Origin of the sequence: Streptomyces sp. CB01580 (assembly GCF_001905795.1) — a bacterium.
Taxonomy (GTDB): Bacteria; Actinomycetota; Actinomycetes; order Streptomycetales; family Streptomycetaceae; genus Streptomyces.
On the sequence record NZ_LIXJ01000021.1, the window covers coordinates 1 to 55365 of the forward strand.

The 55365-nt window shown below is 68.9% G+C and carries 58 protein-coding genes, 1 tRNA gene and 2 pseudogenes (1 of these 61 only partly in view); 29 read left to right on the forward strand and 32 right to left on the reverse strand.

Features of this window, described 5'->3' with window-relative positions; translation table 11 throughout:
- Positions 1-324, forward strand: a pseudogene (locus AMK22_RS26235) (toll/interleukin-1 receptor domain-containing protein); the annotation flags it as partial.
- 499 nt (positions 325-823) lie between these two features.
- On the opposite strand, the gene AMK22_RS26240 reads toward AMK22_RS26235, so the two are convergent.
- Positions 824-2281, reverse strand: a complete 1458-nt coding sequence (locus tag AMK22_RS26240; protein ID WP_073788964.1) for a toll/interleukin-1 receptor domain-containing protein — start codon at positions 2279-2281, stop codon at positions 824-826.
- A 92-nt stretch (positions 2282-2373) separates the two neighbouring features.
- Between AMK22_RS26240 and AMK22_RS26245 the strand changes: the two genes are divergently transcribed.
- Entirely contained in the window at positions 2374-2817 is a 444-nt protein-coding gene (locus AMK22_RS26245; RefSeq protein WP_073788966.1) for an HIT family protein, read from the forward strand.
- Position 2818: 1 nt separating this feature from the next.
- On the opposite strand, the gene AMK22_RS26250 is transcribed toward AMK22_RS26245, so the two are convergent.
- The 3 genes from AMK22_RS26250 to AMK22_RS26260 all read right to left on the reverse strand — a co-directional run bounded on the left by AMK22_RS26250 (position 2819) and on the right by AMK22_RS26260 (position 4656).
- Positions 2819-3274 (reverse strand): hypothetical protein, encoded by a 456-nt coding sequence (locus AMK22_RS26250; protein WP_242434141.1) that lies wholly within the window; start codon positions 3272-3274, stop codon positions 2819-2821.
- A 35-nt stretch (positions 3275-3309) separates the two neighbouring features.
- Positions 3310-4095, reverse strand: a complete 786-nt coding sequence (locus AMK22_RS26255; protein WP_143203596.1) for a hypothetical protein — start codon at positions 4093-4095, stop codon at positions 3310-3312.
- A gap of 381 nt (positions 4096-4476) precedes the next feature.
- Entirely contained in the window at positions 4477-4656 is a 180-nt protein-coding gene (locus tag AMK22_RS26260) for a hypothetical protein (protein WP_073788970.1), read from the reverse strand.
- A 169-nt stretch (positions 4657-4825) separates the two neighbouring features.
- Between AMK22_RS26260 and AMK22_RS26265 the strand changes: the two genes are divergently transcribed.
- The 4 genes from AMK22_RS26265 (at position 4826) to AMK22_RS26280 (ending at position 7617) form a co-directional block, all read left to right on the forward strand.
- A complete protein-coding gene (locus AMK22_RS26265) occupies positions 4826-5386 on the forward strand; it encodes a hypothetical protein (RefSeq protein WP_143203597.1) in 561 nt (186 codons plus the stop codon).
- 165 nt (positions 5387-5551) lie between these two features.
- Positions 5552-6298, forward strand: coding sequence for a DUF317 domain-containing protein (locus AMK22_RS26270; RefSeq protein WP_073789130.1), 747 nt, complete (start codon positions 5552-5554; stop codon positions 6296-6298).
- 58 nt (positions 6299-6356) lie between these two features.
- Entirely contained in the window at positions 6357-6797 is a 441-nt protein-coding gene (locus AMK22_RS26275; RefSeq protein WP_073788974.1) for a hypothetical protein, read from the forward strand.
- A gap of 97 nt (positions 6798-6894) precedes the next feature.
- Positions 6895-7617 (forward strand): hypothetical protein, encoded by a 723-nt coding sequence (locus AMK22_RS26280; protein WP_073788976.1) that lies wholly within the window; start codon positions 6895-6897, stop codon positions 7615-7617.
- A 22-nt stretch (positions 7618-7639) separates the two neighbouring features.
- On the opposite strand, the gene AMK22_RS26285 is transcribed toward AMK22_RS26280, so the two are convergent.
- The 3 genes from AMK22_RS26285 to AMK22_RS26295 all read right to left on the reverse strand — a co-directional run bounded on the left by AMK22_RS26285 (position 7640) and on the right by AMK22_RS26295 (position 10052).
- Positions 7640-8164, reverse strand: a complete 525-nt coding sequence (locus AMK22_RS26285) for a hypothetical protein (RefSeq protein WP_143203598.1) — start codon at positions 8162-8164, stop codon at positions 7640-7642.
- A 174-nt stretch (positions 8165-8338) separates the two neighbouring features.
- Complete coding sequence (locus AMK22_RS26290; protein WP_073788980.1) at positions 8339-8821, reverse strand: NUDIX domain-containing protein; 483 nt, start codon at positions 8819-8821, stop codon at positions 8339-8341.
- 10 nt (positions 8822-8831) lie between these two features.
- Positions 8832-10052: a helix-turn-helix domain-containing protein gene (locus AMK22_RS26295; RefSeq protein ID WP_073788982.1), complete on the reverse strand. Its 1221-nt coding sequence runs from the start codon at positions 10050-10052 to the stop codon at positions 8832-8834.
- 190 nt (positions 10053-10242) lie between these two features.
- On the opposite strand from AMK22_RS26295, the gene AMK22_RS26300 reads away from it, so the two are divergent.
- From AMK22_RS26300 to AMK22_RS26330, 7 genes are all read left to right on the forward strand, one after another.
- The gene (locus AMK22_RS26300; protein ID WP_242434142.1) at positions 10243-11151 is read left to right on the forward strand and encodes a phosphotransferase family protein; all 909 of its coding nucleotides are present in this window, start codon (positions 10243-10245) and stop codon (positions 11149-11151) included.
- A gap of 79 nt (positions 11152-11230) precedes the next feature.
- Positions 11231-12481 (forward strand): methionine adenosyltransferase, encoded by a 1251-nt coding sequence (locus tag AMK22_RS26305; RefSeq protein ID WP_073788986.1) that lies wholly within the window; start codon positions 11231-11233, stop codon positions 12479-12481.
- Complete coding sequence (locus tag AMK22_RS26310; protein WP_073788988.1) at positions 12481-13413, forward strand: aminoglycoside phosphotransferase family protein; 933 nt, start codon at positions 12481-12483, stop codon at positions 13411-13413. Before AMK22_RS26305 ends, AMK22_RS26310 begins: the two co-directional genes overlap by 1 nt.
- Complete coding sequence (locus AMK22_RS26315) at positions 13410-14126, forward strand: histidine phosphatase family protein (RefSeq protein ID WP_073788989.1); 717 nt, start codon at positions 13410-13412, stop codon at positions 14124-14126. The genes AMK22_RS26310 and AMK22_RS26315 overlap by 4 nt, the downstream gene beginning before the upstream one ends.
- A complete protein-coding gene (gene serS / locus AMK22_RS26320; protein ID WP_073788991.1) occupies positions 14119-15411 on the forward strand; it encodes a serine--tRNA ligase in 1293 nt (430 codons plus the stop codon). The genes AMK22_RS26315 and serS overlap by 8 nt, the downstream gene beginning before the upstream one ends.
- Positions 15412-16434, forward strand: coding sequence for a glycosyltransferase (locus tag AMK22_RS26325; protein WP_073788992.1), 1023 nt, complete (start codon positions 15412-15414; stop codon positions 16432-16434).
- Complete coding sequence (locus AMK22_RS26330) at positions 16428-17450, forward strand: hypothetical protein (RefSeq protein WP_199883321.1); 1023 nt, start codon at positions 16428-16430, stop codon at positions 17448-17450. The genes AMK22_RS26325 and AMK22_RS26330 overlap by 7 nt, the downstream gene beginning before the upstream one ends.
- Before the next feature lie 89 nt (positions 17451-17539).
- On the opposite strand, the gene AMK22_RS26335 is transcribed toward AMK22_RS26330, so the two are convergent.
- The 8 genes from AMK22_RS26335 to AMK22_RS26370 form a co-directional block, all read right to left on the reverse strand.
- On the reverse strand, positions 17540-17839 hold the full coding sequence (locus AMK22_RS26335) for a hypothetical protein (RefSeq protein ID WP_107430637.1): 300 nt from the start codon (positions 17837-17839) through the stop codon (positions 17540-17542).
- A gap of 214 nt (positions 17840-18053) precedes the next feature.
- Entirely contained in the window at positions 18054-19757 is a 1704-nt protein-coding gene (locus tag AMK22_RS26340) for a relaxase/mobilization nuclease domain-containing protein (protein ID WP_073788994.1), read from the reverse strand.
- Positions 19758-20396, reverse strand: coding sequence for a MobC family plasmid mobilization relaxosome protein (locus AMK22_RS26345; protein ID WP_073788996.1), 639 nt, complete (start codon positions 20394-20396; stop codon positions 19758-19760).
- A 70-nt stretch (positions 20397-20466) separates the two neighbouring features.
- Entirely contained in the window at positions 20467-21708 is a 1242-nt protein-coding gene (locus AMK22_RS26350) for a hypothetical protein (RefSeq protein ID WP_107430638.1), read from the reverse strand.
- Complete coding sequence (locus AMK22_RS26355) at positions 21705-22394, reverse strand: zinc finger domain-containing protein (RefSeq protein WP_073788998.1); 690 nt, start codon at positions 22392-22394, stop codon at positions 21705-21707. Before AMK22_RS26355 ends, AMK22_RS26350 begins: the two co-directional genes overlap by 4 nt.
- A gap of 8 nt (positions 22395-22402) precedes the next feature.
- Positions 22403-23245 (reverse strand): helix-turn-helix domain-containing protein, encoded by an 843-nt coding sequence (locus AMK22_RS26360; RefSeq protein ID WP_073789000.1) that lies wholly within the window; start codon positions 23243-23245, stop codon positions 22403-22405.
- 418 nt (positions 23246-23663) lie between these two features.
- Complete coding sequence (locus tag AMK22_RS26365) at positions 23664-23849, reverse strand: hypothetical protein (RefSeq protein ID WP_073789002.1); 186 nt, start codon at positions 23847-23849, stop codon at positions 23664-23666.
- A 237-nt stretch (positions 23850-24086) separates the two neighbouring features.
- Entirely contained in the window at positions 24087-25535 is a 1449-nt protein-coding gene (locus tag AMK22_RS26370) for a recombinase family protein (protein WP_073789004.1), read from the reverse strand.
- A 23-nt stretch (positions 25536-25558) separates the two neighbouring features.
- Between AMK22_RS26370 and AMK22_RS26375 the strand changes: the two are divergent.
- Positions 25559-25996 (forward strand): annotated as a pseudogene (locus AMK22_RS26375) (aminotransferase class I/II-fold pyridoxal phosphate-dependent enzyme); the annotation flags it as partial.
- Positions 25997-26147: 151 nt separating this feature from the next.
- Here the strand turns inward: AMK22_RS26375 and AMK22_RS26380 are convergent.
- Positions 26148-26717 carry a YbjN domain-containing protein gene (locus tag AMK22_RS26380; RefSeq protein WP_073789007.1) on the reverse strand — a complete coding sequence of 190 codons (570 nt, stop codon included), beginning with the start codon at positions 26715-26717 and terminating at the stop codon, positions 26148-26150.
- Between the two features lie 247 nt (positions 26718-26964).
- Entirely contained in the window at positions 26965-29550 is a 2586-nt protein-coding gene (gene clpB / locus AMK22_RS26385; RefSeq protein ID WP_073789009.1) for an ATP-dependent chaperone ClpB, read from the reverse strand.
- 157 nt (positions 29551-29707) lie between these two features.
- Between clpB and AMK22_RS26390 the strand changes: the two genes are divergently transcribed.
- Positions 29708-30112 (forward strand): pyridoxamine 5'-phosphate oxidase family protein, encoded by a 405-nt coding sequence (locus tag AMK22_RS26390; protein WP_073789010.1) that lies wholly within the window; start codon positions 29708-29710, stop codon positions 30110-30112.
- 202 nt (positions 30113-30314) lie between these two features.
- Here AMK22_RS26390 and AMK22_RS26395 read toward each other — a convergent pair whose 3' ends face one another.
- Together AMK22_RS26395 and AMK22_RS26400 are read right to left on the reverse strand one after the other, a co-directional pair.
- Complete coding sequence (locus AMK22_RS26395) at positions 30315-30635, reverse strand: (2Fe-2S)-binding protein (protein WP_073789012.1); 321 nt, start codon at positions 30633-30635, stop codon at positions 30315-30317.
- Positions 30632-30916 (reverse strand): hypothetical protein, encoded by a 285-nt coding sequence (locus AMK22_RS26400; protein WP_199883322.1) that lies wholly within the window; start codon positions 30914-30916, stop codon positions 30632-30634. The genes AMK22_RS26395 and AMK22_RS26400 overlap by 4 nt, the downstream gene beginning before the upstream one ends.
- 141 nt (positions 30917-31057) lie before the next feature.
- On the opposite strand from AMK22_RS26400, the gene AMK22_RS26405 reads away from it, so the two are divergent.
- Entirely contained in the window at positions 31058-32044 is a 987-nt protein-coding gene (locus AMK22_RS26405) for a helix-turn-helix transcriptional regulator (RefSeq protein WP_199883323.1), read from the forward strand.
- Positions 32045-32294: 250 nt separating this feature from the next.
- On the opposite strand, the gene AMK22_RS26410 is transcribed toward AMK22_RS26405, so the two are convergent.
- The 5 genes from AMK22_RS26410 to dnaK form a co-directional block, all read right to left on the reverse strand.
- Positions 32295-32798 (reverse strand): hypothetical protein, encoded by a 504-nt coding sequence (locus AMK22_RS26410; protein WP_073789016.1) that lies wholly within the window; start codon positions 32796-32798, stop codon positions 32295-32297.
- Positions 32799-33100: 302 nt separating this feature from the next.
- The gene (locus AMK22_RS26415; RefSeq protein ID WP_073789018.1) at positions 33101-33547 is read right to left on the reverse strand and encodes a heat shock protein transcriptional repressor HspR; all 447 of its coding nucleotides are present in this window, start codon (positions 33545-33547) and stop codon (positions 33101-33103) included.
- A 1-nt stretch (position 33548) separates the two neighbouring features.
- Positions 33549-34745 (reverse strand): molecular chaperone DnaJ, encoded by a 1197-nt coding sequence (dnaJ, locus tag AMK22_RS26420; protein ID WP_073789020.1) that lies wholly within the window; start codon positions 34743-34745, stop codon positions 33549-33551.
- A 93-nt stretch (positions 34746-34838) separates the two neighbouring features.
- Positions 34839-35492, reverse strand: a complete 654-nt coding sequence (gene grpE, locus AMK22_RS26425) for a nucleotide exchange factor GrpE (protein WP_073789022.1) — start codon at positions 35490-35492, stop codon at positions 34839-34841.
- A complete protein-coding gene (gene dnaK, locus AMK22_RS26430; protein WP_073789023.1) occupies positions 35489-37330 on the reverse strand; it encodes a molecular chaperone DnaK in 1842 nt (613 codons plus the stop codon). The genes grpE and dnaK overlap by 4 nt, the downstream gene beginning before the upstream one ends.
- Positions 37331-37606: 276 nt before the next feature.
- Here dnaK and AMK22_RS26435 point away from each other — a divergent pair, with 276 nt between their 5' ends.
- The 3 genes from AMK22_RS26435 to AMK22_RS26445 all read left to right on the forward strand — a co-directional run bounded on the left by AMK22_RS26435 (position 37607) and on the right by AMK22_RS26445 (position 42086).
- Positions 37607-38449, forward strand: a complete 843-nt coding sequence (locus AMK22_RS26435) for a sugar transferase (RefSeq protein WP_079186406.1) — start codon at positions 37607-37609, stop codon at positions 38447-38449.
- Between the two features lie 102 nt (positions 38450-38551).
- Positions 38552-40834 carry a (Fe-S)-binding protein gene (locus AMK22_RS26440; protein WP_073789025.1) on the forward strand — a complete coding sequence of 761 codons (2283 nt, stop codon included), beginning with the start codon at positions 38552-38554 and terminating at the stop codon, positions 40832-40834.
- Between the two features lie 271 nt (positions 40835-41105).
- Positions 41106-42086, forward strand: coding sequence for a Yip1 family protein (locus AMK22_RS26445; protein WP_073789027.1), 981 nt, complete (start codon positions 41106-41108; stop codon positions 42084-42086).
- Positions 42087-42252: 166 nt separating this feature from the next.
- Here AMK22_RS26445 and AMK22_RS26450 read toward each other — a convergent pair whose 3' ends face one another.
- The 3 genes from AMK22_RS26450 to dcd all read right to left on the reverse strand — a co-directional run bounded on the left by AMK22_RS26450 (position 42253) and on the right by dcd (position 44205).
- Entirely contained in the window at positions 42253-42927 is a 675-nt protein-coding gene (locus tag AMK22_RS26450; protein WP_206780480.1) for a DUF2690 domain-containing protein, read from the reverse strand.
- 195 nt (positions 42928-43122) lie between these two features.
- Positions 43123-43623: a phosphoribosyltransferase gene (locus tag AMK22_RS26455; RefSeq protein ID WP_073789028.1), complete on the reverse strand. Its 501-nt coding sequence runs from the start codon at positions 43621-43623 to the stop codon at positions 43123-43125.
- Positions 43624-43629: 6 nt separating this feature from the next.
- Positions 43630-44205, reverse strand: coding sequence for a dCTP deaminase (gene dcd, locus AMK22_RS26460; protein ID WP_073789030.1), 576 nt, complete (start codon positions 44203-44205; stop codon positions 43630-43632).
- Positions 44206-44719: 514 nt separating this feature from the next.
- On the opposite strand from dcd, the gene AMK22_RS26465 reads away from it, so the two are divergent.
- A tRNA-Gly gene (locus tag AMK22_RS26465) sits at positions 44720-44790 on the forward strand.
- A 131-nt stretch (positions 44791-44921) separates the two neighbouring features.
- Here the strand turns inward: AMK22_RS26465 and AMK22_RS40200 are convergent.
- The 3 genes from AMK22_RS40200 to AMK22_RS26475 are packed head-to-tail and all read right to left on the reverse strand — an operon-like array spanning position 44922 to position 45970.
- Positions 44922-45092: a hypothetical protein gene (locus tag AMK22_RS40200; RefSeq protein ID WP_199883324.1), complete on the reverse strand. Its 171-nt coding sequence runs from the start codon at positions 45090-45092 to the stop codon at positions 44922-44924.
- 27 nt (positions 45093-45119) lie between these two features.
- Positions 45120-45476: a PRC-barrel domain-containing protein gene (locus AMK22_RS26470; RefSeq protein WP_073789032.1), complete on the reverse strand. Its 357-nt coding sequence runs from the start codon at positions 45474-45476 to the stop codon at positions 45120-45122.
- Complete coding sequence (locus AMK22_RS26475) at positions 45473-45970, reverse strand: DUF5994 family protein (RefSeq protein ID WP_073789033.1); 498 nt, start codon at positions 45968-45970, stop codon at positions 45473-45475. Before AMK22_RS26475 ends, AMK22_RS26470 begins: the two co-directional genes overlap by 4 nt.
- A gap of 310 nt (positions 45971-46280) precedes the next feature.
- Here AMK22_RS26475 and AMK22_RS26480 point away from each other — a divergent pair, with 310 nt between their 5' ends.
- From AMK22_RS26480 to AMK22_RS41855, 9 genes are all read left to right on the forward strand, one after another.
- Entirely contained in the window at positions 46281-46886 is a 606-nt protein-coding gene (locus tag AMK22_RS26480) for a DUF5994 family protein (RefSeq protein WP_073789034.1), read from the forward strand.
- 299 nt (positions 46887-47185) lie between these two features.
- The gene (locus AMK22_RS26485; RefSeq protein WP_073789035.1) at positions 47186-47452 is read left to right on the forward strand and encodes a hypothetical protein; all 267 of its coding nucleotides are present in this window, start codon (positions 47186-47188) and stop codon (positions 47450-47452) included.
- 42 nt (positions 47453-47494) lie between these two features.
- Positions 47495-47767 (forward strand): hypothetical protein, encoded by a 273-nt coding sequence (locus AMK22_RS26490; protein ID WP_073789036.1) that lies wholly within the window; start codon positions 47495-47497, stop codon positions 47765-47767.
- Between the two features lie 242 nt (positions 47768-48009).
- The gene (locus AMK22_RS26495) at positions 48010-49209 is read left to right on the forward strand and encodes a PP2C family protein-serine/threonine phosphatase (RefSeq protein WP_073789037.1); all 1200 of its coding nucleotides are present in this window, start codon (positions 48010-48012) and stop codon (positions 49207-49209) included.
- A 314-nt stretch (positions 49210-49523) separates the two neighbouring features.
- Positions 49524-49871, forward strand: coding sequence for a transcriptional regulator (locus AMK22_RS26500; RefSeq protein ID WP_073789038.1), 348 nt, complete (start codon positions 49524-49526; stop codon positions 49869-49871).
- On the forward strand, positions 49868-50539 hold the full coding sequence (locus AMK22_RS26505; RefSeq protein ID WP_073789039.1) for a nucleotidyl transferase AbiEii/AbiGii toxin family protein: 672 nt from the start codon (positions 49868-49870) through the stop codon (positions 50537-50539). The genes AMK22_RS26500 and AMK22_RS26505 overlap by 4 nt, the downstream gene beginning before the upstream one ends.
- A gap of 558 nt (positions 50540-51097) precedes the next feature.
- Positions 51098-51394 (forward strand): hypothetical protein, encoded by a 297-nt coding sequence (locus AMK22_RS26510; RefSeq protein WP_073789040.1) that lies wholly within the window; start codon positions 51098-51100, stop codon positions 51392-51394.
- A 138-nt stretch (positions 51395-51532) separates the two neighbouring features.
- Positions 51533-51964, forward strand: a complete 432-nt coding sequence (locus AMK22_RS26515) for an SRPBCC family protein (protein WP_073789041.1) — start codon at positions 51533-51535, stop codon at positions 51962-51964.
- A 310-nt stretch (positions 51965-52274) separates the two neighbouring features.
- A complete protein-coding gene (locus AMK22_RS41855; protein ID WP_274535438.1) occupies positions 52275-52409 on the forward strand; it encodes a hypothetical protein in 135 nt (44 codons plus the stop codon).
- Positions 52410-52471: 62 nt separating this feature from the next.
- Here the strand turns inward: AMK22_RS41855 and AMK22_RS26520 are convergent, their stop codons facing one another.
- On the reverse strand, positions 52472-53140 hold the full coding sequence (locus AMK22_RS26520) for a DUF998 domain-containing protein (RefSeq protein ID WP_073789042.1): 669 nt from the start codon (positions 53138-53140) through the stop codon (positions 52472-52474).
- Between the two features lie 209 nt (positions 53141-53349).
- Positions 53350-55365: the 3' portion of a PA14 domain-containing protein gene (locus AMK22_RS26525; RefSeq protein WP_073789043.1), read on the reverse strand. 42 nt of this gene lie beyond the right edge of the window; only the last 2016 of its 2058 coding nucleotides appear in the window; its start codon lies beyond the right edge, outside the window — the gene reads right to left on this strand; its stop codon occupies positions 53350-53352.

Sequence of the window (55365 nt, forward strand, 5' to 3'; positions counted from 1 at the left end):
CCAAGCGAAACAGCGAGGCTACCGTTCATGCGGGAAATCGACAGGGGGTTGGCGAGGTCGCGTACGGGTCTCGTTCTGGTCACCCCTGCGCTACTGACACGCCTCAAGCGCGGTGGCGTCTCTGACAAGGAGCTCTCGGAGCTCCTTGCACGTGACCTGCTGCTCCCTGTCATACACGAGACGACCTACGGCGAACTCCGGGACGTCAGCCCCCTACTTGCATCCCGAAACGGGTTGGACACGGCTGAGGATTCACTGGCAGTAGTTGCCACCAAGATCGCAGAGCTGGTGGCCGTTGAGGACGACCAGCTCGCGGTGAACTAAGGGCCTGAAGGTCGCCGCGGCCATCTATCCTGGCCAGGACGACGTTTCGGCTGAGGAAGGGCGAACGGCGCCCACGCCGCCCTGGGGCAGTTCTTTGCTCCTGTACCAGCCGCCAGCCTGATCGCCTTGATGCATCGCCAAGGGGTTGTCCCGTGACAAGCGGTTCTGGGACAACCCTCATGAGTTCGTGCATGGTTGGCGGTGGCGTGTCGAGGGCCGCGGTCTGGCTGTCTTGTTCATATTCGCACTGCCGCCGATGGCGGCGGCCTGCTGGTGGGAGAACAGTCCGGCGACAGCTTGGATGATGTCGCTCACCTTCTCCGGATGGCCCTTGACGGGGCCCAATGAGATCAGAACTGAGACCGGATTCGTTGGGACTCGCCTGGACCCGGCCTTCACTGTGAGTCCCGCGCCGTGAGCCTCCTCTGAGTGGCGCGGGGCTTGAAGAACTCGGCCGCTTGGGGATCGGAGTGCCCCGAGTCCAATTTCCCTGCTCCCCCTAGCGTTTTCTCGCAGTCGCAAGCCGTGTACGGGACGGGGAGCTCAGCATGTCGACCCGCGCCTCTATCAGCGCGAGCCGGCGCATGGCTTCCGCGTGGAACATCCGAGACTGCCACCGCTGATAGCGGTACACGCACTCCATGGTCATCCAAGCCAGCACCAACCCCACGAACCCAGCAGCCACGGGCGCTGTGTGCAGCCGCACTCCGCCTCCGCCTTCAAGGCTGCCTCCGAGGGGCAGAGTCCAGGCGAGCGTGAGGGCGACGGTGAGCGCCAACCACATGGCGTACCCGCTGAAAGCCCAGGGCTGCCTTTCACGCAGCCATAGCAGCCGCCCACGAGTTGCCGCCTGTGCCTGAGTCGACACGGCCCCCGCCAGCTCTCTGAGCGCGAACCGTGCCCGGTCCCGCTGCTCTCGCCGGATCGGAGCGACCCACTCCTGCGTACGAACGTCGAGCCGAGCGATCTCCCGCCGTACCACCGCCACCGGAGCTGCTGCTGGCATCGCCTCCGGCCACTCCACCCACCGTTCGCGGTCCTTCTTAAGGGAGCGTACGAAGCGGGCTGCCATCGGGCCGACGGCGATACACATGCCCAGCATCAGTACGACGGCGAAGGCGGGGCTCCGTCCCCACGCCTGGATCACGACGACTGCGGCGAACAACAGGAGGAAGAGCGGCACCGGATAAGTCGCCCGGAGGTAGTTCTCCTGTGTGGCGTCGTGCAGGTCACGTTCCCACGCCTGGATGGGACGGCGCATGAGGCCGCAGGTCAGCAGCGCAGCGACCAGGGCGACGCCCATCAGCCCAAGGGACGCCAGCGCCAGCAGCAGGGCGAGTGAGTCGTCGCCCGGTTCTGGGGTCGGCCCTCCGGCCATTGCAGCCCACGGCACGACGATGCAGAGCGCGGCGGCGACGAGCCCGGTGGCCCACCCGAGCAGCCAGCCGGGCCGCCGAGTCGGACGTTCTTCGGAGGGGATCGGCACCCACTCAGGTGCCACCAGGGTCTCCAGCGTGGCGATCAGCTCCTCGACGGCCGCGTCCCAGTCGTCTGCGGTGATGCGATGCGCCTGGCGCAGGGAGAGATCGCGGATCGACGCGGGAAGCAGTTCGGGTGATGGTGGCTCCGCGGCGTCAAGGAGCAAAGGGATCACGGTCTTCCCAGCCGCGAGCGCGAGCTCGATCTCGATCCGCACCCAGTCGCCCACGCGGTCGAGGCATCGCTCGCCCGACGGGTTCCGCGCTTCCAGCCAGCCCTCCGGAATGGTGACGAGCAGAACCTCGCAGTCCTGCACTCGGCGCCTTAGGTCGTCCGGGTAGCGATTGCCCGGCAGCATGGACGATGTGTCGAGGAAGACCTGTGGTTCGCCGAAGTGATGGCTGAGCCGTTCGCGCAGCCGGTGTACCGCATCTGTGGCACGCTGACTCCGGCGATAGTTGATGAAAACGCCTCCCATGGCGGTGTCGCTCCTCCGCGTCCGTTCCTTCTGTCAGGGTGGTGGCCGGGGACTGCTGCGAAGCAGTCCGAACCTCGAAGGCGAGGACGCCCATGCACCTGTGCCCGTTCTGTTCCATTGCAGCCGGCCGAGGCCCGGCTCGGATGATCTTCGAGGACGACCACACGCTGGTGTTCTTCCCCCTGGCCCCGGCGACGCTCGGCCACACGCTCGTGGTGCCCCGACTCCACGCGCCGGACCTCTGGGCCATGGCGCCGACGGAGGTAGAACGTCTTCTTGCGACCGCGCTCCGCGTTGGAGCCGCCTTGCGTGACCATCTCGCCCCCGAGGGCATGAATCTCATTCATTCCGCCGGCTCCGCCGCTTCCCAGACGGTGTTCCACGCCCATGTCCATCTGGTCCCACGGTGGCAGGGCGACACCATGGGTCCAATGTGGCCGGGAGACGGGGCGGAGGTCCGGGACACAGCCGAACTCGACGCACTGGCCGATGAGATGGCTGCCCTGCTGCTCCCGCCCACGCCTCCGAGGCCGTGATTCAGCGGGCCACGAGAACCACCACGAAATGTGCGATCAGCAGGGCACCATAGAACAGCACCAGTGTCTGAGAGAAGGCCGCCTTCACCAGCGTCACCCTCGCCAGGTACGGTCCGACATTCATCGACAGCATCTCCACGGTACTGTCGGGGCTCCGAGCGTCTTCATAGAGGGCTCGGAAGAGTCGTTCTTGGCGTAGGAAGTATGAGTCGAGGGACCAGAAGCCCAGCAACGGGACGGTTCCGCTCAGCGCGATCTGCCAGCTGAGCTGCCCTGCTGAGAGCGCCAGGATGGCGGCAGTGATCGTCATCGCCCAGCCCTTGAGCAGGAACGAGTTGTTGCCCAGCCTCGTGACGATGGCCTGGATGAACTCCAAGTGTTTTATCCGGTCGGCGCTCAGTGGAGTGCCGCTCGTGGTACTGACGTCCGCTGCGTCGCTGCTGATGCTCACTGACATGGTCCCCCTCCGTCGGACATGCCCACGTCGAGAGATTATCGCGGGGCCGGCGTTTCGGGTTCCGGGCCGCCGCTGGTGGTTGGCCCCGGCTCTGCGTCGCGCGTGAGCCCTTGACCGCGTCCTCTGAGCCTGACCAACTCGACGGCGCTCAGAGCCACGGTGATCAGGAGCGCGGTGAGCGCGAACGGGTCCTTGAGGTTGGCGGGTGTGGCAACAATGCCTCCAGAGAACTCGTCTACGACGATCGCGCCCACCGCCACAAACGGAGCTGCGAGAGAAGGCAGCGCAGGATGGGCATTGGCCGCGTTGAAGATCGTGCCCGCGACGCTGAGAGGAGCGAGCAAGAGGAAGATCCCTGCGGGAAGCAGGACCAGAGTCGCGGTGATGAGGCTCACGAACGCGTTGTTGTACTCCTCGATCGAGTTCATCGACCAGGTCACCACTCCGGTCGTCGTGCCCGCCAGAGCAAGGACGGAGAGCGGGCCGGGGACCGTGAAGTCCCCAGCGTCGACGAGGAACAGGCGAACCAGGCGGGGGCGGCGTCTGCCGGCTGGAGCAACCAGGACGTACACGCCTGCCAGGATGACGAGAACGAAGCTCGTAGCGATCGCCATCAGCCCGTACTTGACGATCACGGCGTCCACCCATTTAAAGAACCCGCCAGTGGTGAGCCCATACCGATACGTCAGGGTCAGCACCACGGCGACCGTGACGACTGTGCGTGCGATAGCGAACAGGGAGAAGGACGTACGGAGGAACAGGGTCACGATGGTGAGCCCCACGAGCACCCACGTGCCCACGATCTGAATCAGCCAGAGCACGAAGGCTCCTAACGCGCCGAGCATTTAGCACCTTCCTGCGAGGGATGTGTTGAGCGCCTCGATGAGTGATTGATCACCGAGAGGGGGTCGGTATCAATCTGTTTATTCCCCCGATTTGTTCAGCCAGCCAGTGGCGCGTCCGATACGGCTCGTCAGGGCTCACGCCGACGCGCTGCTAGGCGATGAGCTCGCTGGTCTATCAGATGCTCTGGCATTCCTCACCCAGCCTGCCCCGGCCCCTGCAGCCGACGAGATCGCACTTTGGGTCATCAGGCACCTTGATGGAGTTGATGGTGACGAGACCGCACCTGCGTCGGTGACGGGCCGCAGGCGGCGGGACCACCGCACAGCAGACAGCGGCGAGGCTCTCTCCATTGTGTCTTAGTCGCCGTCACGGACGTCGTGAAGGGCCGTCACGTAGCCGACCTCAAGGGCTTGCGTGATCAACTGCTGCAGCTCTGTCGGTACGTACAGGAGCTGATGTCCGGCACCGGAGAAGAGGTTGGCCGCAGCGTGTTGAGCGGCGTCGGCGTGCTCGCTGGGAATGTTTGCGGCGTGCATGTCCCGGATGGCTCGTGCAGCGTTCTTGATCGCGTCATGCGGAGACGAAGTCAGGGCGGCGTATCCGCATCTTGCCCGTGGGACGGAAGGCCGCCTCACACAGCGCTGGGGCCGCGAGCGCGTGGGAGCCCGGCAGCGATGTCACTGGCGCCGACTAGTCTCCCGAAGCATGCCGATAGTCCTGGGTGTTCTGGCGCTGCACGCAATCGAAGATGTCATCACTGCCACCGCCGGTGAGCTTGAGTGGACACGATCCGACCCGCTAGACCCGGATGCCCGCGCGCAACTGCCTTGGGCACCTGGCGTGTACGTGTGGTCGTCACGGCTGACCCACCAGGTGCTGTACATCGGGAAGGCGTCGGGGAAGACCGGTCTGCGCAGCAGGCTCGGGTCGCAAGAACTGCGCTGGGTGCGCGAGGGCCACGAGGCCGTCGAAGCCGGAGTTGACGATGCGTACGTGGCGGACCACTGGGAGTCGTTTAGTCGCGTGATGGTCACTCGTGACGCCGTGGTGTGGTGGGCCCCGACCGCGGATGCGGCGGCAGCCCGGCAATGGGAACGCAACCTCCTGCAGTTGGCGATCCGGGAAACCAGCACGGTCCCCATAGTCAACGGCGGTGCCTGGTGGAATCGCTCTATGTTCTGGACCGCTGCTCGCTCCTGGGCGCAAGCTGCTGCAGGCCGAGCCGCCTCGCGTCGCAGAGACGCTGCTCTGACAGAGGCAGCCTGATCACGGCCAGGGCACCTGGTGACGGGTGGGCTCGCTGTCGTGCCCCGTACGGATGGCAGGGGGACAGTTCGCCGGGGGCAGACAGGAAAGACCGCGGGAAGGGGTGGTGCACGTCGGTATCGCATGTCAACGTACAACGCCCTGCCCGAGATCCATTCCCAAGCCCTGGAGGCGCCTCTGCACCCGCATCACCCCGTGGAGTCCTTCCCTGATGCAGCGGACCCGGTCTACTGGGTCACCCCGCGCCACCTGGCTGGTGACGACAGTGCTCTCGCCGAGAAAGTCGGCGACGCCCTGACCGATCTCGGCTGGCGCATGTGGCCGACTGCCCGCAACACCCTCCTGTACGTGAGCCCGGACGGACTGTGTGGCGCCGAGTGGATCCTCGCGGCGTACCCGTTCAAGTTGGGCGGGCTGCCTGTTGCCTGGCAGTTGAGCCACCGGCCACATGGCGCCGACGTCATGACCGAATGGAACGCGTACTTCACCTCAGGCGTCCCGTACGAGGTGCTCATCGATCTCCTCGTTTCGCTCGGCACCGGCTCGCCGCTCGACAGCCGTGGTGAAGACCATGAGACGGTCCTCAACGCGCTGAGCGTCCAGGGCTGGTTTCGTGACGCGGACCGACCGCGGACTGCCGCCATGGACCCCGGCTTCTCTGCCAGCGTCTCCCTGGAACTGCAGCCGGCCTTGATCCAGGACGCCGATCCGCGCCCAGACCAGGTGGGGTGGCAGGCGTGGGCCGAGCCTGTCATCGGCGCCCCGTACCTGTGGTGCGCGAGTTTCAGCGCCAGCGTCCCCCATGAGCTGGTTGCGGCATTCGCCTCCTCGCTTGCTTCGCCGGCGCCGGTGCCCCGCCGGACGTGGCCCGCAAGTGCCGAGCGGCGCCTGACCGTCGTCCGCTGTAGCTGAACCCTCAGCAGTCCGAGGGCAGCCAACAAGCTGCCCCCGCCGCCGTTCAATCACAGAGATGGAGATCTACTTGTTCCGACGACGTGCTCGCGCTGACCGGGAGTTCCGCGAAGTACAGCGTGCGGTCCAGGCATTGTTGGTGATGCACACCAAGTGGCCGGAGGCCCCCGCTACGGTCACTGAGCCGGCCGACACCGTGGTGGTCCCCGACTTCCTGCCGCCGGACCTCCGGCCGGTGACCCGCCAGGACGTCGAGGGCTTCATGATGCGCTGGGACATGCCGCTCGTCATCGATGACGAAGTCCACGCCTGCCCGTGCGGCGCATACCGGAACTGGATCGTCTTCAACATGCGCGACGACTCGGTGTGGCTGCGCTGCGAGGCCGGCCACGCGACCGAGGAGCCCCGGCTGGACACCGCCTGGTACAACCGCAACTCCCTGCCGGTCGACGCGTTCCACCCCACCCTCAAAGACGGCCTGCGCCACCTCGGCCACTGAAGATGCGAAACCCCTTCCCCCACCCCTGCGTTCGGCGGCACCCGGAGAGCCGACCTGGTCAGACCATCCGTTTCGAATCGCCAAAGGGGTTTCACGTATGCGCCGCTCCACCACGACCGCCCTCGCCCTGAACGCCACAGCAGTGGTCCTCGCCCTGACCGGCTGCGCCAGCCACGCCGAGCCCGCCGGTACCTCGGCCGCCTCCTCCGCACCCGCGCAACGTGGCGGCAGCGGCAGTGGCAGCACGCCCTCGGCACTCGCTCCTGTGTCTTCGGCCCAGCTGAGCCAGCGGCTGCTGAACGAGGCCGACCTAGGCAACGGCTACACCCGCAAGCCCGAGACCTTGCGCTGTAACGAAGACGTCACCGTCATCGGCTGCCCGGCGCTGGAGAAGCTCGGCAGCGACTCGGCCACCGGCGCCAGCCTAGACTTCCACCGCAAGGCGAAGGCGTCCTTCACCTACACGGGTAGCACCAGCGCCGAGGTGAATGAGGAGCTGTACAGCGACAGCCCGGCGAAGCTGTCCAAGGGCATCTCGAAGGTCTTCGACGCGATGCTCTCCTGCCCCTCGTACCAGGTGGCGTCGGGCAGCACCGTCGTCGACATGGGCACCGAGAAGTCGACCGCGCCAAACCTCGGCGACGAGCAGTGGAGCCAGCTGCTCACCTTCTCCGCCGGCGGGCAACGTAGCGTCGTCAAGCAGACGGCTATCCGCACCGGCAACATCCTGATGCTCGTCTCCGGCTCGCCGGGCCTCGTGGATGCCCACCTGGACAGTGCGCTGGCCAAGGCGTGGCACGCAGGCTCAGTGCCCCGCTGACCCGTTGCGAAGCCGACGGCCCTCAGGGACTGGGCTTCGCACGAAGGCGCTTGTTCTCCTCCTCCAGCGCCGCTACTCGCTGTTCGAGCTCGGCTCGCGTCGGCCGTTTCCGCAGTTGAGACGGGGGAGGCTGCGGAGGTTCGGGGCGCTCGCCAAGCAGTCCGATGGGCTCGTAGGCCACAATCGTCAGATCCTCTACCTCGCATTCAGGGCATCGCTTGGTGTAGGCCCCGGCAGCAATGGGGTCACTGTGCGAGTAGTGCGCCTGTGTCTCAACGATGTGGCCGCAGTAGAGGCGAGCACGCCACCGCATGATCTCGTGGTCGTGCCTTTCGAAGCTCGAGATGAGCTTGGCGACCTCTTCGAACGTCTGGCGGCGATGCTCCGCCATCGCCGGGTCTGCTTGGCATTTCGCGAAATCCTCATCAGCCATCCGCTGAGCGGCTAGGCGAATCTCCTCGCTTTCCTTCTGACGACGGTGGTCCCTGCGAGTGAGCTCGTAGTCCTCAAGCGGAACGCCGTGGCTTCGGTATTCGACTTCACGCATGGCAAGCAGCGTATGAACGGTGCCCCGACGGGCCGTGCAGAAGTTCGCTCCTGGGAACCTCCCGCCCGGAATCTGATCCGTACTGACCAGAGAAGGCCGAAGATAATCGGTGAAGGCCGTGCGCGCTGCGGCTCCACAGCACCGGGTGACCTGCAATCACGGCACTCAAGAGTCCTACGACGTGGCTCCGGGTGCCATTCCATGCTCGAGGTAGGCAGTTACGCCGGTGCCCCGGGCCTCGGCGCCCGCGGTGATGCGGCGGACCAGGCGGGGGATGGTGAGCTCTGACAGTTCGTCGAGGCTGTGGAAGGCGTAGCCGCGGAGCTCGTCGGCCTGGAGCGCGATGTGCTGGCACTCGTCCGTGCTGAGCTGCCCGCCGTCGAAGAGGTAGAGGACTTTGTCCCCCTCACCCGGATTCGGTGCCCAGTCCACGACGAGGAGGCGGCCGATGGTCGGCTTGATGCCGAGCTCTTCGTGGACCTCGCGTACGCAGGCTTGCAGTGGGGACTCTCCGCGCTCGACGTACCCGCCGGGGATGTCGCGGTAGTCCTTGTACGACGGCTCGACGAGCAGGACCCGGCCGGCGTCGTCGAAGAACAGCGCGCCGGCGGCCATGCGCGGGTGGGCCATCTTCGCCTCGTGCTCGTTCTCGCTCACGGGACGGACTCTAACCGCCGACGACGCCGAGTCTGCGGGCCAGGTCAGCCACGGGCTGCGACGGGCGGCCTCGTGTGCCACGGATCCAGCCGGTGACCAGTTCGCGGCTCAGGTAGTGGTGGCGTACCTGTTCGGGAGCGGTCTGCTCGGCGTCGAGCAGGGCGGCCAGGGCCTCGTCGGTGCGGTTCCAGGCGCTGAGTGCCCGGGCAACCTCCAGGCTGTGCCGCACGCGGCGTTCCACCGGCAGGCCGGCGGTGTCGATGCGCTCCCCGAGGTCCGCGGCGATCTGGATGTCACCGAGTTCGCCCGCGGTGGCGACGCGGTGGATGGCCACGTTCGTCGGGCCGAAGGCGGTCCAGAGGTGATTGCCGTCAGCGCCGAGCCGTTGTGCGGCTTCGTCTGCCTCGTTCAGGAAGGTCTGCGTAGTCGCCCGGTCCTCTGCGCGGGCGGCGGCCATGGCGCCGACTAGGAAGAGCGTGCCGTACACCGAGAGGTACTCGTCGTCGGCGGCGCCCAGTCCGGGTTCCAGGACCGCTGCGGCGTCGTTCACCAGCTGGATCGCTGCCGTGAAGCGGCCTGTGGCCATCAGGCAGTGCGCGACCGCGCGGAAGAGCGAGCAGGTGACGGTGCTCTGGCCGCTCTGCTGGGCCGCCGCCAGTCCGCGGTCGGCGGCGATCCATGCCAGTTCCGATTCCCCGACCTTGCCCAGCACCATGGCCGCACCGTGGTAGGTGAGGGCGAGCTGAGCGTGGGCCTCCTCCCGGTCCCGCCCCGAGTGCGATCGGGAAGCTGCGAGGGCGTCGGCCAGGACATGGGGGAGTCGTCGAGTGGCGAAGCCGTACTGGGACACCTGGTAGGCGTCGAGGACTTCCTTCACGCCGCCCCGCAGGTCCTCCGGGGCAGGTGGTTCCACGTCGGGTGGGGGCCCCAGGAGGGGTGTGAGTTGCTTGTAGTCCATGAGGGCCTCGCGCAGGGCGGGGACCGTTCGGCGGCCGCTGCTGGCAGACCACTCCAGCAGGGTCGGTTCAGCGAGCAGGTCTCCGATCGATACGTCGAGTGCCTCGGCGAGTGAGGTGATCACCGAGAGGCGGTCGAGCTCGATCCGGTTATTCTCCGCTTTGCTCAGCCAGTCCGTGGTCCGCCCGACGAGGCCGGCCAGGACTTCTTGGGAAAGGCCGCGTCGGCGCCGGTACCAGGCGACGCGCTCGCCGATGGTCAGATGCTCTGTCATCCCTCGCATGTCCTGAGCATCACCTCGTGGCCGAAAGGGACCCCGGAAGAATTTTCCAGGGTGCTGTGGGACTCCTTGCCTACTGTCGCAGCAGACCGAGAAAGCCACTGGCGTTCGGGGCAACTCCCTTAACTCTGGCTGGCTTTGGAGGCGGCCCTGCTTCTCGATCAGTGCGGGGCATGGCTGCTGAATGGAGGTGTCGAGGGTGCGTAGCACGAAGTCGACGGTCCCGTGGGTCGAGGAGGAGCTCGGTCCGTTCGGCCCGGCAGCGCTCAAGCCGTACTCCAGGACGCGGTTCGCCGTGGACGGCAGTGCCTTGCTCAAGTTCTACGTGGACATCGACCCCGAGGGCCGGCGCCTGCGGGAAGCCGCGACGGTCGAACAGGCCGCTCTCATGGGTATCCAGGTCCGCTCGGTTCTCGCTACGGGCACCAGCGGGGCAGCCTCCTGGACGGTGTTCCGGACGGTGCCTGGCATCCCATGCTCGATCGGCACGCGCAAGGCGGCGCAGGAGTACATCAGCCACGTATCCGCGGTGAGCAGCCGGCTGCACAGGTCACCTGCCGGCGCGGCCACTGGTCCGAGTTGGGATGGGCGGCGATCCGGTCCCGTTCCCCCAAGCCGGTTCCTGTTGGAGCAGCTCTCCCGTCGGTGCCGACTGATGCCCTGGTGGGAGGCGCTGGATACAGCCCTACGTCCGATTGACGCCCACCCGGTCGTGCACCTGCACGGTGACCTCAAACCCGAGCACTTCCTCGTCGACGGCGAGCGTGTTCGCGTCGTCGATTGGGAGGCGAGCGCCTGCGGGCCGGCCGTGCTCGACTACACCGACGTGGCCTTTCACCTCGTACGCGACCTGGTGTATGAGGGTGTGCCACCCGGGCGCGTACCGGTCGACCTGCTGACCGGGTTGCCGTTTAGCGGCCCCGCTCTCGCTTGGCGACTGCTTCTCTGGCTCGATCGCCGACGGGTTCAGGACATCGGCCGCGTCACCGTCCACGACGTCCACCGACTCGCGGCCGAAGGCCAGGACGCGACCGCACACCGGGCTCTCGCCCGCACCATCGCCCGCCTCCGAGCCGCCGACGTCCCTCGCTGAATCCCCGAACCACTGCTCGTCCAGGCGCGCACACGCCTGCGCTCGTCCCCTGCTGCCCACCCATGAACGGGAGTTCGTGATGTCTCGTACGAGCACGATCATCGGCAACAGCCACCTCGTCATCGACACCGCCATGGCCCGCCCGGATGCCACGACCATCGTCGAGCGCAAGGGCCTGGGCCACCCGGACACCCTCGCCGACCACCTGGCCGAACGGCTGTCCCGCGCCTACAGCCATCACACCGTCTCGCGCTTCGGCGCCGTTCTCCACCACAACTTCGACAAGCTCGCGCTCCTCGGCGCCGCCAGCGAAGTCCGCTACGGAGCAGGCGAGATGACGGCCCCGGTACGCGTCCTGGTCAACGGGCGCGCGGCACCCGCGTGCGGGGGCGAGACGATTCCGGTCGAGGAGATCGTCGAGGCCGAAGTCCGGGCGTTCTTCGCCGAGCGGCTGCCCGAGGTGTCGGACTACCTCAACATCGTCTTCAACATCACCAGCAACTCCAGTCCCGGGGCGGTCCTCACCGGCGACGAGGTTCCCGACCGCACGCGCTGGTTCAATCCCCGCTCCGTCGATGACCTCCGCGAGCGCCGAGTGCGGCTGTCGAACGACACGTCACTGGGCACCGGCTGGGCCCCCGAGAACGCCTTCGAGTCGTTCGCCCGCGAGCTGGTGAACCACTTCTCCGGCGAGAGCGACTTCCCCCTCTCCCACGCCTGGTGCGGATCCGACGTCAAGCTCATGGGCTTCTGGGACGGAGACGAGGCCGACATCGTCCTGTGCGTGCCACAGAAGTCGCGCCATGTCGCAAGCAGGGCCGAGTACATCCGCAACAAGGAGAGCGTCCTGGCCGAGTGCCACCGGCTGGCCGGCCTCCGACTGCCCGGCGCCCGAGCGCGCTTCCGGCTCAACGCACGCGATGTCCCCGAGAAGGACGAGCTGTACCTGACCCACACCGGCAGCTCGATCGAGTCGGGGGACGAGGGCGTGGTCGGGCGCGGCAACCGGGTCAACGGGCTGATCACTCCACTGCGGCCGATGAACCTGGAGGGCGCCAACGGCAAGAACCCCGTCTACCACGTCGGCAAGCTCTACAACATCGCCGCGCAGCGCCTGGCCCAGCGCCTGCACGAGGCCACGGACGGGCACGCGGAAGTGCATCTGGTCAGCACCACCGGCCAGCGTCTCGACGAACCGTGGCGCATCCTCGTCCGTCTCTCCTCTCCGGACGCGGAGGTCGACAAGGTGCAGGCCCTCGTATCGGAGGCGCTGGGCGAGTTCCCGGCCCTGACGGACGAGCTCGTCTCAGACGGGATCGTGCTGAGCTGATGACGAAGCGGACGCTCGGAGAGATCCCCGCAGGGTGCAGGCAGCGGTTGCTCGCCCACTACGGTCCCTCGGCCAAGCCGTGGCTCGACGCCGTTCCTGGGCTGCTGGCACGAGCGGCAGGGCGGTGGCAGCTCTCCCTTGGGACGTATCACGACGCCGGCCACGCCTCGGTGATCGCGACCGCGGCTCGGTCCGACGGGCGTCCGCTGCTCCTCAAGGCATGGATGGATCCGTCGCGCTTCCAGCACGAGGTGGAGGCGTTACGGCTCTGGCTCCGTGGGCCGACGGTGGAGGTAGTGGATGCTGCGGACGACCTGGCCGTGGCCGCCCTCGAACTCGTCGGAGGGCAACCCGGCGGGGCGAACCGGCCGAGGCGGGAGCTGCAGACCGTGGCGGCGGCTCTTCAGGGACTGCACACCCTCGGTCGGCACAGGCTCCGGTCGGAGCGACTTCCGCTCCTCACGGACTACCTCGCCTACGAGGTTCGGCCCCGCGTCGAGCGTCGGATGCGCGAGCTCGACCTCGGCGACTGGCGTCCCCTCGTCGAAGCGGGCCTGCCCTCCGTTGCTGATCTGGAGGAGGGGCCCCGTCGGACGACGGTGCTGCACGCCGACCTGTACCGGGAGAACGTTCTGTTCGACTGGCGGGGGCACCCGCGGCTGATCGACCCGCTCCCCATGGTGGGCAACTCCGCGTTCGACTGGGCGTTCTGGTCCGTCTACTACGACCTCGGACACGGTACAGCGGTCCGGCTGGCCATCGCGTCGCGCACCTCCCGCACGCCTGTGCCTGTGCTCGCGCCCTGGTGCCGGCTCCTGGCTGTCGACGGCCTCCTCTTCTACGTGGAGTCCGGCGACCCACGAGCGCCGCTCATGGCCGACGTTCTCAGCGATCTTTTGGCAACGGCGACGACATCCTGGAGCGGATCATGACGACGTACATCCTTCGCCATGGCCAGACGGACTACAGCAAGCGGTATCTCGTCAATGGCGACCCGACCAAGCACATTCTCCTGACCGGCGAGGGCCGACAGTCACTCGGCCGGGCATGGGACGTTCTCCCTCTCCACTCCGTCGCGACCTGGATGACCAGTGAATTCCCGCGGGCCCGGCAGACCGCCGAGCTCCTCATGGGCGTCCCCTTGCCCGAGCCCGTGGTCGATGCCCGGCTGAACGAAATCGACTACGGGGATTTCGAGGGCAAACCCTTCCTCGAATACGCGGCGTGGCTCGATGAACACGGCTCGCGGAGGCGTCCGCCCGGCGCTGCGGAGTCCCAGCAGGAAGCCATACGCAGGCTGCTCACCGGCGTGCTCGCCGCGCTGGAGCACCCCGGGCCCCGAGTCCTTGTCGGCCACGGCCTGCTGGTATCCGTCCTTCATTGGCACGCGAATCGCACGGCTGGCGAGCGCATGCCCCTGTTCTTCGCCGAGGCTCCGTATGCCGAGCCACTCGCCATAGCCGACGACGAGCTGCCCCTCCTGGTCACGGAACTCATGGATGATCTTGAATCGGCTCCGCTGAGGGAGATCACCGCTGGTGGTGACGCGTCGATATTGCGGATCGGCGACGGGCCGGCGGTTGCTACCGTCGATGCGGTATCCCCAACCCACTCGCCGGATAAGAAGGATCTTCCTCATGCATGATGCCCGCGCCCTGATTGAAATGGGTGCCGAAGCGGTACGTCGGCTCGCTCGTCGCGGTTACTCCCTGGACCTGTCCCGGCTGGAAGACCTCCAGTCCCGGCGCAACCAGAGCATCCGCTCGGCCGACGAGCTGCGGGCGGAGTCCAAGCGGGTGGCAAGCGAGGTCCAGCAGACGGCCAAGCAGGGCGGGGACATCTCCAAGCTGAAGGAGCGCGCCCGCGAGATCAAGGACCAGATCCGCGATATCGAGGCGGACCAGGAAACGGTCCAGGAAGAGCTCCGCGAGCTGCTCCTGACCATCCCGAACCTCCCCGACGACTCGGCCCCCGACGGCGACTCAGAGGAGTTCGCGATCGAGATCCGCCGCGTGGGCACCCCGCCGACGTTCTCCTTCGACCCGAAGGACCACGTCGACCTGGGCGAGGCCACCGGCATCCTCGACTTTGCCCGCGCCACGAAACTGTCCGGCTCGCGTTTCGCGGTCTCCCGTGGCGCCGGCGCCGCCCTGGAACGCGCCCTGGCCACGCTCTTCCTCGACATCCACACGCGCCGCCACGGCTACGTCGAGCACGGTGTCCCATACCTGGTGACCCGCAAGACGATGACCGGCACGGGCCAGCTGCCGAAGTTCGAGGAGGACCTGTTCAAGACAGGTGCTGCTGACCGCGACCTGTTCCTCATCCCGACGGCCGAGGTCCCGCTGACCAACCTCTACGCCGACGAGATCATCCCGCCGGCCGAGCTGCCCCTGGCGCTTACGGCCCACACGCCGTGCTTCCGCTCGGAGGCCGGCTCGTACGGCCGCGACACCCGCGGCCTGATCCGCCAGCACCAGTTCTCCAAGGTCGAGATGGTCAAGATCGTTGACCCGGAGACCGCCGACGCGGAGCTGGAGACGATGGTCGGCCACGCCGAGGCGTGCCTGAAGGAGCTCGGCCTCGCCTACCGGGTCATCAAGCTGCCCGCCGGCGACACGGGCTTCTCCGCCCAGCTCACGTACGACATCGAGGTCTGGATCCCCAGCCAGAACACGTACCGGGAGATCTCCTCGGTCTCGAACTTCGGCACCTTCCAGGCTCGCCGTGCCAACATCCGCACCCGCGGCGCGGACGGCAAGCCCAAGCTGGTCGCCACGCTCAACGGCTCGGGTCTGCCCGTCGGCCGCACCCTGGCCGCGCTCCTGGAGCAGTGCCAGCAGCAGGACGGCTCGATCGTCCTGCCCGAGTCCCTCGTCCCGTACCTCGGCTTCCGCCGGATCTCGGCGGACGGAACACCGGAGGCATAAGTGCTCGTCGGCGTCTGCGACTTTCCTGGTAGCTACGCCTTTCCACCCGCCGGATACGGCGGTATCGAACGATGGCTGTGGGCGGTCGCCGTAGGCGCCCGCGCCGCAGGCGCCGACGTGCACCTCCTCGGGCCGGGCTGGCTCACGGACCTGGAGCAGGACTGGGTCCGCAAGCCGGTCCGCCTGGAGGACGTCACCGCCGGTTCGCTCGCCGAGCGCGAGCTCCGTGCCACCGGCTACGACCTCCTGGTCGTCGGCCACGAGTACCCGTCACTGCCCGCGTGGACCCGCACATGGGGCGAGCTGGACTGCGACGTCGCCACGTTCCAGCACTCACCCGTCTTCCAGCACACCGACACCGCCTTCGACGGCAAGCAGTCGCGCCTCTATTGCTACTCGCCGGAGATGGCCGAGCGGTACGCGAGCCATCAGCCCATCCCGGAGCTGGCCGTGCACCTGGGCCTCGACGAGGACGAGCCGCCTTCGGTCGCCGGACGCGATCTCGTATGGCTCGGTCGCATCGACGCAGAAAAGGCCCCGCACCTGGCAGCCCGCGCCGCCCAGTTACTCGGCCGCCGGATACGGATCGTCGGCCCGGTCTTCGACGCCGAGTACGTCCGCCGCCACGCCAGGCTCCTCCACGCGGACCACGTCGAGTGGGTCGGCGAACTCGGCGGCCCCGCCAAGACCGCCGCGATCCACGACGCCTCCGTCTTCGTCTACACCTACGCCCGCACCTACGTGGAAGCCGGAGCCGCGGTCTTCGGCGAATCCCTCCGCGCCGGCACACCCATGGCCGCGCTCACCTGGCGCACGGGCACCTGCGCCGAGGCGGCCCTCTGCGACGCGACCGGGGCAGTCACTGTGGCCGACCCCGAGACGGACGACGAGGCAGCTGCCCACCAACTGGCGCACGCCATCGAACAGGCGGAGCGCTTGGACCACCGGCAGGTCCAAGAGACCGGACTGCACCGCTTCGACCCCGCCCGGCACTTCACCGCCATGGCAGCGCGATCGTGCTGACGAGCGCGGCCAGTACGGCCGGAGACACGCTGGCCCGACAGATACCCGCCGTGCTCCGCGCGGCGCTGGGGCCGCACTGGGAGTTCACGACCGACGCCGACGACCGCATCGAGATCCGTCATCCTCAGCGAGCCACCCCGTACAGCCCACCGCGCAAAAGGCCCTCCTGGAGAGAGCTGCTCGACAGCCTGGAGACCTCCTTCGCGCGCGAAGGAGCCGTCCGTGACGCCTGTCTCCCGCTCCGCTGGGGCAGGGAGACCGAGCTGACCATCTCCGCGGTACAGGCCCTCGACCCGCTCCTCAAGGACGGCAGGGCCCACACCTACCGAAGCGGCTTCCTCGCCCAGCCAGTGGTCCGCTTCACCGGTCAGCGCGATGTCACGGGGCTCCTGAAGGACGGGTTCCTGACCTCCTTCGTCAACGTCTCGCGGGTGCATCCGGTGAAGAGCCTGGACGAGTACGGGGCCGTCTTGGACGGCTGGTTCACGACGCTCTCCCGGCTCGGTTTCCACGCACGTCACTTACGGGTCCATGGGACATTGCGACCGTGGCGTCGACGGCAGGTCGAAGGGATCACGCTCCGCTTCGCACACCTGAACCTGACCCTCGGGGACATCGTCCTTCTGTGGCACACCGATCACCCAGATCGCCTGGCCGTGGACCTCGGCACGGGCCTGGAGCGCCTGGCCTGGGCACGCACACAGACCCGCTGGCACGACCTGATCCACGGTCGATTCGCTCAAACAGCATCACCGGCGACGTTGGACGCCATCCGCACTGCCACGCTCCTCCTGGGCTCTGGGATCACTCCGGCGGCCCGGGGCGCGGGCGGAGTCACCCGCCGCGTCGTGAGCGCGATCGATCCATGCGCTGGGCGTCTCGGTGTGAGTGCCGTTGTCCGAGACGCATACGACTACTGGTCACTGCTCAGCCCTCTGAGAATCCCGTGGTCGGAAGTCGCTCGCGGTATCGATCGGGAGGTACAGCGGCAAGCGGGCTCTGGGCAGTATCTGTGATCTGGGTACGCGAAGGGGCCGGTGGTCAGGTGCTATCCCAACCACCGGCCCCCGCCCGAATCCGGGGATGCGGACGCTGCCGCCGTTTGTCAGAAGGTGTTGGGGGCGAAGGGGCGGAAGGGCTCCGTCACCGCGTCGAGAAGCCGCTGGAACTCGGCCCGCTCGTCCTCGTTCATGATGTCGACGGCGTTACCCACGGAGGCTTCGGGGAGGCGGTCCAGGAAGGGGGCGAGGAAGTCGTCCAGGGCGTCGGGAGCGTCGAGCCACGCGTGTACGTACTCGACGTAGCGATCATGCTGCCTGCCGGCCTCCTGGATCTCGTCGGGAGTGGCTGAGCGGACGGCCTCCTGTTCCTCTGGGGTGAACGGGGTCTCGTCGTGATGGCACATGGTGTCCGAGTCGGTCTTGTAGTACGCGGCGCACAGTAGGGCGATGACGTGGCGGCGGGGTGCGATGTCGGGAATGCAGGGCTCCGTGAGAAGAAGGCGGATGGGGCAACCAAGGGTCCGGAGAATCCCCGGTTTCGGTAACCGGGGAAGTGCGGCTACCGTCCTCTGCTCGGTAGCCGTTCTGGCTGCGGCACCAAAGGCGTCAGAGCCGTGCTCACCGCGATCGTCCGGTACGGAGCTGCTGCGGCGTGCGGGTGGCCGGTTCGCTGGCAACGTTCTGCGGCACGACCTGAGTGCTGCGGACCTGTGCTGCCCGTGCCATGGGGCTGGGGGCGTGCCGTTCGCCGAGGCGTTGGATGCGCCAGACGAGGACTTCGGAAGCCGACTTGGCGTCGTCCAACGAGCGTTGCTGGGTTGCCTGCTGAAGGACGACGGCCGGGCTGTGGCCGACGGCCTCAGCGGCGGTGAGGGCGGCGGCGAGTGCGGGCCAGGCGTCCTCGGTGAGGATCTGCTCGGCGTAGGAGGGCAGCACCTCACGCAGCACGAGGGCGAACCGGTGAACGGTGCCGTCGGTGGGGCGGTGCCGGGTGAGTGCGGCAAGGCTGGTGGGGGCGATCTGGTCGTATGCGGCTTGCAGGTGGATGAGGGTTTGGCGGGCGGCAGCCACCTGCTGGTCGTGGTGGCGGAGGGCGCTGCGGCGCTGGGCGGCGAGGACGACGAGGATGGCGGCGTCCAGGAGCATGGCCAGGCCGGTGTGATCGGCGGGCTGGTAGCGCATGCCCTTCAGGGCGCCGCGTAGGGCGCGAGCGTGCTGGTGGTCGGCGCGAGCGCGAGTGTGAGCCGCATGTTCGAAGGCGAGCGCGGCGCGGTGGAGTTCTGCCCTGAGGTGGGCAGGGGCGTGGGCGGGCAGGGCGTAGAGGACTTCGCTGAAGACCGTCAGGTGGGCCTGAGCAGCGGGATCGTCGGCGTGATCGAGGTGGTGGGGGATGCGTTCCGCGGCTGCGGTGGCCTGGTGCCATGCGTTGGGACGGCGTCCGGTCGACGAGGCCGCGAGTGCGGTAGGTGCTTCGGCTGCGGCGAGGCGCTGCCTGATCTGGGGGAGGGAGAGGTCGGTGGCGAGGCTGGAGCCGGAGTACCAGATCAGCGGGCCGTCGTCGGGCAGGGCGACCTTGTAGCCCTGGAGGTCGCCGGACGGCAGCGTGCGGGTCTCGACCTGTAGACCGGCGTCGGAGAGCAGGTTGAAGAACTCGTCCAGGCTCGTCGCGTGGGAGAGCGTGGCGCGCACGGCGTGCCGTAGGCGCTCGCGCGCCGTCACGTCGCGGCCCTGCCGATTGGCCTTCTCCTGCTCTGCGCGGGTGGGGCGCTTCGCGGCTGGCGTGCTGGCGGCGGCCTCAGGGCCCCGCGGAACCTGCGTGAGGCCGAAGTCTTTCTCGCTCGCGGTGAGTTCGGACATGGCGCGGTGGTAGTCGTTCCAGTTCCGCGGCGGGCGTAGGTCTCCGCGAACTTTGGTGGCGACGATGTGGATGTGATCGTCCGCGTGCCGGACGGCAACCCAGCGGCACCCGTCCGGGTCGCCGTCCGGCGCGATGCCAGTCGCATGCACCATGCGGCGGGCGATCGTCGCCCACTCGGAGTCGGTGAGGAAGCGGTCCCCGGGGGCGGCACGCACCGAGCAGTGCCACACGTGCCCCTCGGGTGCCTTGTCGCCGGCCTGCTTGACCCGCAGGTCCAGGGCTTTGGTGAGCTGGTCGAGGCGTTGTTTGTGGTAGGGACTGTCGTAGGGGCCAGGGTCAGGGATGAAGTCGTCCCAGGAGGCAACGATGTGCTGGTTGGTGTGCTCGTTCCCGCGCCCCTTGCCGAAGAGGTACTTCACGACGCCGTACGTGTTGTTGCCGGGCTTGACGATGTTCGCGATCACTCAGGCCGCCTTCTGCTCAGCTGCCCGGAAAGCGGCTTCGTCGATCGCGCGGACCGTGTCGTAGGAGGTGGCGAGCAGGCGCTCCGCGCGCAGAAGGATCGCGGCGTCCACACGGTGTGGATCGCCCTCGGTGTTGAGGCGACGGGCGATCTGGTTGACGTTGTTGCCGATCCGGGCGATCTGGGTGCGCAGGGCGGCGAGCTCGTCGATCGCGTCGTCGTAGACCGTGCGCGTGGCGGCCACGGTGATGTCGCCGTTGACGCGGGCCATGGTGGCGTCGGCGATGTAGCGGGCCATCTTCACGTGCTCAGCCTTCGCAGCCGTCTGGATGCTGTGCTTCTCGTGGGGAGAGAAGCGGACGGTGACGTACTTGGATCGCTGGGTGTCGAGGTTCGCACGGCGGTGCGGCGTGCGTTGCTTGTCCCCCGAGGCAGGGATGGTCGGCGTACTGCCGGCCCCCACCTGTCCCTGCTCCGGCACGCCCTCGTGCCGGAGCTGCTCCTCCGCCACCCCCGGGGCGGAGGAGCTCGCGATGGACCGGCCTGTGGACGGTCCATCGCCATTGCTTGCTCCGCCCGGGGCTGGGGTGCTGAACTCCTGCTGCTGGCCGACGGCTGTTGGAGTGAAGTGCTCGTGCATCAGGCCATTCTCGGGGTGCGGGGTGACAAGAGGTGGGGTCCGTCCTTCGGCGACTGTCGACGCGGGCCCCTCAGTGGGGATGGTCTGTGCGAGCGGTCTTCAGCTCCGCCTTGACCGCTCGGGTGGCCTCGGCGGCGCGGTCGCTGGCGATGCTGTGCCCGTCGGCGCGCACTGCTACTTCCAGGCGGTCGCGTGAGAGGCGCCCGGTTTCCTGATGGACGCGATGGGCGTAGGCGACGAGGGCATCCCACGGCAGTTCGGGCTTTCGCCCTGGCTGCTTCGGCTTCGCGGCGTCGCCCGGATCAACTCCGAGTCCGTCGCCCGTTACCGATTCCGGGCGGGCGGCTTGCGAGCGGGCTGCCCGGTGAGCGTCCTCGTCGCCCGAATCCGATGCGGGCAGGCTGCCCGTCGCCTTCGCCCGCTTCGGAGAGCCTCCGCTCGGACGCCTCTGCCCGGAACCGCCGGCGGCGTTGGGGGCTGGGGCTTGCCAGCGCGGGGGCAGGGTGAGGGAGGCTAGGTCAAGGGCCTGCTTGCGCGTGGCGAGCTTGCGCAGCAGCAACTCGTCCTGGAGCGGGTCTCCATCGACGTCAGCCCGCTCCAGTGCCTCGTGCAGGCGGTGGGACAAGCGCCAGCCCCGCAGCGTGCCGTGTTGCCTGTCAGTCATCGCTTCCGCGCGGAGGATCAGGGCGACGGCGTCGCTCAGCGCGCGCTCTCGGATCAACCGGGCCGCGTCCGCGTTCTGATCCGCGATGCCCAGCCGCGCCAGCAGCCGTTCGCGCGTCTGCCGGACGAGGACGGTGGCCAGGCCGCGCGAGGCGGCCTGAGGTGTGCGGTGACGCAGTTCGATTCCCATGGCCAGGTGCCACAGCATCGCCGCCATGACCGGCCCCACGAAGGCGCGCACCGTGCCACCGACGGGCCCGAACTCGGCGTAGGCGGGGATGATCTGCACTCCGGTGATCACCCACACCAGGACACCGGGCACGCCCGGTGCTCGTGCGGGACCGTTGAGGTTCTGGCGTGCCATCAGCGCGGTGGCGAACAGGGCCAGCTCAGCTGTGGCGAACATAAAGGCGCGCTCGGCGGTGCTGCCCATGTCCAGGTAGTCGGCGGCGAATCGCCAGCTGGTGTCGGCGCTGTAGGCGGTGCATCCGACTGCCGCCAGGCCCGCCACCTTGATCGCCGGAGCGCCAGTCCGCATTCCACTGGCACGGCTCCGGCCTCGCCGGATGCGCCATCCGGCGATCAGCAGGGCGGCGGCCAACAGCGTGCCGATCGCGAGCAGGGACGAGGGCTCGAGGCGGAACGTCATGCCGCTTCCTGACAGGCGAGTTCCGCGGCAGCGAGGTCGAGGCGCGTCGGATGCGACGTGGCACGGGGCGCGTTGCCTCGGGCACAGCCGTCGGGGCCCACGCGTCGACTGCGGCAGGGTTCGCCCGCGCGGGCATGGCACCACGGGCACTGGACGCCGAGGGCGTCCGGGAGCCCTACGGCGACGGCGGCCTCGCGTGCCGCGCGGGCCGGCCGGTAGGGGGCGAGAGCGGCGCGGATTGCCGGTGGGACGCACGATCCGATGGCGCGTAGGCGGGCCTCCACGTCGGTGTGCGGGCCGCCGCTGATGAGCTGCCGGTGCGTCGAGGGCGCGGCCGTTCCGGTAGCCACGGCCTGCCGACTGCCGAGGAGCTCGGCCCGCCAGGCGGCCGGGTCGTCCGGGTCGGCGGTCGGCGTGGGGTCGGTGTGCCGGTCGAGACGGTCGCGGCGGTACGCGCGCCACGCTCGGGCGACGTCCACGGGCAGGATCGGGTAGGGCGAGTCGAGGACGTGCGTCCGTATCGCCTTGCGGACGTCCCAGCCATGGTCCGTGGCGAAGGGCACGTCGTAGAGCAGTTCGTGCCACTGAGCGAGCTGGTCGCGGGCCTCGCCAGTGGCGGTACGGATCGTGCGGGGGTCCAGGCGGCCGATGTATGCGAGGACAGCGGCGACTTCGCGGCGTTCCAAAGGGTGAGTTACTCCTGTCCTGTCGGTTCGTCGAGAGCTGCGAGGAGAGCGGCCATGTGCGCTTCGGCCCGCGTCATGCCGGCCTGCGGCGCGGATGTGCCGCCGGGCAGGGCGTAGAGGTTCGGGCGTTCCGGGGTGGGGGTGTGTTCCCGAGCGATCCATGTGCGCCAGTCGGCACCCCAGGCGGCGGCGGAGCGGGGCGTCTCCGTCGCCCGGTAGGAGCGCCACTTCTCGTCGGCCACCCGCAGCCCGTACTCGCCGAGCCGGGCGAGATGCCCGTGGTCTCGTAGCCAGGCCCCGGCGGCGGCGTCGATCTCCCACTGGACGGCGAGGATGAGGCAGGCAGCGCTGCTGCTCTTACCGTTCACCTTCGGTTCACTACCGTTCTGGGGGTCGGAATCCGCGCCCCCTGAGGGCTGGAATCCGGTCCCCCCGGGGGTCGGAATCCGCTCCCCTGGGTCGGTATCCGGCTCTCCCGCAGAGGCGTCGGTAGGGTCGGATTCCGGCCCTGCCTGGGTCGGAATCCGGCCTCCCTGAGGGGCCGCGTTCCGGTCCCCCTCGTCTGCTTGGCCGGCGAGGAAGGAGGCTGCGATCGGGAGGTGGTAGTACGTCTCTCCGCGCGGTCCCTTGCGGCCCGCGACCTGTATCAGCTCGCCGCAGGCGATCAGATTCGTGAGGGCGTCGCGCACGGCCGTACGGGAGGCGTTCGCACGCTTCATGAGGGTGGGCACGGATGCGTACGCGATGCAGCGGCAGTCGAGGCACCGGTCGGCGATCAGAGCGAGGACCATACGGGCGGTGCCCTTGCTGGTGCTGTGGTCCCACACCCATTCGCGGGCGTCGTAGCTCATTGCGTGGCGGCTCCTTGCTCAGGGCAGGCGGGTGCGGCGGGCCTCTTCGGGCCGCGCGCGGAATGGGGGTTGGGGGGCGGTTCCTGGTACCGAGCGTGTCGGCGAGGGTCGCGAGGGCGCGGATGCGTTGGGGCCCGGCCACAGCCGGTTCCTCCGGCCACACCAGGGTTTCCGTTCCCGTGGGCCGGTGCTCCGGGCGCAGCACCAAGACAGCCACACCCGCGCACGAAGATCCAGCGCTCGACCGAGAGACCGCACAGCTAATGGCGAACGCGTCTTGAACGGAGATTCCGAGGCCGCAGGCCGATGCGCCGGGACCGGTTGATGGAGGCCGTCGGGCTGCCCTGCGAGCCGCTGTCGGCCCTGTGCCGACCGTCCTCGAACCTCCGACGAGGCGGGACCGTTCCGCCGGCTCCGGTCAGGCCGCTTGGGCGTAGGCCGAGGTGGAGAGCAGGTCCGCAAGCCGCGCGGCGCTCTGCGGGCTGATCGTCGTACGGAATCCCTCGCAGACGCGGGCCAGCGCCCGTTCCCTGGCGGTCACCGTGGCAAGTCGGTGGGGCGACGCGGAGTCAGGACTCGGGTGGTCGTGGGGCAGCTGCTGCATGCGCGGGTCCTCGCTGGCGGTGCCGAACGGGCAGGTTCGACACCGCCGGTGTTCATGGGCGGTCGGTCGTACGCACCGCTCCCTGGGCTCTCCAACGCCCAGGACGGCGCTCGCCGCACAGAGCGGACTATTGGTTCAGCTCCGCGTGGCTGACCCAATAGTCCGGAGGATCGCCGGTTTGGGTAACCGGGGATCGTCGGCTATGTTGCCGCCGCCGACCGCACCCCACCGCTGTGTCTACAGCGGGTTCTGCTCGATGGCGATCCGGTCCCAGTCCATGTACCGGCCGAACTTCTTCGGCTCATCGATGACCACCCCGGAGAACAGGAACCGCAGGACCGCGTTGCGCCGCTCGTCCGTCATCTCCTCGGCCTCCCAGGCGGCCCGAGCACCCTCCCCCGTGAGCCCGTCGAGCAGCACCAACGGCCTTACCACCACTTTGCGTTGGGCCTTCGCGATGCGATCGGTGATCTCCTTGCGCATCTTTCGGTACTCCGCTGTGGAGATCTCCTTGGCCGTCCACATCTGGTTCAGTTCGGCGAGCTGCCGCTGGTCGCCCTCCAGCTCCTTGGCCGTGTCCTCGGCCAGGTTGCTGCTCGCGAGCTTGCCATCGACCCGGAGCTCGCCGAGCAGCGCAACAGCGGCATCGACGACGAACTCCTCCAGCGACTCGGCCCTGATGGACCGCACGCACTTCTTCTCGTCGTTGCGGCCGCGGCGGTTGCAGATGTACGCCGGTCCCGTGCCCTTGGCCGAGCCGGACATCATCGTTCCGCAGCGTCCGCACATCACGAGGCCACGCAGCAGGTAATAGCGCTGCGGAGGCTTGCTGAGCGCCTCCATCTGCGCGGCCGAGCGGTACTCGCGCCGCGCCCTGGCCTCTTCCCAGACGCCCGCGTCGATGATGGCCGGCCAGGTTCCCGGGCCGATCTCCACGCCCTGGTGCATGCGGATGCCGGCGACATGCCGGGAGTCGAGGAGGGCGCGTACGGTGCCGGCGTTCCACGCCTTGCCACCGGCCGTCTTGATGCCCCGCGCGGTGAGATCCTTCGCGATCGGCGCCGGTCCGTCCCCTTTCAGGAAGCGGTCGAACACCTCCCGTACGATCTCCGCCTCCTCCTCGGTGATCGTCATCCCGCCCGGCGCGTACCCGAACCGCCGGACACCGCCCTGCGGCTTCCCTTCCTTGGCCCGGTCCTGCATGGCCGACTTCAGCCGACGCGAGGTGTCGTCCGACGATCGGCAGGCGTGCGCCACCTCGATGCGCAGGATGAACCTGTCGTCGGGGTCCGACAGGTCACGACGGTTCGCCTCCCCGTGCAGGGTGATCGCGTGGTCATCGGAGACCTGGAGCAGCTCCTCCAGATCGCGCGGCTGCCGCATCAGACGGTCCGGGTGGTACGCGATGATGTGCCGGAAGCGGCGCTCGCGGGCCTCGCTCAGCAGCTCGTCCCAGCCGGGCCGCTTCCGCTTGCGGCTCCAGGCCGAGCGGCTGTTGTCGACGAAGACGTGGGCGGGGTCGATGACCAGGCCCCGCCGCTCGGCGATCTCCCGGCAGATGCGCTCCTGGCGGTCGACGCCGGTCTGGTCGTCGTCGTCCGCCTGCGATATGCGGCAGTAGACCGCCGCCGGCTCACCGACGACGCTGGTGCTGAGGTTGCCCCTGGTGGGCTTGTTGCGCGACACGCGAATGAGTGTACGAACGAGGAGTGGGCTGGGTCACCGCGAGCCCCGAGCTGGTGGCCGCCGTCCGCTCGCCGAAGCAGTTCCTGACCTATGTGTCCGCGGGCCCGCTCCAGTACGCGGTCGCCGAGGCGCTGCGCCTGCCCGACAGCTACCACGACGAGCTGCGCGCCAGCCTGCGGGCCAAACGGGACCTGCTGAGCGGCGGGCTCGCCGAGGCCGGTTTCGAGGTCTACCGACCGGCCGGCACGTACTTCGTCACCACCGACATCCGTCCCCTCGGTGAGAGCGACGGCTTCGCCTTCTGCCGGGCGCTGCCCGAGCGGTGCGGCGTCGTCGCCGTCCCGAACGCGGTCTTCTACGACCACCGCGAGCAGGGCGCGCCGTTCGTGAGGTTCGCCTTCTGCAAGCGGACGGAGGTCCTGCACGAGGCGGTGGACCGCCTCAAGCGACTGGCGTCCTGAGGAACGAGCGGCCGTCCCGAAGGCGGCCGGCCCGAGAGCGGCCGGTGTCCCGGGAACGGCCGGCCGGCCTGCCGGCGAGCCGGACGAACGCGGCGCGGGCGGGGGCGGGCCTTTCCGGCCCCGCCCCCGCCCGCTTGCCCGCTCGTACCGGTCAGGCGTCCGGTGCGGCCTGTTCGGTGCCGTCGGCGCCTTCCGGCTTCTCCTCGGACGGGACCAGGCCGAGACGCTCCTGGAGCCACTTGTCGAACTCGATCGAGGCGCGCACCCAGCTGACCGTCGACGAGACGAAGTGCTCCAGGCTGACGCCCGTACCGATGAGCATCTGCGCCTCACCGATCAGCCGGATCGAGGTACCGGTGTCGTCGGAACCCTCCTCGGCCTCGTGGGTGTGCGTGTAGACCTTCGGCCACAGGGTGCGGCGGTTCCAGTCGTCGATCGCGTCGAGGAGGACCGGGCGCTGGTCCGCGGCGTGCGGGCGGTCGTAGAACGTACGGACCGAGAAGACCTGCTGCTCGGCCTCGCCGCGGAACATGAAGTAGGTCCGGAATTCCTCCCACGGCGCGGCGAGGTCGCCCTCGTCGTCCACGACGTACTTCAGTTCCATCTGGTCCAGGAGCTGCTTGACGAGGTCCTGGTCAGGGACGACGGGGCCCTCCGGTCCTGCGGCCTGCGGTTCGGGCTGGCCCCCGAAATTAGGAATCGAGGACGGATCGATGCTCACCGTGTTTTTCCCTTCGTGCGGTTGCCGACATCCTCTCCCATGGCGGGCGGGGGATGGCAAGCCCCGGCGGGGCCGATCCGCCACGAGCTGACAAGCGGCCCGTGCGGGCCGGCCCCGCCGGACCCCGCAGAAGGAGCCGGGCCCCGCAGAAGGAACAGAGGGAACAGAATGCTCCCCCCAGGTGATGGCTGCCCGGCGCCGGGACGGTGACGTCCCGGCGCCGGGAGGGTTGCGCGCCCCGGGAGGGTTACGAGGCGGTGCCGACGAGCAGACCGTCCCCGGCCCGGTCCACCCGGACCGTGTCCCCGTCCCTGACCTCGCCCGCGAGGATCTCCTTGGCGAGCCGGTCCCCGATCGCCGTCTGGATGAGGCGGCGCAGCGGCCGGGCGCCGTACGCCGGGTCGTTGCCCTCCTCGGCCAGCCAGGCCAGGGCCTCCGGCGTGACGTCGAGGGTGATCCGGCGGTCGGCCAGGCGCCTGGCGAGCCGGTCGATCTGGAGCTTCGCGATGTGCGAGAGCTCGTCGCCGGTCAGCGCGGAGAACACCACCAGGTCGTCCAGCCGGTTCAGGAACTCCGGCTTGAACGAGGTCCGTACGACCTCCAGGACCTGCTCCTTCTTCGCCTCGGGCTTGGTCAGCGGATCGACCAGGAACTGGCTGCCGAGGTTCGAGGTAAGGATCAGGATGGTGTTGCGGAAGTCCACCGTCCGGCCCTGTCCGTCGGTGAGCCGGCCGTCGTCGAGGACCTGGAGCAGGATGTCGAAGACCTCGGGGTGCGCCTTCTCCACCTCGTCCAGCAGGACGACGCTGTACGGGCGGCGGCGGACCGCCTCCGTGAGCTGGCCGCCCTCCTCGTAGCCGACGTATCCGGGCGGGGCACCGACGAGCCGCGCGACGCTGTGCTTCTCGCTGTACTCGCTCATGTCGATGCGGACCATCGCCCGCTCGTCGTCGAACAGGAAGTCGGCGAGCGCCTTCGCCAGCTCCGTCTTGCCGACCCCGGTCGGGCCGAGGAAGAGGAACGATCCGGTGGGCCGGTCGGGGTCCGCGATCCCGGCACGGGTACGCCGTACCGCGTCCGACACCGCCCGCACGGCCTCGGTCTGGCCGATGAGGCGCTTGCCGAGCTCGTCCTCCATGCGCAGCAGCTTCTGCGTCTCCCCCTCCAGCAGGCGTCCGGCGGGGATACCGGTCCAGGAACCGACGACGTCCGCGATGTCGTCCGGGCCGACCTCCTCCTTCACCATCGTGTCCTTGGCGGCCTCCTGCTCGGCCTCGGTCGCCTCCGCCAGCTCCCTTTCCAGGCCCGGGATCTCCCCGTACAGCAGCTTGGAAGCGGTGTCGAAGTCACCGTCGCGCTGGGCGCGTTCAGCCTGGCCGTGCAGTTCGTCCAGGCGCTCCTTCAGCTCACCGACGCGGTTGAGGCCCTGCTTCTCCTTCTCCCAGCGGGCGTTGAGGCCGCGCAGCTCCTCCTCCTTGTCCGCGAGGTCGCGGCGGAGCTTCTCCAGACGCTCCTTGGAGGCGGCGTCGGACTCGTTCCTGAGCGCCAGCTCCTCCATGTGCAGGCGGTCGACGGCGCGCTGGAGCTCGTCGATCTCGACCGGCGAGGAGTCGATCTCCATGCGGAGCCGGGACGCCGCCTCGTCGACCAGGTCGATGGCCTTGTCGGGGAGGAAGCGGGAGGTGATGTAGCGGTCGGACAGGGTCGCAGCGGCCACCAGCGCGGAGTCCGCGATGGAGACCTTGTGGTGGGCCTCGTACCGGCCCTTGAGGCCGCGCAGGATCGCGATGGTGTCCTCGACGCTGGGCTCCGCCACCAGCACCTGCTGGAAGCGCCGCTCCAGGGCCGGGTCCTTCTCGATCCGCTCGCGGTACTCGTCGAGCGTCGTGGCGCCGACCATGCGCAGCTCACCGCGCGCCAGCATCGGCTTCAGCATGTTGCCCGCGTCCATGGCGGAGTCGCCGCCCGCGCCCGCGCCGACGACGGTGTGCAGCTCGTCGATGAACGTGATGATCTGCCCGTCGCTCTCCTTGATCTCGGAGAGGACGGTCTTCAGCCGCTCCTCGAACTCGCCGCGGTACTTCGCACCCGCGACCATCGCACCGAGGTCCAGCGAGACGAGCCGCTTGTTGCGCAGGGACTCGGGGACGTCGCCCTTGACGATGCGCTGGGCGAGCCCCTCCACGACGGCCGTCTTGCCGACGCCGGGCTCGCCGATGAGCACCGGGTTGTTCTTGGTGCGGCGGGACAGGACCTGGACGACGCGCCGGATCTCCTGGTCACGCCCGATCACCGGGTCGAGCTTGCCCTCGCGCGCGGCGGCCGTGAAGTCCGTGCCGAACTTCTCCAGAGCCTTGTACTGACCCTCCGGGTCGGGTGTGGTCACCCGGCGCCCTCCCCTGCTCTTCTCGAACGCGTCCAGCAGCCTCTTCGCACCGGCGCCCTGCTCGGAGAGGATCTCACCGGCCCGGCCGCCCTTCGCGGCGATGCCGATCAGCAGGTGCTCGGTGGAGATGTAGTCGTCGCCGAGGTCCTTCGCGCGCTGCGCGGCGTCGGCGATGACGGCCAGCAGCTCGCGATTGGGCTGCGGCGGGGCGACGGTCGAGCCGGTGACACTGGGCTGCGCGCCCAGGAGCCGTTCCGTCTCGGTACGCACCACGATCTGGTCGGCCTCGACGGCGGCCAGCAGATCGATGATGTTCTCGTTGTCCTCGCCCGCGAGCAGCGCGAGCAGCAGGTGCCCGGGGGTCAGGTCGGGGTGACCGTCCTTCACAGCCCTGCTGGTGGCCGCGTTGAGGGCGTCCCTGCTCTTGTTGGTCAGCTCGGCGTCCACGTGCGTCGTCTCCTCCTTGCGGTGGCTGCTCTCTCCACAACACTGACTTGGTCAACGTCTACTAAGTTGAGTCTATTCCACTCAACCCAGTTTTTCGCACACACCACACAGCACCACCGCCACCACAGGCCAGGGGGCCCCTGCCTACGCTGTGCGCATGGCAGTCGACCCGACGAATCCGAGCCCCGAGTACCTCGCGTTCTGGCGCGAGCACCACCTGTGCACCCTGACCACCCCTCGCCCCGACGGCTCGCCGCACGTGGTGCCAGTGGGCGTGACGTACGACCCGGGGGCCGGGCTCGCCCGCGTCATCAGCGACAAGAGCACCCGGAAGGTGACCAACGTCCTGGCGGCGGGCCCGGACGGCGCCCGCGTGGCGGTCTGCCAGGTCGACCGGCGCCGCTGGGCGACGCTGGAGGGGCGCGCGCGGGTGCGCACCGACGAGGAGGCCGTCGCCGACGCCGTACGCCGCTACGAGGAACGCTACGGGCGCACGCCGGCACCCAACCCGAACCGCGTCGTCATCGAGATCACCCTGGACCGGGCGCTCGGCAAGGCATGAGCCCCGACAGGACATGAACAGCCGCGGAGCAGGAGCCCCGGCAGGACGCGGCGCGGCACGGCAGGGCACGCGCCCCGCCGGAGCACGGCACGGCAGGGCGCAGCACAGCACGGGAAAAGCACAACGGCGCCATCGTGTTCAGGTCACGATGACGCCGTTGTGTGGGGGAGTGACTGAGCGACGTGTAACGACGGGGGATCGCTCAGGCACTGCGGGGGGTGGCGGAAATGGTCTCTGGTTGGAACAGCTGGTGGTCCCGCCGGTCGAGATTCACGAAGATCATGTCGTACCGGATCGCGCAGCGGACGGGCTGCGGTGCTCCGCGCGGCTTGCGCAGGCAGCGGTACGCACGCACTTCGTCGTCTTCTTCGCGCGCGACAACGATGGGGTCGCCGAACAGAGTGACCATCAGCGAGTCGCCACAGCGGGGGAGGGCCGTGACGAGATCGATGAAATGCCAGCCTGATCGGTAGGCCGTGGCCATTTCCCGCCGGAAGGTCCGGTCGTCCGGCGGGATGGTCATGCGCCCAGGTGGTTCGGCGTGGACCAGGCGATGTCACCGGGCGCGGGCGCCGCCTGGACACCCCATGCGATGTCGCCCTGGGCGGTGGCCGGGGTGACCCATGCGATGTCACCAGGGGCCGCGGCCCGGACGGACCAGGCGATGTCACCCGACGCCTGGGTGGACCACGCAATGTCACCCGGCGAGGATGCCGCCTCGCTGCTCCATGCGATGTCGCTGCCGCTCACCGCCCCGAGTCCCAGGGCCGCGGCGAACGAGACGGCAAGCGCCGAGCGAAGCATTCGCTTATACATAGTCGGCTTCGTCCTCACTTGTGGATTCTTCTCCCCCGCACCTAAGACGATGTCTCACCTGGGCACACGAACACCACCGGGTCGATGCATCATGTTCCTGCATGTTCAGGAACCTGGGGGGTGGAGAATATGGTCACAAGCGATACAAAGCCGACACATCCTCATGGGATCACCGAACTCTGCGAGCCAGGAGTACGGCTGTACGCCAGCGCTTTGCGGTCGGGACGTATCGCCAGGAGCGAAGTGGAACCGGCTCCCTGTCTCATGGACTTCGCCCTGCTGCACCCCGACCCCGACGACGCCGACTGGCTGCGCCCCGTGCCGCCGTCCGCCGCCCTGGCGAAACACCTGCATCCCATCGAGCGCGAAATCCTGGAGCGCCGACGGCATTCGGTCCTGCTCACCGAGTCCTTCGAGCCGTTCATGGACATCAGCGCGCAGGATCCGCCGACCACTCACGCCATCACCGTGCTGGAAGGGGTCAACCGGATCAACGCGGCGCTCGACCTCGCCACGGCGGAGTGCCGATCGGAAGTCCTCACCGTCCAGCCGGGCGGCGGACGCAGCGAAGATCGCCTCAGCGAAGCCTTGGAACGCGGTCTTTCCGTAGTGGATCGCGGTGTCAGCATCCGCACCCTCTACCAGCACACCGTACGGCACAGCCCAGGCACCCTGGCCTACGCCGAGCGGATGGCCGACGACAACGTGGAGATCCGGACGCTCGAAGAACTCATCGAGCGGCTCATCGTCTTCGACCGCACCGTGGCGTTCATCCCCGCCCAGGACGACCGCCAAGTCGCCCTGGAACTGCGCCATCCCGGGCTCGTCGAGTATCTCGTCAAGGTGTTCGAGCAGCTGTGGACCCGGGCGGCACCGCTCCTCGAAGAGGTCAAGTACGACCCGACCCCCGAGGGGATCAGCGGAGTTCAGCGGTCCATCGCCCAACTCCTCGTGGAGGGCCATGTCGACGACTCCATCGCCCGCCGTCTCGGCATGAACGTCCGCACCTGCCGCGCACACGTCGCCAAGTTGTCCGCCGTCCTCGGCAGCAACAGCCGCGCCCAGCTCGGCTATCTGATCGCGCGTTCAGGGATTCTGGAACAGGTGCCGGACTGACACGGTCGCAATCGCGAAACACCGGAGCACCGCCCCGTGGGGCATCCCCGTGCCCGGTACGACCGGCTCCCGGCCCGAGTCGTCCGGATCCTCGCGCGCACAAGCGCGCACCAGGCCGTCGCGGGGCGGCCGTTCGTCCCGGGGAGCGGCCCCGACCCGGTCGCCGCGCCCACCACCGGCACCGCCGCCCGGACCGCCGTGCCCGGCCCCTCCGGTGCGTCCGACGCGGCCACCGGCCGGCGCGACCGGCTCACGCCGTACGCGGCGCCCCGCCCCACTCCGCCAGGAGCTCCTCCCGCTTCGCCCGTCCGGGGGTCCCGCCCTGCCACTCACGGCCCCAGGCGAGCAGGGCGGCGGGGGTGGCACGGCCCTCCGCATACGCGTCGAGCAGGTCCTGCGACAGCCGGAACTCGGCTGTGCCGTAGGAGGCGGCGGGCGCGTACACGGTCCATTCCACTTCCCCGTCGGGGGTGTCGAGGCGTACGAACATCGCCGGGCCGTCGTCGAACCCGCCGAAGGCGACGGTGGTCACCGTTTCCAGCAGGATCCCGGCCACCCGGCCCGGCGAGGACCGTACGGGCGCGCCGACCACCGTCGCGCGCCGGATGTCACGCCACGCCCAGGTGCCGCGCCGGTCCTCCCCGAGCCCGGTCAGGCCCTCCTCGGTGAGGAGCACACCGGGACCGGTCTCGTTGGGCGGGGCGCCTATGTGCGCCGACGCTGCGGTGATCCAGAAGAGACCGACCATGGACATGCGTACCGACTCCCGACTGTGCCGCCGGGCGGCTCGGCCCCCAGCTTCCGTGACGTGTGGTGCGGCGAGACCGCGCGGGACGGTGTCGACCCCGCCCGTCCGCGGCCCCACAAGGCAGGACGCGATCGGACGGAGGAGGGTTTCGTCCGCCGTCCGGGCGGTCGGCGCCCACGCACGTCACAGGGCACCGGACACGCGGCACACGGAGCACACGGCAGAGCGCCGGGGAGCCGACCCGTCGGTCGCCTCCCCGGCGCTCCGACCGGAGTTGCGGGGCATCCCCCGGAAAACTCCGGCCCTGTTCAGTCCTTGGGCCGCTTGGGCCGCCAGACCACCAACGCGCTGGTCTGCTGCACGTCCTGGTACGGCACCAGATCGCGCCGGTACGAGGCATGCACCTGGGCCTCACGCTGCTGCATCGCCGCCGCCGCGCCGTCCACCGCCGCCGTGAGCTCGGCGACGCGCTGCTGGAGCGCGGCGACCTGGTTCTCCAGCTCGATGATGCGCTTGATCCCGGCGAGGTTGATGCCCTCGTCCTGCGACAGCTGCTGAACCGTGCGCAGCAGCTCGATGTCGCGGGCCGAGTAGCGCCTGCCGCGCCCGGCCGTGCGGTCGGGCGAGACCAGCCCCAGGCGGTCGTACTGGCGCAGTGTCTGCGGATGGAGGCCCGAGAGCTGGGCCGCGATCGAGATCACGTACACCGGTGTCTCATCGGTCAGTTCGTACGGATTACGTCGTCGGCCGTCCACCTCAAGCTCCCTTCGCCGCCTGGAAGAGGTCCGCCCGCGGATCGCTGCCCGCGGTCGCCTTCCGGTATGCCTCCAGTGCTTCCCTGGCCTCGGTGCCGAGATCCTTGGGCACCGTCACCTCGACGGTGACCAGCAGGTCGCCCCGGGTGCCGTCCTTGCGGACCGCGCCCTTGCCGCGGGCGCGCATCGTGCGCCCGTTGGGGGTGCCGGCCGGAAGTTTCAGGGTGACCGGCGGGCCGCCGAGCGTGGGCACCTTCACCTCGCCGCCGAGCGCCGCCTCCGTGAAGTCGACGGGCACGGTGACCGTGAGGTTGTCGCCCTTGCGGCCGAAGACCGGGTGCGCGTCGACGTGCACCACGACGTACAGGTCGCCGGCCGGTCCGCCGCGCTCACCGGGACCGCCCTTGCCGCGCAACCGGATCCGCTGGCCGTCCGAGACGCCCGCCGGGATCCGGACCTGCATGGTCCGGGCCGACTTCGCCCGACCGCTGCCCTTGCAGACGTCGCAGGCGTCCTGGGCGATGAGGCCCCGGCCCTTGCAGTCGACGCAGGGGTCGGTGAGCGAGAAGCCGCCGCCGGAGCCGCGCGACACCTGGCCGGTGCCGAGACAGGTCGGGCAGACCCTGGGGGTGCCGTTCTTGTCGCCGGTGCCGGAGCACGCCTTGCAGGGCGCCTGGCTGGACATCCGCAGCGGGACCGTGGCCCCGTCGACCGCCTCGGTGAAGCTGAGCGTCACCTCGGACTCGATGTCCTGGCCGCGGCGCGGCTGCGTCCGCGTACCCGCGCCGCCCCGGTTGAACAGGCCGCCGAAGACGTCGCCCAGACCGCCACCGCCGCCGAAGCCACCGGCTCCGCCGGTCTGGCCGCCCGGGGCACCGCCCTGGGCCCCTCCGAAGAGGTCGCTCAGGTCGAAGTTGAAGTTGCCCCCGGCACCTCCCGGCCCGGGCCGGAACCCGCCGTTGCCGAAGAGGGCGCGCGCCTCGTCGTACTCCTTGCGCTTCTTGGCGTCACCGAGGACGTCGTTCGCCTCGGAGATCTCCTTGAAGCGTTCCTCCGCCTTGTCGTCACCCTTGTTGGCGTCCGGGTGGAACTCGCGGGCGAGCTTCCGGTACGCCTTCTTGATCTCGGCGTCGGTGGCGTCCTTGGGGACGCCGAGAACCTTGTAATAGTCCTTCTCGACGAAGTCCTTCGTGCTCATCGACGTCCCTCCTTCCGGACGATCGGCCGTGCGACCGGCTCACGGGCCGGTCGCACGGCCGGGCGGTGCGCCGCGAGATGGTCAGACGGGATGTCAGACCTCCTCGCCGCCACCGCTCTCCTCGTCGGTTGCCTTCTCTTCCTTGGCCGCGGCCGGAGTCGCGCCCGGCTGCGGCTCGGCCACCGCCACCCGCGCGGGGCGGATGGTGCGCTCGCCGATCCGATACCCCGGCTGCAGGATCGCCACGCAGGTCGTCTCCGTGACGTCCGGCGCGTACGAGTGCATCAGGGCCTCGTGGATCGTCGGGTCGAAGGGCTCGCCCTCCTTGCCGAACTGCTGCAGGCCCAGCTTGGCGACGACCGTCTCCAGCGATTCCGCCACCGACTTGAACCCGCCCACGAGCTCGCCGTGGTCCCGGGCCCGGCCGATGTCGTCGAGCACGGGCAGGATCTCGGACAGGAGGTTCGCGACCGCGATCTCCTTGACCGTGGCCCGGTCCCGCTCGACGCGGCGACGGTAGTTCTGATACTCGGCCTGGAGCCGCTGGAGGTCGCCCGTGCGCTCGTTGAGCGCGGTACGGACCTGGTCCAGCTGGGCCGTCAGACCGACGGTCTCTACTGCGTCCCCGGCCGGGGCCGCCTCTTCCTCCTTGGGGGAGGAGGAGGCGTCCTTCGGCTCAGCTCCGTCAGGGGTGGCGCCGGAGGGGACGTCGGGCTTCTCCTCGAAACCCGAGTTCTCCTCGGTCACACCGCACCGCCCTTGGCGTCCTTCTCGTCGTCCACGATCTCCGCGTCGACGACGTCGTCGTCGGCCTTGGCCCGCTGGGCACCCGGCTGCGGGTCACCGTCGGCCTGGGCACCCGCGTACATCGCCTGGCCCAGCTTCTGGGAGACGGCCGCGACCTTCTCGGTGGCCGTGCGGATCTCGGCGTTGTCCTCGCCCTTGAGCTTCTCCTTCAGCTCGTTGACGGCGGTCTCCACCTCCGTCTTCACGTCGGCGGGAACCTTGTCCTCGTTGTCCTTGAGGAACTTCTCCGTCTGGTAGACGAGCTGCTCGCCCTGGTTGCGTGCCTCGGCGGCCTCGCGGCGGCGGTGGTCCTCCTCCGCGTACTGCTCGGCCTCCTCACGCATCCGGTTGACCTCGTCCTTCGGCAGCGAGGAGCCGCCGGTGACGGTCATCTTCTGCTCCTTGCCGGTGCCGAGGTCCTTGGCGGTGACGTGCATGATGCCGTTGGCGTCGATGTCGAAGGAGACCTCGATCTGCGGGACGCCGCGCGGGGCCGGCGGCAGGCCCGTCAGCTCGAACATGCCGAGCTTCTTGTTGTACGCCGCGATCTCGCGCTCGCCCTGGTAGACCTGGATCTGGACGGACGGCTGGTTGTCCTCGGCCGTCGTGAAGATCTCGGAACGCTTGGTCGGGATCGTGGTGTTGCGCTCGATGAGCTTGGTCATGATGCCGCCCTTGGTCTCGATGCCGAGGGACAGCGGGGTGACGTCGAGCAGCAGGACGTCCTTGACCTCGCCCTTGAGGACACCGGCCTGGAGCGAGGCGCCGATGGCGACGACCTCGTCCGGGTTCACACCCTTGTTGGCCTCGCGGCCACCGGTCAGCTCCTTGACGAGCTCGGCGACGGCCGGCATACGGGTCGAGCCACCGACGAGGACGACGTGGTCGATCTCGGACAGCTGGATGCCCGCGTCCTTGACGACGTTGTTGAACGGCGTCTTGCAGCGCTCCAGCAGGTCGGCGGTCAGCTGCTGGAACTGCGAGCGCGTGAGCTTCTCGTCCAGGTGCAGCGGGCCCTCGGCGGACGCCGTGATGTAGGGCAGGTTGATCGTGGTCTCGGTCGAGGAGGAGAGCTCGATCTTCGCCTTCTCCGCGGCCTCGCGCAGACGCTGGAGCGCCATCTTGTCCTTGGACAGGTCCACGCCGTGCCCGTTGGCGAACTGCTTCACCAGGTAGTCGACGACGCGCTGGTCCCAGTCGTCACCACCGAGGTGGTTGTCACCGTTGGTGGCCTTCACCTCGACGACGCCGTCGCCGATCTCCAGCAGCGAGACGTCGAAGGTGCCGCCACCGAGGTCGAAGACGAGGATCGTCTGGTCGTCCTTGTCGAGCCCGTATGCCAGAGCGGCGGCCGTCGGCTCGTTGACGATGCGCAGGACGTTCAGGCCCGCGATCTCGCCGGCCTCCTTCGTGGCCTGACGCTCGGAGTCGTTGAAGTACGCGGGAACGGTGATGACCGCGTCGGTCACCTTCTCGCCCAGGTACGCCTCGGCGTCACGCTTCAGCTTCTGCAGGATGAAGGCGCTCATCTGCTGCGGGTTGAACTTCTTGCCGTCCAGGTCGATCTTCCAGTCGGTGCCCATGTGGCGCTTCACCGAGCGGATGGTCCTGTCGACGTTGGTCACCGCCTGGCGCTTGGCGACCTCGCCGACCAGCACCTCGCCGTTCTTCGCGAAGGCGACGACGGACGGCGTGGTCCTGGCGCCCTCTGCGTTGGTGATGACGGTGGGCTCGCCGCCTTCGAGAACGCTGACGACGGAGTTAGTCGTGCCCAGGTCGATGCCGACCGCACGTGCCATTTCGATTCCTCCAGGATGACTACTTGAGCGGAACTCACTCAAGGATGCATGACACGAATCCCAGTGTCAATAGAGTTGAGTCGAGCCGACTCAACTAACGTGCACCTGCCGCGCTCGCACCGATCACCCCGACCGCCCCCGGGCAACATTCGCTCGCCCCACGAGCCACACAACCCCTCCCCATCATCACGCCATGGGATCGTTCTGCCATAAACCGCCGTGAGTCGCGCAAACCTGGCACTCCGGCCCACCGATCCCACCAGGCAGGTGCGAACGATGCAGAGACAGGGGCAGCGGAGACAACGGGAGCAACGGAGACAACAGGGGCAGACGGGGGCACGGGGGCGGCGACACCCCACGCGCCGACCATCGACGGCAGCCCTCGCGCGACTCCTGGAGCGCCGCCCGGGACGACTCGCGGGACACCGCCCGGACCGCACCCCGCGGTGGCATCCGGGGCGGCACCCGTCGGCCGGGCGCGTCCTGGACCTGACCCTCGGATCGGTCCTGCTGGTCCTGACCGCCCCGGCACTCGCCGCGGGCGCCCTCGTCCTCGCGGCACGAAGACCGCCGGGCGGCATCGTCGAGCGCTCGCCCCGGGTCGGACAGGGGGGCAGGGTGTTCCTCCTGCGCTCGCTGCGCACCCGTCGGCTGCGACTCGACGTGCTCTCCCGCCTGCCGCACGTCGTACGCGGGGACCTCTCCCTCGTCGGCCCGGAGCCCCTGTCGCCGGACGACCCCCGGTCCCACTTCACGAGCACCACTGCCCCTACCGACCCCCCAGGCGCCACCAGCCCCGGCGACCCCGGCAGCCCCGGCGACGCATCCGGCACGTCCGGCACACCCAGCCCGTCCGGCGCGCGACACTGGCGACAGGAACTGAAACCGGGCCTCACCGGCCTGGCGCAGATCCGCTCCCGCTCCGGAATGCCCTGGGACGAACCCGACCTGCTCGACCAGCACTACGCCGAGCACCGCGGGGTGCGCCTCGACCTGGCCATCCTGGCGCGTTCCGTACGGATTCCACTGCTCCGGGGCCTCCCCGGGGCGGCCCGCCCCGAAAAGACGTACCCGAGCGACACAGATCACCGCCGATGCGGCTACAGCGCCGCGGAATAAGTGGGTAGTGTCAGCACGGACTGATTAAGTTACTGCTTAGTAGATGCGAGTATTCGCTCGTAGACGCTGGATCCCACCCTCGCAGGCCCGAGGAGCCCCCAAATGCAACTCGCCGCGATCATCGTGTCGCTGGTGCTGACTGTGGTCGGCGTTGCGCTCATCGCCCGAGCCGTCGCGCAGATCTACCGGTTCGTCACACTCGGACAGCCGGTCCCGGCAGGCAGCCGTACCGACAACCCGAAGCAGCGCACGATCACCCTGGTCAAGGAGTTCCTCGGCCATACCCGGATGAACCGGTGGGGGATCGTCGGCTTCGCGCACTGGTTCGTCGCCATCGGCTTCCTGACGCTGCCGCCGACCCTGCTCCAGGCGTACGGCCAGCTCTTCAAGGCCGACTGGGTGCTGCCGATCATCGGCGACTGGGCGCCGTTCGAGATGTACACCGAGTTCATCGGCCTGATGACGGTGGCCGGCATCCTCACGCTGATCGCCATCCGGCTGCTGAACCTGCCCTCGCGGGCCGGCCGCAAGTCCCGCTTCGCCGGCTCCAAGGCGTGGCAGGCGTACTTCGTCGAGTACGTCATCCTCATCATCGGCCTGGCGATCCTCGCCCTGCGCGGTCTCGAAGGCGCGATCCACCACATCGACGGCTACGAGGCCGGGTACTTCATCTCGTACCCCCTGGTCCTCGCGTTCCAGGGCCTCACGCTCGGCACGCTGCAGAACCTCATCTACCTCGTCGCCGCGATCAAGATCAGCACCTCGCTGATCTGGATGATCACGGTCTCGCTCAACACCAACATGGGTGTCGCCTGGCACCGCTTCCTCGGCTTCCCGAACATCTGGTTCAAGCGGAACGCGGACGGCGAGCCGGCCCTGGGCGCGCTGCAGCCGATGACGTCCGGCGGCAAGGAGATCGACTTCGAGGACCCGGGCGAGGACGACGTCTTCGGCGTCTCCCAGGTCGAGCAGTTCTCGTGGAAGGGCATCCTCGACTTCTCCACCTGCACGGAGTGCGGCCGCTGCCAGTCGCAGTGCCCGGCCTGGAACACCGGCAAGCCCCTCTCCCCCAAGCTCCTGATCATGTCCCTGCGCGACCACGCGCACGCCAAGGCCCCGTACCTGCTGGCCGGCGGCGGAAAGACGATGGAGGGCGAGGAGAAGGCGTCCGAGGAGCAGCTCAAGGACGTCCCGGCCGCGGCGCTCGCGGAGGCGGAGCGCCCGCTGATCGGCACGGTCGAGGAGAACGGCGTCATCGACCCGGACGTGCTGTGGTCCTGCACCACCTGCGGTGCGTGCGTGGAGCAGTGCCCGGTCGACATCGAGCACATCGACCACATCGTCGACATGCGCCGCTACCAGGTGATGATCGAGTCCGCGTTCCCGTCCGAGGCGGGCACGATGCTCAAGAACCTGGAGAAGAAGGGCAACCCCTGGGGTCTCGCCAAGAAGCAGCGCGTCGAGTGGACCAAGGAGGTCGACTTCGAGGTCCCGATCGTCGGCAAGGACGTCGAGGACCTGACCGAGGTCGACTACCTGTACTGGGTCGGCTGCGCGGGCGCCCTGGAGGACCGGGCCAAGAAGACCACGAAGGCGTTCGCGGAACTCCTCCACATCGCGGGCGTCAAGTTCGCGATCATGGGCGGCGACGAGAAGTGCACCGGTGACTCGGCCCGCCGTCTCGGCAACGAGCCGCTGTTCCAGCAGCTCGGCCAGGAGAACGTGGCGATGCTGAACATGGCGTTCGGTGAGTCCCTCGACGAGGACGGGGGTGTGGACGACTCGACGAAGAAGGCCAAGTCGGCGAAGAAGATCGTCGCGACCTGCCCGCACTGCTTCAACACCATCGCCAACGAGTACCCGCAGCTCGGCGGCGAGTACGAGGTCATCCACCACACCCAGCTGCTCCAGCACCTCATCGACGAGGGCCGGCTGATCCCGGTGACCCCGGTCGAGGGCCTGATCACGTACCACGACCCGTGCTACCTGGGCCGTCACAACAAGATCTACACCCCGCCGCGCGAGATCATGGACAAGGTCCCCGGCCTGCGCCAGCAGGAGATGCACCGCCACAAGGAGCGCGGCTTCTGCTGCGGCGCGGGCGGCGCCCGGATGTGGATGGAGGAGCGGATCGGCAAGCGCATCAACGACGAGCGCGTCGACGAGGCCCTGTCCCTCGACCCGGACATCGTCTCCACCGCCTGCCCGTTCTGCCTCGTCATGCTGACCGACTCGGTCAACGGCAAGAAGAACGACGGCAAGGCGAAGGAGTCGGTCCAGGTGGTCGACGTCTCGCAGCTGCTGCTGGACTCCGTGAAGACCCCGGCCGACCCGGCGGGCGACGCCGAATCGGCGAACGAACCGGAGCCGGAGCCGGTGAAGTAGACCACCCGGACCGCCGCACGACGGAAGCGGCCGGACCTGCCTCAAGGGCGGGCCCGGCCGCTTCCACTTTCCCGTGTTTCCGCAGCTCCCCCGCTCGCGAACGGGGGAGCGGCGGAGCCGCCCCCGCCCCCTCAGCAGGTTTCCAGGGCCCCGACGCCTCCCCGGGGCTCCCCCGGGGTCTCCCTTAGGGGATGTCACAGCTCGGCCGCAATGGCGGGCAGGTTTCCCCGGCCCTCTCACCACACCCGCGCGGACCAGGTACGTTCGACGCGTGGCTGGATTCAGGATCGGACGCGGCCGGGACAACCGCACCCCGCAACAGGCGCAGCAGCAACCGCAGCAGCAGCCCTACGGCACACAGGCACCACCGCCGTACGGGCAGCAGCCATGGCCGCCGGCGGGCGGCAACGGCGCCCCTCCCCCGTACCACCACGGCGGCTACGCCAACGACGGCAACGGCGGCTACCAGGGCGGCTACAACCCCGGTGGCCCCGGGCCCGGTCATCACCCGGGCCACCACGCCGGTGGTCACGGCGAGCCGGAGTACTTCGGCGACCCGTACCAGCAGCAGCCCCACCCCCACGGAGGCCCGCGGCAGGGCGACCCGTACGCCAACTCCCCGGGCCACACCCAGGCGTTCAGCCTCGGCGAGGACCCGTACGGCGACGGCAGCACCTACCGCGCCGGTCAGGCCCCCGCCCAGCCCGCAGGCCCGCGGCTGCACTGGAAGGACCTGCTCAGCGGCATCGTGCTGCGCCCGGGGCCGACGTTCTGGCAGATGCGCGACTACCCCGTCTGGGGCCCGGCGCTGATCGTCACGTTCCTCTACGGCCTGCTCGCCCTCTTCGGCTTCGACCAGGCCCGGGAAGACGCGATCAACGCGACGATCTCCACGGCGATCCCCTACGTCGTCGTCACGGGCGTCTGCTTCGTCATCGGCGGCCTGGTCCTGGGAGCGGTCACACACACCCTCGCCCGCCAGCTCGGCGGCGACGGTGCCTGGCAGCCGACCGTGGGCCTCTCCATGCTGATCATGTCGATCACGGACGCGCCCCGCCTGATCTTCGCCCTGTTCCTCGGCGGCGAGAACTCCCTGGTCCAGGTCCTCGGCTGGGTCACCTGGCTGGCCTCGGCCGCACTCTTCACCACGATGGTCAGCAAGTCGCACGACCTGCCGTGGCCGAAGGCCCTGGGCGCGTCCGCGATCCAGCTGATCGCCCTGCTGTCGATCATCAAGCTGGGCACGATCTGACCCGCGGCACCGCATCGCACCGCGTCGGCGTGTGCGCGACGGCCCCGGCACCGCACGAAGGTGCCGGGGCCGTCGCCCGTGCGGACCGGGCCCGCACGGGCTGCGCGTTCGCGGTCCGCGCTCGTATGCGCTGCGCCGTCGTGGTCCGTGCCCGTATGCGCTGCGCCTACACGGGCTGTGCGTTCGCCGAGGCCGACGGGAGGGACGTCCGGTCCGCCCCGACCCGGAGGGTGTAGCCCCTCGGGATCTCCTCGTCCGGCTTCCCGCTGACCGCGGTCGCGGTCGCCTGTGCGGAGAAGTCGTCCTCGACGGCGAGCATCGGCGTGTAATTGGTCTGTCCTTCGCGCACGGACGCGGCCTGTCGCTGTGAGGGCGTGGTGTTGATCGTCACCGTGTCCCCGGGCCGTGCACCGGTCAGCTTGCCCCATACCGTCGCGCACCGCTCGCTGTACCGGATCTCCAGCTGCATCGTGCCGACCCAGTCCTTCTCCAGCGTCCGCGCGCCCACATCGCACCCGGTCGTCCTGGGATCCAGCCCCACGCACGTCTCCGCCGCACAGGAGGGCGAGGCTGCGGACCCGGGCGTCGCCGTGCCCGGCGACCCGGACGCGGCGGGAGGCGGCCCCTTCGCCTCCTCGTCGTCACCGCCTTCGAACACCGAGGTGAGGATCACGGAGGCGACCGCGCCGACGACGGTCACGACCAGCGCGCCGATCAACGTCTCGGGCCCGTGACGCCCTGCCCAGCCGCGCCATCGGGAGCGGGAGGTCGAGGAGCCACCGGCTCCTTCGGGTAAACCGCTCGGCCCTCCGGGCGACGGAGTGCCGTTCCCTTCTGCCATCTCTCCCCCAGTTCCGCCACAGACCATGGCAAGACCTGTCCGCCTGGAAGGAGAGTGTTCCCCGCCGAACGTCACGCCTACCCCGCACAAGCGAACGCCCGAGGCCCGCCGGGCCGGGCCCGGCGGGCCTGATGTCCACCGTGTCTCGGGCCCGCGTCCGCGGGGCCCGAAGTAGAAGTCCGCGTGCGCCGGGTCTCAGGCGTCGAGGACCTGTCCGCCACGCCGTACGACGGGCTTCTCCACGCTCCACGGGAAGTTGATCCAGCGATCGGTCTTCTTCCACACGTACTCGCACTTCACGAGCGAATGCGGCTTCTCGTAGATGACCGCGCTGCGCACCTCGGCCACGTGATCGATGCAGAAATCGCGTACGAGCTTCAGCGTCTTCCCGGTGTCGGCGACGTCGTCGGCGATCAGAACCTTCTTGTCCGAGAAGTCGATCGCATTCGGAACGGGTGCCAGCATGACCGGCATTTCCAGGGTGGTCCCCACCCCGGTGTAGAACTCGACGTTCACCAGGTGGATGTTCTTGCAGTCCAGCGCGTAGGCAAGACCGCCTGCGACGAACACTCCGCCACGCGCGATGCTCAGCACTATGTCGGGCTCGTAGCCGTCGTCGGCCACGGTCTGCGCCAACTCGCGCACGACATGACCGAATGCCTCGTACGTCAGATTCTCCCGCACGTCATCGCTCATTCGATATCACACCTGGGTCCGATGGAAATTCAAGTACGAACGCGACGCGGTCGGCCCGCGCTGGCCCTGGTACCGGGATCCGTACCGGTCGGAGCCGTACGGGAACTCGGACGGCGAACTCAGCCGGAACATGCACAGCTGCCCGATCTTCATGCCCGGCCAGAGCTTGATCGGCAGAGTCGCGAGATTCGACAGCTCCAGCGTCACGTGCCCGGAGAATCCCGGGTCGATGAAGCCTGCGGTCGAATGCGTCACCAGCCCGAGCCGCCCCAGCGAACTCTTCCCCTCCAGCCGCGACGCGAGATCGTCGGGAAGCGAAATGACCTCGTACGTCGAGGCGAGCACGAATTCACCGGGGTGCAGGATGAACGCCTCGTCCCCGTCCGGCTCGACCATGCGCGTCAGATCGGTCTGCTCGACGGCCGGGTCGATATGCGGGTAACGGTGGTTCTCGAACACCCGGAAGTAGCGGTCGAGCCGCACGTCGATACTCGATGGCTGCACCATCGACGCATCGAATGGATCAATGCGTACACGTCCGGCGTCGATCTCGGCCCGGATGTCCTTGTCTGAGAGAAGCACTCCCCGAGGATACGCAGAACGCGCGGGCCCGCCCCAACCAGGGACCGCCCCGCGCGCCTGTCACCGCTCCCGCCGCGTCATCCGCGGCCTTCCGCTACCGCTGCTCGAGCACCACGGGCACGGCATGCCGCAGCCGCGCGCAACGAGGACAGCGAATGAGCCGCCCGGGGCCGATCCGTCCGGACCCGAGCTGCTGCATCGGGAACGAGGCGGTAGCGAAAACGTGCCCTTCGGCACAACGGACGACGGTGCGCTCCATGGAGTCCATCAAGTCCCTTCCCCATCAAGACGTGGACGAGAACGCCACATTAGGGGATGAACAGGACGCCGCTCCAGGCGGCACTCCGACGCCCTACGCTACGCCCCCAACTCCCGCCCCCAGCAACCGCGTCCACCCCTCGCACCGACGTCTTCACACGTCAAAAAGACCCCCGGCGCCGCCGGGGGTCTGGCATGGGGTAGAGTGTCGAACGCTGCACAAGGGACCGATCGAGCGCGATGATCACTGTGCTTCGCGGGTGTAGTTTAATGGTAGAACATGAGCTTCCCAAGCTCAGAGCGCGAGTTCGATTCTCGTCACCCGCTCTTTGATGAAGGCCCCGGTCAGCGACCGGGGCCTTCATCGTTGTCCAGCCTGTCAGGTCGGCCGTTTCCTCCGGCGCACCACCGCAGCCGAGCGTCCGGACTGCTGGGGCCCACTCCGGCCGTCCCTGAAGTCACCGGAGCGGGCGGTGATGGGCGAAGTGGCGGGTGCGCAGGGCCATGTAGAGGAGATCTGCCACGAGCACGGCGATGCCGATGGAGAGCAGGAAGAGGAGTCCGTCGGCGACGGCGCCGATGAGTCCCAGAATGATCGCGGCGGTGATCAGGGCGAGAAAGAGTGTCATGGGGCCGCCTCCCTGGCGGTCGTCGGCTCAGCGTCGGGCCAGTTGCCGTTCGCCGTTCGCACCGGGCGCGTAGGCGAGGCCGTAGTGGTGGAAGACGGCTCCCTCGTCCTCGAAGGGCAGGATGCCGTCCATGCCGATCGAGGGGCTCCGTTTCGCCAGCTTCTTGTCATGGGCGACCCGTACGTACCCCGGCCCGACCATCGCCCCCCTCCAGGGGACGAACACGAGGCGGTGCCGGGTGGACAGGCCGACACGGACCGTGGCCCTGGCCGGTTCACCGGTGGTGGTGTCGACGCAGACGGATTCCAGCTCGCCGATCTTATGGCCGCCGGAATCCACCACTTCCTGGTTGCGCCACTCGCGGATGTCCGTCATCTGGATCACGCCGCCCCTCCGCGCTCGGTCGTCGGTGGGGGAAGCGCGGCGACGAGGATCTCGGTGGCCTGCGTGATGTTGTCGGCGTGGACCGCGCGGGCCATGGCCGTGCGGGCGGCATCGGGTTCCGTGTCCGGCGGAACCACCATCAGCGCGAAGTGGTCCTTGTCGCCGCGGGTGATCAGGACGGTGTCGTCTCCGACGGGGAAGGAGTCGAGGTGGACGATCCGGTCGTCGATGATCAGGCGGGTCGGTATCGCGTCCCAGGCGGCGGCGTCCAGGCCCACCCGGGTGATGGGTCCGAGGTGTTCGGTCAGGACGGACACCAGCGCGGGAACCTCCTGCTTAACGTCGCGGGTGCGCGGCCACCACGCCCCGTCGAGGACGCCCTGCCGGGAGTGCGTCGTCTCCAGCCGGAGCAGAGCCGTACCGGGTCGAACCACCTGGTGGATCGTGTCCGGCAGGAGCAACGGGGGCGTGGGCGGGATGTCTGAGTCGGCCATGGTGGGTCCGCCCGTCTACGGGGAGCTGCCGCGGCGCTCGCGGGCCCCGCCTGTGTGGGTGCCGGGCCGTCGGCGGGGCGACTGTGCCGTCATTTCACGGTAACTCCGGCTCCCGCATATCCGCCCGTCGCCGCACACTCGTCCACACGAAACCGGAAGTCTTGCCCCGTATTCAGGACGAAAGCGAGCTGCTCGGACGTACGCTGGACATACCGGAAGTACTTCGAGCACCAGCTTCCACGCAGGTGTCGTTTCCGGGGAACACGAAAACCGGGCTGCCGATTCGGCAGCCCGGGGGCAGGTTCGCACCATGACCACCACCCTCGACAGAACAGCGAGCCGCGCCCCCTCCCCAGGACTTCCGGCACGCTTGTCGCTCACCCCGAGGACCGCGCTGGCCGGTCGGCTCGATGGCGCCTGGTGGCCCCGTTCGCGCGACCTGGCAGCCGAGCTGCCGCCGCTGGCCGACGCCCTCGAAGGGCGCTGGGGACGCATCACTCGCGTCCTGGTGAATCCCGACCACTGGCCCGTCGTCCCGCACAAGGTCGCCGACACCGACCACGTCCTGCACGTGGGCTGGTTCACCGAGCAGGATCCCGACAAGATCATCCTGCTGTCCTACACGACCGGCCGCTGCGACCTGCTCGTGATTCCCCCCGAAACCGAACCCGCCTCCGCAGCCCGGCTGATGACCGCCGCCGCCCTGCCCGGAAGCATCCTCACCGCGGGCGGGCTCATGTCCGACGAAGCCGCGACCGGCCGCCGTATGCAGGAGGCACGGAGCAGCGAAGACGCCTGGGAGAGCGAGGGCGGGGCCACCCCGGCGCCCCAGCCGCACCCGGCGGCGCACTCGGTCGTCGGCGCGCGGATGATCCCCCTGCCGGGGTACATGCGGGTGACGACATGGAGGCCATGATCACCTTCGTGGCAGGCGCGCTTCTGATCGCGCTCGGCATACGTCTGATCCATCGGCTGAACGCCCGGCACGACGCACGCACAGCGGCACACCGCTTCAACGCTCCCTGCCCCTCCCTGAGCCGTCCCCCCGGCCACAGACACCCCAGGTCGCCCGAACGAATCTCCGGTCGTCGGCGTGCGGGTACCTGGCCCTGACCTCAAAACCACTCCTCCGACCGAAGGCCGCGGGTGGGCACTCGACACCAGGAACAGCCCACTCGTCGGCCTCTCGCTTCGTCCCGAAGGGAACACGCTCTCTTGCACCCCGCCGAGAACGAGCCTCTGCCGCAGGCCGGGCACGCCGAGATCCGTATCGTCTCCGCCACCCCCGAGGCCGCCCGCGCGGTCGCCGAAGTGATCCGCCGGTGCTTTGCCGGGGCGGAGCAGCGCAGCTACCCGACGCCGGGCGGCGGCACGCGGCTCCACCTCACCGTCGACACCGAGACCGCCGCCGGACCCGCCCGCTCCTGGCTCGCCACCAGCAGACCACCCACCGGCACCGGCACCCACGCCGAGGAACCCTGACCGGTCACGAACGACACCACACGACGACAGGACCACGCGGCCATGGCGACACTCCACGAGCGGCAGCGGTACCGCCGACAGATCCTCCAGGCCCTCTACGCAGCCGCCGAAGGCAACCGCCTGCTCGGCGTCACCGGAGCCGCGCTCGAGCACGATCTCCGCATCCCGGAGCAGGACCTTGCTGCCGCCTGCGGCTACCTCGCGGGCGAGGGACTGGTCACCGTCGACTGGGAGCCGGGAAACACACCCGCGATGGTCTCGCTCACCCACCAAGGCATCCGCCTCATGGAGGCGGAGGAGGAAGAGCGCGGCTGAGCCCGTTCGCTCCGGATCCGGTGGGCTCGAAAGGCTCGGGGAAGGAGGGCGTGGTCACCTGCGGCCAGCGCCCCCGCGGGGTGGTGGCCATGTGGCGTGACCTGCCGCCGAGGAGCATCCTGGAGGCCACATCTCTGGTGCGGCCCGCTCCGGTATCCGGTCGCTGCGCGCCCTCGGTACCCGCACCCGCCCCGTACCGCAGCACCGGACGAGGTCCTCGCCGCCCGGTTGGAGGCAACGGGATGACCGTCGGACGGCTCGGGGAACCCGATCGCTCGGGGAGCTTCGGGGAGGGACTCCTGGGTGCGATCCTGGACCGGGCGCACGAGCTGCCGCCCCACCGGATCGGGCTGGTCGTCGCCGAGACAGTGAGCCGGTTGGGGGGCCGGGACCCGCAAATCCTCCTCCAGGACTACGGGCAACAGAAGCTGGTGCCCCTGCCCGCCGAAGGGCTGACGGGCGGCGAGCCACTGCCCATCGGCGACTCGGAGGCCGGCAGGTGTCTTCTCACATCGCGCCTGGTCGAACTGCCGCTGGCCGACGGGGTACGCGTCCACGTATCACTGCTCGACGGCGGCGACCAGGCCGGCGTCCTGACCGTCACCCTGGACGCGGTCGACGACGACAACCGCCGCATCCTGCGCAGGATCGCGGGCCTGGTCGCCGGACTGCTGCAGACCAAGAACGGCTACACCGACCTCTTCTTCCGCACCCGCCGCAGCGAACCGATGAGCGTCGCCGCGGAGATCCAGTGGTCGCTCCTGCCGCCGCTGACCATGACCATGCCGCGCGTCGCCGTCGCCGGAGTTCTCGAACCCGCCTACGACGTAGCGGGCGACAGCTTCGACTACGCCCTGAACGACGACACCCTCCACCTCGCCATGATCGACGCCATGGGCCACGGCCTGGACGCGGCCACCATGGCCACCGTCGCCATCGGCGCCTATCGGCACGCCCGCCGCATCAGTATCGAGCTGTCCGAGATCTACCTCTTCATGGACCGTGCCGTGGCCGAGCAGTTCGCCCCCGACCACTTCGTCACCGCGCAGATGCTGCGGCTGGACACGAACACCGGCCGCCTCCAGTGGGTCAACGCCGGCCACCCCGCCCCCATGCTGATCCGCGGACACCGCGTCGTGCACCGTCTGGACAGCCCCACAACCCTCCCCGTCGGCTTCGGAGGGGCACAGCCGCAGATCAGCGACCTGACACTCGAACCCGGTGACCGCATCCTCTGCTTCACCGACGGCCTGATCGAGGAACACGCGAGCGGACAGGAGCAGTTCGGCGAGGACCAGTTGATCGACTGGGTCCATCGACTGGACCAGGCCGATCGAGCAGTACGAACCGTGGCACGCGACCTGTCCCACACGCTCAAACGGGCCCGCGGCGAGACCACCACCGACGACGCCACGCTCGTCCTGGTCGAGTGGCGTGGCTGATCCGCCGTCGTGCCACAACGTGCCAGTAGAGGCGGTGAACAGCGGTCAACAGAGGTCCTCCGGCATCCCCGAACGCCGGGATGCCGGAGGGCGATTCCGCAGTTCAGGGGGTACTCACGGACCCAAGTGCCGGGTGACTCCCAAGCTCAGAGCGCGAGTTCGATTCTCGTCACCCGCTCTTTCTCTTTGATAAAGGTCCCGGTCGGAGACCGGGGCCTTTTCTGTGATCAACCATCGATCGGCCATGACTGTCTGTGGCCTACGCGCCCCGAGCCGGGCGGCTTGCCGAGGACCTCTTCCTCGATAGTCGACGCATGGCATCGCAGCCCAGTCTTTCCCATCTTCGCCGTGCCAAGTTCGCCCGGCGCCTGCCCGAGGCGCTCTCTGAGCTTGCCGGCCCCGAGCACGGCGCAGCGAGCCTGCCGCTTCAGCTGGCGTGGTCGGGACTGACCACGTTCGACCTCGACCAGCCCCGGCTGCGGATGAGCTACTACCGCATCGTTCTGGCCGAGGGCCAGCACGACGACCTGATCCGGTATCTCAACCACGACCTGCTCCTCGGTCTGTGGCCCACGCTGCGCACACTGGTCAGCCGTGATGTCCGTGCGGTCTGGGAGAGCTCCTTCGGCGAGCTGGCTCACAGCGCTCAGGCCGCTGCGTGAACCTCACGGACCTGCATCGCCGCCTGCTGGCAGACGTGCTCGCCGTGGGCGGTGCTTACCCTCTGGCGCTCACCGGTGGCTACGCGGTCCAGGCGCACGGGCTGGTCAACCAAATCAACCAGGACCTCGGTGTCGCGACCGAGAACCCGCACCGCATGGAGGACATCGCTACTACCGTGCGCACCGGCTTGGAGCAGCGCGGATGGTGCGTAAGGGCTCTGGAGACAGACCCGTTGTCCGCGCGTCTGGTCATCACGGATCCCAACAACCGTGAGGAATGCGAGGTCGACATCCTCAAGGAAGCACTCTGGAGGCCACCCGTGCACACCGAGCACGGCTTGGTGCTGTCCCTCGAAGATGTCGTCGGAACCAAGGTTCGCGCGCTCGCCGACCACGGACTCGCCAGGGACCTGATCGACGTACAGGCCACGGCGAACCGCTGGAGCCGCGTCGAACTCGAAGAGCTCGGCCGGCGCCATGCCCGCGACTCCTTCGACCTCAGCGAGCTTCAAGCGCGGCTGAGCGGAGCCGACTGGATCGACGACACGGAATTCGCCGCCTACGGACTCGACGAGCAAGCAGTCACCGAGCTGCGGCAGTGGGCGCAGACGTGGGCCGACGACATCGGGGAACGACTTCAGGAGCTTGAGGCACCGCACGACGACTGACGGACACTCCGGCCAGGTGGACACCGCCGCCTCGGGGTAGAGGAAACACCCACCCCGGTCATATCTCATTCGCGTGGAACGTGGAAACCCCGTTGGGGTCCAGGTCTTCATGGCCCGGTCGGCCGACCGTGAGGAAGGCTCAACTCCCCAGTGGTAACAGGATGGCCCGAGAAGCCAATGCCGGAAGCCGAAAAGGAAACGGGAACTCGGGGCACGATGACCGGCCTCTCCGCTGGTCGCCCCGCACAACCGTCCGGATACGGGTGTGCTGCCCGGACTCGAAATGGTGCTGACGTGGGCCAGGTGAGCCTGTGTGGACTCACTGGACAAGGACGACGGAACCGAGGGGCAAGTTGGACACCATGACGGACATGGTCGGAGCGGTCGTGACCGCTCCGACCGTCGCGACGGTGAACGGAGGTCTCCGAGGGGACCACCCGCTGACACGGGCTTCCCTGTTGGTCCACAGCCGCAGCAGGGGCGGAAGTCGTGCCACAAACCTACGATGGCTTCGAGAAGGCACCATCAAGTCGAACCGGCGCTCCAGAGGAGACCGCGATGGTGGAGCACTTTGTCTGGGTGACGACACGCCGCATCAAGCCGGGCGCGTTGGAGGAGTTCGAGAGAGCCTGGCGCCCGGACCCGTACCCGCAGGCGCTGCGCCGCGCCTACGCGTACTGGTCCGAGGACGGGCAAGAGATCACCGGGGTGTCGTTCTGGGACACCAAGGAAGCGTGCGACTCCTGGCGGGCCTCCGCGGCGGAGACGCAGCGGCGTGAGGCCATGGCCCCTTACGTCGTCGAGGAGCGGGAAGGCTTCTACCGCGGCCGCGAACTCGGAGTCGGGCACGCCTGAAGCCGCCGCGGTCCTTCTGCCCGCGCCCCGGAACGCCGAGGACGGGCAGCACCGGCCGCGGACACCGACACTCCCGGCCCCCGGGGGCGATACTGGAGTCATGGCCCATAAACGGTGAACCGAGTTTTGAGGTGGCCGATGAGCACTCTCGAAGAACAGATCGACGTTGCTGTTCCGATCGCTGTGGCCTGGGAACACCTTCACGAGGTGGAGACCTATCCGCGATTCGTCGAAGGAGTACGCGAGGCTCGTTCGGAGGACGGGCACCGGGCGCGCCTGGACGTCGACGCGGGCGGCCGGGCTCAGGAGTTCGAAGCCGAGATCACCGACCGCGGCAAGGAACACATGCTGGAGTGGCAGACCACGAGCGGTCCGGACCTGGCGGGAACCTTCTCGCTGCTGCCCATCGACCGGGAGCACACCCGGGTCCAGGCCCGGATCGAGTACGACCCGGGCACCGTCAGGGAGGCGTTCGGCGGTCCGAAGGGATTCGCCCAGGCGACCGCGATCGAACGGCTTGTACGTGACGACCTCGAGCACTTCAAGGAGTTGGTGGAACGGGAACGGTGAGACGCCCCCACCGTTCGGGGCCGGCCTCACGCTTCGCGACGGCGTATGACGGCAGTGCGGTCCAGGGCCGTCGTGCCCCGTCCGTGCCCTTCAGCACGGCAAACAGCGGTCAGCAACGGTGCCGCGTGTGCCCCCGCACGGGACGCCCAGTCGGCGTCTGACCTGGTCAGCCCCATGCCAGCCTCGCAGGCGGCGTTGATTCCCAAGCTCGGAGCGCGAGTTCGATTCTCGTCACCCGCCCTTCGGATGAAGCCCCAGGTCAGGGACCTGGGGCTTAGCTATTGTCTAGACCTCTCAGGATTCTCGGCCGGTGCAGCCGGTACCCTTGCCGCGCCTCGCGGTGCGGATGACGAACGAGGTGACCGACAGGCTCGGTTGCGACGACGAGCCGTCGGCCGCGTCGCAGGCGGTGCCACGGGACCGGGCCGACGCCTCGTGGGGCTGACCAGCTCGCGCGGTGACTCAAGCAGGAATCCGGGGCCTTGCGCGTCCTTCGCGCCGCCGCCGTCACCGGACAGCCGGACCGGTGGCCAGCCGGGCCGTCACCGCGGTCAGCCAGAGGAGGCCGGTCCCCGCACCGGCGGTGAACGCCACAACGGCGACCGAGGAGGCGCCGAATCCGGCGAGGACTGCCACCGGAACCAGACGCGAGGCGACGGCCCAGCCACGGTGGCCCCGGGCCGCGAGCGGACGGGCCAGGACGACGAACGCGCAGCACAGCGCGAGGTAGCCGAGCATCCCCGCCAGCATGTGGACGGCGCCGTGCGCGCTCATCGCGGCGGTGTCGGGGGCACCGGCTGGGAAGCCCGCACCGGCATCGGCCGAGAAGAGTGCGGCGGCCCAGAACGAGGCGCCGAACACACCGACGAGGACCGGACCCCAGGCGCCGCCCGTGCCACCGCGCAGCGTCCGGCGCAGCCCGACCGCCCCGACGATCAGCAACGCGCCGGTCAGCAGGAAGTTCACCGTCTGGATCCAGCCCGCCTCGCCGAGGGCGAGCTGACTGATCGCGTTGCGCGTGAAGTCGAATCCGTCCCGCACGAGCCCCTGGACGATCCCGGCGGCGAGGAACAGCGGGCCCGCCGCCACCCCTCCGACCAGGGCAAGTCGTGCCATCGGCCGCGACGCCGGAGCGGCGACGTGGGCGGCGTGGGGTGCATCGAGTGTGTGAGCCATGGGGGGACCTTCCTCGCGTCGCCGGTGTCGCTCATATGACCGACGTCGGGAGGAGAACTCATCGCTCCTTCACGAATCAGTGGGAACGGAAACCGGTCGACCGGTGGGCCTTCGCCTCTGACCGGCAGGTACTGGAAGGGCCCGGAAGCGTTGCTTCCGGGCCCTCCGTACGGGGCCGTCTCCTTCAGGGAAGAGGCCGCGGAAGTGGCTCAGTAGGTGACGGCCACCGCCTCCGTCGCGTCGGACTCGGTGCCGTCGGCGTAGCGGACCGAGAGGCGGTAGTACACCGTGGTGGCGGACGGCTGGGTGAGGTCCCAGCACGAGGAGCTGGAGCTGCTGGGCGAGGTGTTGATCAGGTCGAACTCCCCCGTCCGCGGGTTCCAGCGGCGGACGAGGATGTCGGTGGCCGGGCTGCCGTTCCCGTTCCCGGTGCTGTCGACGAAGCCCCAGGAGATGTAGCCGCTGGTGCCCGCGCTCACGTAGGAGAACGGGCCGCCGGTGGCGGGCGGGGCGGTGGGGCGGAGGTCCAGCGCGGTGACGGCGACGACGGTCGCGCCGGTGTCCGGGGTGAGCTGGTTGCCGTACTGGTCGACGCCGACGACGACGTAGCGCGCCTCCTGTCCGTCGGCCGGCACCATGTCGTGGAACGTCGTCTCCTTGATCTCCTTCGGGCGCCAGGTCGTGGGGTCCTCGACCGGGGCGTATGTCCACTGCCCGTCGGAGAGGGTGCCGCGCAGCACGCGGTAGTGGGTGAGGCCGGGGGCGTCGCTCGCGTCCCAGGAGAGGGTGACGCCGTTCTCCTCGGGGGTGGCGGTCAGTCCGGTGAGCGCGGCGGGCGCGGTCGTGTTGCCGGCGACGGTGACGGTGACCTTGTCGGAGGAGGGGCCCCCGTTTCCGGCATGGTCCAGGGAGATGACGTAGTAGATGTACGTGGCGCCGGGCGGCGGGGCGACGTCGGTGAAGGTGGTGCCCTTCACACCCTTGCCGACCTCCTCGGGCGCGGTGCCGGTGGCGGCCGTGGTGCGCCTCCGGAAGACCGAGTAGCCCGCGAAGTCCCTGCTGGTCCCCTCGGAAGGGTCCCAGGTGAGCGTGACGCCCGCCTCGCCCTCCTCGGCCCGCAGGTTGAACGCGGTCTCCACCGGGGGTGTCTTGTCGCGCGTGTAGTACATCGCGTAGGACGAGGCGGCCGATTCGAGGCCGTGCGTGTCGACGGCGGTGACGACGTAGTAGTAGACGTCGCCGGTCTGCGGCACGGGGACGCTGTAGTAGCTGTAATACGTCGGCTTGTCGCCGCTGAGCAGGTTCTCGGGGGTGAGGGCGACGGGGAGCGTCGTCGAGCGGTACACCCGGTAGCCGGCGAGGTCCGGCTCCTTGTTCTCGTCCCAGTAGAGGGTGACCCGGTCCGGGTAGTTCATGGACCAGTTCTTGTCGACGCCCTTCGGGGCGGCCGGGGCGGTCCGGTCGACGGTGGTGACAGCGATGTCCGCGGTGCCCGACGAGGTGTTGCCGGCCTTGTCACAGGCGCGGACCTCGTAGTAGTAGACGTAGCCGTCCTTCGGGACGGTCGTGTCGGTCCACGAGGTGGCCGTCGTCGTCGCGATCGGCTTCGCGGGGAAGGAGGTGCCCTTCAGCCGCCGGTACACGCGGTATCCGGCGAGGTCCATCTCCTTGTTCCTGGCCCAGGAGACCTTCGTGGACGTGCTCGTCGCGTCGTACCTGACGGTGGTGCCGGTCGGGACGAGCGGCTTGACCTTGTCGACGCTCGCCGACGTGCGCGGTGCGTAGCCGAACTTGACGTTCGCGGCGCCGGTCCAGTTGACGTAGTCGACGCGGAGGCTGTGCTTGCCCTTCGGAACGGTCACGTTGACGGTCCTGGTGACCGTGGCGGAGCCGTCCTTCCACACGTCGACCTTGCGCACGCCGTCGAGATAGACGCGGATGCCGTCGCGGGCGGAGACGGTGAACGAGAAGGGCCCACCGGAGCCGAAGTCGCGGCTCATGGACCAGCGCACGCCGAAGTTGTTGGCGGGCATGCCCTTGTAACCGGGCGCCCGGGTACCCCAGTTCTCGTTGATCGTGGAGTCGCAGTCCGTGCGCTTGGGCGTCCCGGAGAACGTGGTGTTCGCGTAGAACGTCCGCTTGAAGACGGGCGATGCGCAGGTCACAGTGGCGGCGGAGGCGGAGGGGGCCACACTGAGCAGGCCGCCTGCGGTGGCGAGCACGAC

Bases quoted from the DNA above. Each gene is read 5' to 3' on its own strand.
- AMK22_RS26240 (WP_073788964.1), bottom strand. From the start codon at position 2,281: ATGGGAGGCGTTTTCATCAACTATCGCCGGAGTCAGCGTGCCACAGAT.
- AMK22_RS26245 (WP_073788966.1), top strand. From the start codon at position 2,374: ATGCACCTGTGCCCGTTCTGTTCCATTGCAGCCGGCCGAGGCCCGGCT.
- AMK22_RS26250 (WP_242434141.1), bottom strand. From the start codon at position 3,274: ATGTCAGTGAGCATCAGCAGCGACGCAGCGGACGTCAGTACCACGAGC.
- AMK22_RS26260 (WP_073788970.1), bottom strand. From the start codon at position 4,656: ATGCACGCCGCAAACATTCCCAGCGAGCACGCCGACGCCGCTCAACAC.
- AMK22_RS26265 (WP_143203597.1), top strand. From the start codon at position 4,826: ATGCCGATAGTCCTGGGTGTTCTGGCGCTGCACGCAATCGAAGATGTC.
- AMK22_RS26275 (WP_073788974.1), top strand. From the start codon at position 6,357: ATGGAGATCTACTTGTTCCGACGACGTGCTCGCGCTGACCGGGAGTTC.
- AMK22_RS26280 (WP_073788976.1), top strand. From the start codon at position 6,895: ATGCGCCGCTCCACCACGACCGCCCTCGCCCTGAACGCCACAGCAGTG.
- AMK22_RS26285 (WP_143203598.1), bottom strand. From the start codon at position 8,164: ATGCGTGAAGTCGAATACCGAAGCCACGGCGTTCCGCTTGAGGACTAC.
- AMK22_RS26295 (WP_073788982.1), bottom strand. From the start codon at position 10,052: ATGACAGAGCATCTGACCATCGGCGAGCGCGTCGCCTGGTACCGGCGC.
- AMK22_RS26300 (WP_242434142.1), top strand. From the start codon at position 10,243: ATGGAGGTGTCGAGGGTGCGTAGCACGAAGTCGACGGTCCCGTGGGTC.
- AMK22_RS26305 (WP_073788986.1), top strand. From the start codon at position 11,231: ATGTCTCGTACGAGCACGATCATCGGCAACAGCCACCTCGTCATCGAC.
- AMK22_RS26310 (WP_073788988.1), top strand. From the start codon at position 12,481: ATGACGAAGCGGACGCTCGGAGAGATCCCCGCAGGGTGCAGGCAGCGG.
- AMK22_RS26315 (WP_073788989.1), top strand. From the start codon at position 13,410: ATGACGACGTACATCCTTCGCCATGGCCAGACGGACTACAGCAAGCGG.
- serS (WP_073788991.1), top strand. From the start codon at position 14,119: ATGCATGATGCCCGCGCCCTGATTGAAATGGGTGCCGAAGCGGTACGT.
- AMK22_RS26335 (WP_107430637.1), bottom strand. From the start codon at position 17,839: ATGTGCCATCACGACGAGACCCCGTTCACCCCAGAGGAACAGGAGGCC.
- AMK22_RS26345 (WP_073788996.1), bottom strand. From the start codon at position 20,396: ATGCACGAGCACTTCACTCCAACAGCCGTCGGCCAGCAGCAGGAGTTC.
- AMK22_RS26350 (WP_107430638.1), bottom strand. From the start codon at position 21,708: ATGACGTTCCGCCTCGAGCCCTCGTCCCTGCTCGCGATCGGCACGCTG.
- AMK22_RS26360 (WP_073789000.1), bottom strand. From the start codon at position 23,245: ATGAGCTACGACGCCCGCGAATGGGTGTGGGACCACAGCACCAGCAAG.
- AMK22_RS26365 (WP_073789002.1), bottom strand. From the start codon at position 23,849: ATGCAGCAGCTGCCCCACGACCACCCGAGTCCTGACTCCGCGTCGCCC.
- AMK22_RS26390 (WP_073789010.1), top strand. From the start codon at position 29,708: ATGGCAGTCGACCCGACGAATCCGAGCCCCGAGTACCTCGCGTTCTGG.
- AMK22_RS26395 (WP_073789012.1), bottom strand. From the start codon at position 30,635: ATGACCATCCCGCCGGACGACCGGACCTTCCGGCGGGAAATGGCCACG.
- AMK22_RS26400 (WP_199883322.1), bottom strand. From the start codon at position 30,916: ATGCTTCGCTCGGCGCTTGCCGTCTCGTTCGCCGCGGCCCTGGGACTC.
- AMK22_RS26405 (WP_199883323.1), top strand. From the start codon at position 31,058: ATGGTCACAAGCGATACAAAGCCGACACATCCTCATGGGATCACCGAA.
- AMK22_RS26410 (WP_073789016.1), bottom strand. From the start codon at position 32,798: ATGTCCATGGTCGGTCTCTTCTGGATCACCGCAGCGTCGGCGCACATA.
- dnaJ (WP_073789020.1), bottom strand. From the start codon at position 34,745: ATGAGCACGAAGGACTTCGTCGAGAAGGACTATTACAAGGTTCTCGGC.
- dnaK (WP_073789023.1), bottom strand. From the start codon at position 37,330: ATGGCACGTGCGGTCGGCATCGACCTGGGCACGACTAACTCCGTCGTC.
- AMK22_RS26435 (WP_079186406.1), top strand. From the start codon at position 37,607: ATGCAGAGACAGGGGCAGCGGAGACAACGGGAGCAACGGAGACAACAG.
- AMK22_RS26440 (WP_073789025.1), top strand. From the start codon at position 38,552: ATGCAACTCGCCGCGATCATCGTGTCGCTGGTGCTGACTGTGGTCGGC.
- AMK22_RS26450 (WP_206780480.1), bottom strand. From the start codon at position 42,927: ATGGCAGAAGGGAACGGCACTCCGTCGCCCGGAGGGCCGAGCGGTTTA.
- AMK22_RS26455 (WP_073789028.1), bottom strand. From the start codon at position 43,623: ATGAGCGATGACGTGCGGGAGAATCTGACGTACGAGGCATTCGGTCAT.
- AMK22_RS40200 (WP_199883324.1), bottom strand. From the start codon at position 45,092: ATGACACTCTTTCTCGCCCTGATCACCGCCGCGATCATTCTGGGACTC.
- AMK22_RS26475 (WP_073789033.1), bottom strand. From the start codon at position 45,970: ATGGCCGACTCAGACATCCCGCCCACGCCCCCGTTGCTCCTGCCGGAC.
- AMK22_RS26480 (WP_073789034.1), top strand. From the start codon at position 46,281: ATGACCACCACCCTCGACAGAACAGCGAGCCGCGCCCCCTCCCCAGGA.
- AMK22_RS26490 (WP_073789036.1), top strand. From the start codon at position 47,495: ATGGCGACACTCCACGAGCGGCAGCGGTACCGCCGACAGATCCTCCAG.
- AMK22_RS26495 (WP_073789037.1), top strand. From the start codon at position 48,010: ATGACCGTCGGACGGCTCGGGGAACCCGATCGCTCGGGGAGCTTCGGG.
- AMK22_RS26500 (WP_073789038.1), top strand. From the start codon at position 49,524: ATGGCATCGCAGCCCAGTCTTTCCCATCTTCGCCGTGCCAAGTTCGCC.
- AMK22_RS26510 (WP_073789040.1), top strand. From the start codon at position 51,098: ATGGTGGAGCACTTTGTCTGGGTGACGACACGCCGCATCAAGCCGGGC.
- AMK22_RS26515 (WP_073789041.1), top strand. From the start codon at position 51,533: ATGAGCACTCTCGAAGAACAGATCGACGTTGCTGTTCCGATCGCTGTG.
- AMK22_RS26520 (WP_073789042.1), bottom strand. From the start codon at position 53,140: ATGGCTCACACACTCGATGCACCCCACGCCGCCCACGTCGCCGCTCCG.